At 72.9% G+C, this 56,309-nt stretch carries 51 protein-coding genes, 7 tRNA genes and 1 pseudogene (1 of these 59 running past the window's edge); 18 read left to right on the top strand and 41 right to left on the bottom strand.

Features of this window, described 5'->3' with window-relative positions; translation table 11 throughout:
* The 3 genes in view from alaS to OTB16_RS24275 are tightly spaced (at most 7 nt apart) and all read right to left on the bottom strand, a layout consistent with a single transcriptional unit that may run on beyond the window.
* A protein-coding gene (alaS, locus tag OTB16_RS24285) for an alanine--tRNA ligase (RefSeq protein ID WP_267722860.1) crosses the window boundary here: on the bottom strand, positions 1-1,773 show its 5' portion. Its footprint begins 912 nt before the window's first position; the window shows 1,773 of its 2,685 coding nt (coding positions 1-1,773); it begins with the start codon at positions 1,771-1,773; the stop codon falls past the left edge of the window.
* The gene (locus tag OTB16_RS24280) at positions 1,773-2,126 is read right to left on the bottom strand and encodes a hypothetical protein (protein WP_267722859.1); all 354 of its coding nucleotides are present in this window, start codon (positions 2,124-2,126) and stop codon (positions 1,773-1,775) included. The genes alaS and OTB16_RS24280 overlap by 1 nt, the downstream gene beginning before the upstream one ends.
* A gap of 7 nt (positions 2,127-2,133) precedes the next feature.
* Complete coding sequence (locus OTB16_RS24275; protein ID WP_267722857.1) at positions 2,134-2,574, bottom strand: DUF948 domain-containing protein; 441 nt, start codon at positions 2,572-2,574, stop codon at positions 2,134-2,136.
* Between the two features lie 160 nt (positions 2,575-2,734).
* Here OTB16_RS24275 and OTB16_RS24270 point away from each other — a divergent pair, with 160 nt between their 5' ends.
* Entirely contained in the window at positions 2,735-4,912 is a 2,178-nt protein-coding gene (locus tag OTB16_RS24270) for an ATP-binding protein (RefSeq protein ID WP_267722856.1), read from the top strand.
* Positions 4,913-5,046: 134 nt separating this feature from the next.
* Here OTB16_RS24270 and rpsD read toward each other — a convergent pair whose 3' ends face one another.
* Positions 5,047-5,658: a 30S ribosomal protein S4 gene (gene rpsD / locus OTB16_RS24265; RefSeq protein ID WP_008740451.1), complete on the bottom strand. Its 612-nt coding sequence runs from the start codon at positions 5,656-5,658 to the stop codon at positions 5,047-5,049.
* A 55-nt stretch (positions 5,659-5,713) separates the two neighbouring features.
* Between rpsD and OTB16_RS24260 the strand changes: the two genes are divergently transcribed.
* Positions 5,714-6,622: a DUF2470 domain-containing protein gene (locus OTB16_RS24260; RefSeq protein WP_420717786.1), complete on the top strand. Its 909-nt coding sequence runs from the start codon at positions 5,714-5,716 to the stop codon at positions 6,620-6,622.
* 348 nt (positions 6,623-6,970) lie between these two features.
* Here OTB16_RS24260 and OTB16_RS24255 read toward each other — a convergent pair whose 3' ends face one another.
* From OTB16_RS24255 to OTB16_RS24240, 4 genes are all read right to left on the bottom strand, one after another.
* On the bottom strand, positions 6,971-8,323 hold the full coding sequence (locus tag OTB16_RS24255) for a replication-associated recombination protein A (protein WP_267722851.1): 1,353 nt from the start codon (positions 8,321-8,323) through the stop codon (positions 6,971-6,973).
* A 39-nt stretch (positions 8,324-8,362) separates the two neighbouring features.
* Positions 8,363-8,980 carry a vitamin K epoxide reductase family protein gene (locus OTB16_RS24250; RefSeq protein ID WP_267722850.1) on the bottom strand — a complete coding sequence of 206 codons (618 nt, stop codon included), beginning with the start codon at positions 8,978-8,980 and terminating at the stop codon, positions 8,363-8,365.
* A 279-nt stretch (positions 8,981-9,259) separates the two neighbouring features.
* Positions 9,260-10,522 (bottom strand): histidine--tRNA ligase, encoded by a 1,263-nt coding sequence (hisS, locus tag OTB16_RS24245; RefSeq protein ID WP_267722849.1) that lies wholly within the window; start codon positions 10,520-10,522, stop codon positions 9,260-9,262.
* A gap of 10 nt (positions 10,523-10,532) precedes the next feature.
* Complete coding sequence (locus OTB16_RS24240) at positions 10,533-11,246, bottom strand: MBL fold metallo-hydrolase (protein WP_267722848.1); 714 nt, start codon at positions 11,244-11,246, stop codon at positions 10,533-10,535.
* Positions 11,247-11,399: 153 nt separating this feature from the next.
* Here OTB16_RS24240 and OTB16_RS24235 point away from each other — a divergent pair, with 153 nt between their 5' ends.
* Entirely contained in the window at positions 11,400-12,182 is a 783-nt protein-coding gene (locus OTB16_RS24235; RefSeq protein ID WP_267722846.1) for a peptidylprolyl isomerase, read from the top strand.
* A 190-nt stretch (positions 12,183-12,372) separates the two neighbouring features.
* Positions 12,373-13,602 carry a DUF349 domain-containing protein gene (locus OTB16_RS24230; RefSeq protein ID WP_267722845.1) on the top strand — a complete coding sequence of 410 codons (1,230 nt, stop codon included), beginning with the start codon at positions 12,373-12,375 and terminating at the stop codon, positions 13,600-13,602.
* Positions 13,603-13,681: 79 nt separating this feature from the next.
* On the opposite strand, the gene OTB16_RS24225 is transcribed toward OTB16_RS24230, so the two are convergent.
* The 15 genes from OTB16_RS24225 to pgsA all read right to left on the bottom strand — a co-directional run bounded on the left by OTB16_RS24225 (position 13,682) and on the right by pgsA (position 29,061).
* A complete protein-coding gene (locus tag OTB16_RS24225; protein WP_267722843.1) occupies positions 13,682-16,183 on the bottom strand; it encodes a RelA/SpoT family protein in 2,502 nt (833 codons plus the stop codon).
* A gap of 222 nt (positions 16,184-16,405) precedes the next feature.
* Positions 16,406-16,957 carry an adenine phosphoribosyltransferase gene (locus OTB16_RS24220; protein ID WP_267722841.1) on the bottom strand — a complete coding sequence of 184 codons (552 nt, stop codon included), beginning with the start codon at positions 16,955-16,957 and terminating at the stop codon, positions 16,406-16,408.
* Positions 16,954-18,015 (bottom strand): protein translocase subunit SecF, encoded by a 1,062-nt coding sequence (gene secF, locus OTB16_RS24215; RefSeq protein WP_267722840.1) that lies wholly within the window; start codon positions 18,013-18,015, stop codon positions 16,954-16,956. The genes OTB16_RS24220 and secF overlap by 4 nt, the downstream gene beginning before the upstream one ends.
* Before the next feature lie 3 nt (positions 18,016-18,018).
* Complete coding sequence (gene secD / locus OTB16_RS24210; protein ID WP_267722838.1) at positions 18,019-19,803, bottom strand: protein translocase subunit SecD; 1,785 nt, start codon at positions 19,801-19,803, stop codon at positions 18,019-18,021.
* A gap of 154 nt (positions 19,804-19,957) precedes the next feature.
* The gene (yajC, locus tag OTB16_RS24205; protein WP_267722835.1) at positions 19,958-20,446 is read right to left on the bottom strand and encodes a preprotein translocase subunit YajC; all 489 of its coding nucleotides are present in this window, start codon (positions 20,444-20,446) and stop codon (positions 19,958-19,960) included.
* Positions 20,447-20,611: 165 nt separating this feature from the next.
* On the bottom strand, positions 20,612-21,685 hold the full coding sequence (ruvB, locus tag OTB16_RS24200; RefSeq protein ID WP_267722834.1) for a Holliday junction branch migration DNA helicase RuvB: 1,074 nt from the start codon (positions 21,683-21,685) through the stop codon (positions 20,612-20,614).
* A 167-nt stretch (positions 21,686-21,852) separates the two neighbouring features.
* Positions 21,853-22,485, bottom strand: coding sequence for a Holliday junction branch migration protein RuvA (gene ruvA / locus OTB16_RS24195; protein WP_267722832.1), 633 nt, complete (start codon positions 22,483-22,485; stop codon positions 21,853-21,855).
* The gene (gene ruvC / locus OTB16_RS24190; protein WP_267722831.1) at positions 22,482-23,012 is read right to left on the bottom strand and encodes a crossover junction endodeoxyribonuclease RuvC; all 531 of its coding nucleotides are present in this window, start codon (positions 23,010-23,012) and stop codon (positions 22,482-22,484) included. Before ruvC ends, ruvA begins: the two co-directional genes overlap by 4 nt.
* A gap of 137 nt (positions 23,013-23,149) precedes the next feature.
* Positions 23,150-23,902 (bottom strand): YebC/PmpR family DNA-binding transcriptional regulator, encoded by a 753-nt coding sequence (locus OTB16_RS24185; protein ID WP_267722830.1) that lies wholly within the window; start codon positions 23,900-23,902, stop codon positions 23,150-23,152.
* A 57-nt stretch (positions 23,903-23,959) separates the two neighbouring features.
* Positions 23,960-24,562: a pyridoxal 5'-phosphate synthase glutaminase subunit PdxT gene (gene pdxT, locus OTB16_RS24180; protein ID WP_267722829.1), complete on the bottom strand. Its 603-nt coding sequence runs from the start codon at positions 24,560-24,562 to the stop codon at positions 23,960-23,962.
* Between the two features lie 6 nt (positions 24,563-24,568).
* A complete protein-coding gene (pdxS, locus tag OTB16_RS24175; RefSeq protein ID WP_267722827.1) occupies positions 24,569-25,486 on the bottom strand; it encodes a pyridoxal 5'-phosphate synthase lyase subunit PdxS in 918 nt (305 codons plus the stop codon).
* Between the two features lie 176 nt (positions 25,487-25,662).
* Positions 25,663-26,205, bottom strand: a complete 543-nt coding sequence (locus tag OTB16_RS24170) for a LemA family protein (RefSeq protein ID WP_267722826.1) — start codon at positions 26,203-26,205, stop codon at positions 25,663-25,665.
* 122 nt (positions 26,206-26,327) lie between these two features.
* Positions 26,328-27,491 (bottom strand): glycosyltransferase family 4 protein, encoded by a 1,164-nt coding sequence (locus tag OTB16_RS24165; protein ID WP_267722825.1) that lies wholly within the window; start codon positions 27,489-27,491, stop codon positions 26,328-26,330.
* Positions 27,491-28,393, bottom strand: a complete 903-nt coding sequence (locus OTB16_RS24160; protein ID WP_267722823.1) for a phosphatidylinositol mannoside acyltransferase — start codon at positions 28,391-28,393, stop codon at positions 27,491-27,493. Before OTB16_RS24160 ends, OTB16_RS24165 begins: the two co-directional genes overlap by 1 nt.
* Entirely contained in the window at positions 28,393-29,061 is a 669-nt protein-coding gene (pgsA, locus tag OTB16_RS24155) for a phosphatidylinositol phosphate synthase (RefSeq protein WP_267722821.1), read from the bottom strand. The genes OTB16_RS24160 and pgsA overlap by 1 nt, the downstream gene beginning before the upstream one ends.
* Positions 29,062-29,325: 264 nt before the next feature.
* Here pgsA and OTB16_RS24150 point away from each other — a divergent pair, with 264 nt between their 5' ends.
* From OTB16_RS24150 to OTB16_RS24140, 3 genes are all read left to right on the top strand, one after another.
* A complete protein-coding gene (locus OTB16_RS24150) occupies positions 29,326-31,539 on the top strand; it encodes an elongation factor G-like protein EF-G2 (protein WP_267722819.1) in 2,214 nt (737 codons plus the stop codon).
* Between the two features lie 129 nt (positions 31,540-31,668).
* Positions 31,669-33,336, top strand: a complete 1,668-nt coding sequence (locus OTB16_RS24145; protein ID WP_267722818.1) for a hypothetical protein — start codon at positions 31,669-31,671, stop codon at positions 33,334-33,336.
* A gap of 125 nt (positions 33,337-33,461) precedes the next feature.
* Complete coding sequence (locus OTB16_RS24140) at positions 33,462-33,899, top strand: DnaJ family domain-containing protein (protein ID WP_267722816.1); 438 nt, start codon at positions 33,462-33,464, stop codon at positions 33,897-33,899.
* A 21-nt stretch (positions 33,900-33,920) separates the two neighbouring features.
* Here OTB16_RS24140 and OTB16_RS24135 read toward each other — a convergent pair whose 3' ends face one another.
* The 5 genes from OTB16_RS24135 to OTB16_RS24115 all read right to left on the bottom strand — a co-directional run bounded on the left by OTB16_RS24135 (position 33,921) and on the right by OTB16_RS24115 (position 39,090).
* The gene (locus OTB16_RS24135; protein WP_267722814.1) at positions 33,921-34,481 is read right to left on the bottom strand and encodes an HIT family protein; all 561 of its coding nucleotides are present in this window, start codon (positions 34,479-34,481) and stop codon (positions 33,921-33,923) included.
* Between the two features lie 81 nt (positions 34,482-34,562).
* On the bottom strand, positions 34,563-36,539 hold the full coding sequence (thrS, locus tag OTB16_RS24130; RefSeq protein WP_267722813.1) for a threonine--tRNA ligase: 1,977 nt from the start codon (positions 36,537-36,539) through the stop codon (positions 34,563-34,565).
* A 149-nt stretch (positions 36,540-36,688) separates the two neighbouring features.
* Entirely contained in the window at positions 36,689-37,174 is a 486-nt protein-coding gene (locus OTB16_RS24125; RefSeq protein WP_267722811.1) for a GNAT family N-acetyltransferase, read from the bottom strand.
* 93 nt (positions 37,175-37,267) lie between these two features.
* Positions 37,268-38,488, bottom strand: a complete 1,221-nt coding sequence (locus OTB16_RS24120; protein ID WP_267722809.1) for a hypothetical protein — start codon at positions 38,486-38,488, stop codon at positions 37,268-37,270.
* Positions 38,488-39,090, bottom strand: a complete 603-nt coding sequence (locus OTB16_RS24115; RefSeq protein WP_267722807.1) for a DUF4365 domain-containing protein — start codon at positions 39,088-39,090, stop codon at positions 38,488-38,490. Before OTB16_RS24115 ends, OTB16_RS24120 begins: the two co-directional genes overlap by 1 nt.
* Positions 39,091-39,329: 239 nt before the next feature.
* Here OTB16_RS24115 and OTB16_RS24110 point away from each other — a divergent pair, with 239 nt between their 5' ends.
* Positions 39,330-40,055 carry a 3'-5' exonuclease gene (locus OTB16_RS24110; RefSeq protein ID WP_267722805.1) on the top strand — a complete coding sequence of 242 codons (726 nt, stop codon included), beginning with the start codon at positions 39,330-39,332 and terminating at the stop codon, positions 40,053-40,055.
* A 119-nt stretch (positions 40,056-40,174) separates the two neighbouring features.
* Here OTB16_RS24110 and OTB16_RS24105 read toward each other — a convergent pair.
* Together OTB16_RS24105 and OTB16_RS24100 are read right to left on the bottom strand one after the other, a co-directional pair.
* Positions 40,175-40,249: transfer RNA gene (locus OTB16_RS24105), tRNA-Val, on the bottom strand.
* Between the two features lie 38 nt (positions 40,250-40,287).
* Positions 40,288-40,776: an SRPBCC family protein gene (locus OTB16_RS24100; protein ID WP_267722804.1), complete on the bottom strand. Its 489-nt coding sequence runs from the start codon at positions 40,774-40,776 to the stop codon at positions 40,288-40,290.
* A 124-nt stretch (positions 40,777-40,900) separates the two neighbouring features.
* Here OTB16_RS24100 and OTB16_RS24095 point away from each other — a divergent pair, with 124 nt between their 5' ends.
* Positions 40,901-43,303 carry an SCO7613 C-terminal domain-containing membrane protein gene (locus tag OTB16_RS24095; protein WP_267722802.1) on the top strand — a complete coding sequence of 801 codons (2,403 nt, stop codon included), beginning with the start codon at positions 40,901-40,903 and terminating at the stop codon, positions 43,301-43,303.
* A gap of 92 nt (positions 43,304-43,395) precedes the next feature.
* On the opposite strand, the gene OTB16_RS24090 is transcribed toward OTB16_RS24095, so the two are convergent.
* A tRNA-Val gene (locus tag OTB16_RS24090) sits at positions 43,396-43,467 on the bottom strand.
* A gap of 46 nt (positions 43,468-43,513) precedes the next feature.
* Positions 43,514-43,999 carry a TIGR02611 family protein gene (locus tag OTB16_RS24085; protein ID WP_267722801.1) on the bottom strand — a complete coding sequence of 162 codons (486 nt, stop codon included), beginning with the start codon at positions 43,997-43,999 and terminating at the stop codon, positions 43,514-43,516.
* Between the two features lie 177 nt (positions 44,000-44,176).
* On the opposite strand from OTB16_RS24085, the gene OTB16_RS24080 reads away from it, so the two are divergent.
* A complete protein-coding gene (locus OTB16_RS24080; RefSeq protein ID WP_030011909.1) occupies positions 44,177-44,590 on the top strand; it encodes an SsgA family sporulation/cell division regulator in 414 nt (137 codons plus the stop codon).
* A 233-nt stretch (positions 44,591-44,823) separates the two neighbouring features.
* Entirely contained in the window at positions 44,824-45,444 is a 621-nt protein-coding gene (locus OTB16_RS24075; RefSeq protein ID WP_267722780.1) for a CGNR zinc finger domain-containing protein, read from the top strand.
* 202 nt (positions 45,445-45,646) lie between these two features.
* Here the strand turns inward: OTB16_RS24075 and OTB16_RS24070 are convergent, their stop codons facing one another.
* Positions 45,647-46,099, bottom strand: coding sequence for a hypothetical protein (locus tag OTB16_RS24070; RefSeq protein ID WP_267722778.1), 453 nt, complete (start codon positions 46,097-46,099; stop codon positions 45,647-45,649).
* A gap of 175 nt (positions 46,100-46,274) precedes the next feature.
* Here OTB16_RS24070 and OTB16_RS24065 point away from each other — a divergent pair, with 175 nt between their 5' ends.
* Complete coding sequence (locus tag OTB16_RS24065; RefSeq protein WP_267722776.1) at positions 46,275-46,775, top strand: DsbA family protein; 501 nt, start codon at positions 46,275-46,277, stop codon at positions 46,773-46,775.
* Positions 46,776-46,796: 21 nt separating this feature from the next.
* Here the strand turns inward: OTB16_RS24065 and OTB16_RS24060 are convergent, their stop codons facing one another.
* Genes OTB16_RS24060 through OTB16_RS24050 form a run of 3 tightly spaced genes read right to left on the bottom strand, consistent with a single transcriptional unit; the run spans position 46,797 to position 49,603 of the window.
* Positions 46,797-47,639, bottom strand: coding sequence for a GNAT family N-acetyltransferase (locus OTB16_RS24060; RefSeq protein ID WP_267722775.1), 843 nt, complete (start codon positions 47,637-47,639; stop codon positions 46,797-46,799).
* A 58-nt stretch (positions 47,640-47,697) separates the two neighbouring features.
* Positions 47,698-48,522, bottom strand: a complete 825-nt coding sequence (locus tag OTB16_RS24055) for an aminotransferase class IV (protein WP_267722774.1) — start codon at positions 48,520-48,522, stop codon at positions 47,698-47,700.
* 16 nt (positions 48,523-48,538) lie between these two features.
* Positions 48,539-49,603 (bottom strand): chorismate-binding protein, encoded by a 1,065-nt coding sequence (locus OTB16_RS24050; RefSeq protein WP_267722772.1) that lies wholly within the window; start codon positions 49,601-49,603, stop codon positions 48,539-48,541.
* A 180-nt stretch (positions 49,604-49,783) separates the two neighbouring features.
* Here OTB16_RS24050 and OTB16_RS24045 point away from each other — a divergent pair.
* From OTB16_RS24045 to OTB16_RS24025, 5 genes are all read left to right on the top strand, one after another.
* Positions 49,784-49,856: transfer RNA gene (locus tag OTB16_RS24045), tRNA-Gly, on the top strand.
* Positions 49,857-49,895: 39 nt separating this feature from the next.
* Positions 49,896-49,969 (top strand) — tRNA-Cys (locus OTB16_RS24040).
* Between the two features lies 1 nt (position 49,970).
* A tRNA-Val gene (locus OTB16_RS24035) sits at positions 49,971-50,042 on the top strand.
* 19 nt (positions 50,043-50,061) lie between these two features.
* A tRNA-Val gene (locus OTB16_RS24030) sits at positions 50,062-50,133 on the top strand.
* 62 nt (positions 50,134-50,195) lie between these two features.
* Positions 50,196-50,267 (top strand) — tRNA-Val (locus OTB16_RS24025).
* A gap of 57 nt (positions 50,268-50,324) precedes the next feature.
* On the opposite strand, the gene OTB16_RS24020 is transcribed toward OTB16_RS24025, so the two are convergent.
* From OTB16_RS24020 to OTB16_RS24010, 3 genes are all read right to left on the bottom strand, one after another.
* Positions 50,325-50,627 carry a TFIIB-type zinc ribbon-containing protein gene (locus OTB16_RS24020; RefSeq protein WP_267722771.1) on the bottom strand — a complete coding sequence of 101 codons (303 nt, stop codon included), beginning with the start codon at positions 50,625-50,627 and terminating at the stop codon, positions 50,325-50,327.
* Positions 50,628-50,694: 67 nt separating this feature from the next.
* Positions 50,695-51,642: a phosphotransferase gene (locus OTB16_RS24015; protein WP_420717785.1), complete on the bottom strand. Its 948-nt coding sequence runs from the start codon at positions 51,640-51,642 to the stop codon at positions 50,695-50,697.
* A 292-nt stretch (positions 51,643-51,934) separates the two neighbouring features.
* Complete coding sequence (locus OTB16_RS24010; protein ID WP_125597167.1) at positions 51,935-52,120, bottom strand: hypothetical protein; 186 nt, start codon at positions 52,118-52,120, stop codon at positions 51,935-51,937.
* Between the two features lie 550 nt (positions 52,121-52,670).
* Between OTB16_RS24010 and OTB16_RS24005 the strand changes: the two are divergent.
* Positions 52,671-53,901, top strand: a pseudogene (locus OTB16_RS24005) (serine/threonine-protein kinase); the annotation flags it as partial.
* 57 nt (positions 53,902-53,958) lie between these two features.
* Here OTB16_RS24005 and OTB16_RS24000 read toward each other — a convergent pair.
* Together OTB16_RS24000 and cobA are read right to left on the bottom strand one after the other, a co-directional pair.
* Complete coding sequence (locus OTB16_RS24000) at positions 53,959-54,777, bottom strand: TrmH family RNA methyltransferase (protein WP_267722769.1); 819 nt, start codon at positions 54,775-54,777, stop codon at positions 53,959-53,961.
* Positions 54,778-54,901: 124 nt separating this feature from the next.
* Positions 54,902-56,170, bottom strand: coding sequence for a uroporphyrinogen-III C-methyltransferase (gene cobA / locus OTB16_RS23995; protein ID WP_267722768.1), 1,269 nt, complete (start codon positions 56,168-56,170; stop codon positions 54,902-54,904).
* Positions 56,171-56,309: the final 139 nt, after the last annotated feature.

Here is a 56,309-nt window from a genome sequence, read left to right as displayed (position 1 = left end):
GGCCGTCGGGCCGAGCGCGTCGCGCAGCGCCTGGTGCGTCAGGTGGGTGGCCGAGTGGGCGCGGGCGATGGCCCGGCGGCGGTTGATGTCGATGGCGGCGTACGCGGAGGCGCCCACCGTCACCTCGCCGACCTGGACGGAGCCCTTGTGGACGGAGACGCCCGGGACCGGCTGCTGGACGTCGCGGACGACGATGACGGCGCCGGAGTCGAGCTTGATGCGGCCCTGGTCGGCGAGCTGGCCGCCGCCCTCGGCGTAGAAGGGGGTGCGGTCGAGGACGACCTCGACGTCGTCGCCCTCGGAGGCGGCGGGCGAGGAGACGCCGTTGACCAGGAGGCCGACGATGGTGGACTCGCCCTGGGTGGTGGCGTAGCCGGTGAACTCGGTGGCGCCGGAGCCGTCGGCGATCTGCCGGTAGGCGGACATGTCCGCGTGCCCGGTCTTCTTGGCCTTGGCATCGGCCTTGGCCCGGTCGCGCTGCTCCTGCATGAGGCGGCGGAAGCCGGGCTCGTCCACGGAGAGGCCCTGCTCGGCGGCCATCTCCAGGGTCAGGTCGATCGGGAAGCCCCAGGTGTCGTGGAGCAGGAACGCCTTGTCGCCCGAGAGGACCGAGCCGCCGGCGGCCTTGGTCTCGCTCACGGCCGTGTCGAGGATGTTCGTGCCGCCCTTGACGGCCTTGAGGAAGGCGGCCTCCTCGGCGAGCGCGACGGTCTCGATGCGCTTGCGGTCGGTGACGAGCTCCGGGTACTGCAGGCCCATCGTGTCGACGACGACGCCGATGAGGTCCTGGACGACCGGGCCGGTGGCACCCATGAGGCGCATGTTGCGGATGGCGCGGCGCATGATGCGGCGCAGCACGTAGCCGCGGCCCTCGTTGCCGGGGGTGACCCCGTCCCCGATGAGCATGGCGGAGGTGCGGATGTGGTCGGCGACCACGCGCAGCGAGACGTCCGTGCCCTGCGCGGCGCCGTACCGCACGCCGGTCAGCTCGGTGGCCTTGTCCATGACCACGCGCAGGGTGTCGGTCTCGTACATGTTCTGTACGCCCTGCAGGATCATCGCGAGGCGCTCGAGGCCGAGGCCGGTGTCGATGTTCTGCGACGGCAGGTCGCCGAGGATCGGGAAGTCGTCCTTCCCGTCGCCGGCGCCGCGCTCGTACTGCATGAAGACCAGGTTCCAGATCTCCACGTAGCGCTCGTCGTTGACGGCCGGGCCGCCCTCGACGCCGAACTCGGGGCCGCGGTCGTAGTTGATCTCCGAGCACGGGCCGCAGGGGCCGGGGACGCCCATGGACCAGAAGTTGTCCTTCTTGCCCAGGCGCTGGATGCGCTCGGCGGGGACGCCGATCTTCTCGCGCCAGATCTGCTCGGCCTCGTCGTCGTCGAGGTAGACGGTGATCCAGAGCTTCTCGGGCTCCAGGCCGTAGCCTCCGTCCGCCACGGAGCTGGTGAGCAGCTCCCAGGCGTACTGGATGGCGCCTTCCTTGAAGTAGTCCCCGAAGGAGAAGTTGCCGCACATCTGGAAGAACGTGCCGTGGCGGGTGGTCTTGCCGACCTCTTCGATGTCCGGCGTGCGCACGCACTTCTGCACGCTGGTGAGCCGGGGCGCGGGCGGCTTGACCTCACCCAGGAAGTACGGCTTGAAGGGGACCATGCCCGCGGGCACCAGCAGCAGAGTCGGGTCGTCCGCGATGAGCGACGCCGAAGGGACAACGGCGTGACCGCGCTCCTCGAAGAAGCTCAGCCAGCGGCGGCGGATTTCAGCCGACTCCATCAGTGGTCCTCATTCCGGTTGTACGAAAACTTCGGTCGTTCGGTGGTCTTGTCGTGCTGGTCGGGCTGGATGGCCCGCAGCCGCCGCGGCCCGGGGAGGGCGGTGACGTTGTCGGGCCGGTCCGGGTCCTGGTGAAGCCCCAGTGCGTCGTTCAGCTCGTCCTCGCGCTGCGTCATGCCCGCCTTGACGTCGAGGGCGAAGTCCTTGAGGCGGTGTCCCGCCTCCACGGCCTTGTCGGCGGCCTGGACGGCGAGGCTCTCCGGCGTCAGCTTCTTGAGCCGGCGGTTGACCTTGGTGGTGGCCCACACGCCGGCGGCTGCGCCGGTGGTGAACCAGAAGGCTCGGCGGAACATCGGAGTCTCAGCCCTTCTGCTTCCGGCGCCGGGCCGACGGCACCGTACGGCCGACGATCACGGTACGCCGGGATGTCTTCGGCGGCGCTCCGGCCGGTGCCGGGTCCGTCTTGCCCAGGGCCTTGCGCACTCCGTAGCCGAAGGCCGCGACCTTGACCAGCGGCCCGCCGAAGGCGGAGGCCACGGTGGAGGACAGGGCGGAGGCGTTGGAGGTGACCTCCTGGACGTCGCTCGCGATCGCGTCGACCCGGTCGAGCTGGGTGCGCGCGGAGCGGACCGTCGTGGAGGCGTCGGCCAGGAGCGGCACCGCCTGCTCGGTCACCTCGGCCACGAGCTTGCCGGTCGCCTTGAGCACCTGGGCCAGCCTCACCAGTACCACGGCGAGGAAGGAGACCAGGATGGCCCAGAAGACGGCCACGAGGATCCCGGCCACCTCTCCACCGGACACGTCACACCGCTCTCTGTCTGTACTCGGACTGCTGGCTGTACTGCTTCTGTCAATGGCCCTACGACCCTATCGCGCCGGAGATCCCCGCCCCTACCGGAATACCGGCACCGGCGCGAGCGCCTTGTACGCAGAGCTGCGGGAGCAGTACCCTCCGTGTCCCATGCGACACAGACCCCTCCGCAACACCGCCCGGGGCAATCTTCCCTCGGAGCTGGGCCGGTTCGTCGGGCGGGGGGCCGAACTCGCCGGGCTGGGGCGGCTCCTGGAGTCCTCCCGGCTCGTCACCGTGACCGGCGTCGGCGGGGTGGGCAAGTCCCGGCTGGTGCTCGCGGCGGCCCGGGCGGCCGCGAGCGGGGGGCGGGAGGCCCACCGCGACGGCGTGTGGCTGGCCGAGCTGGCCTCCGTACGCGACCCGGCGCTGCTGGAGCTCACCGTGGCCGGGGCCCTCGGGCTGACCGACCACACCACCCGCTTGCCGCGGGAGGTGCTGACCGGGCATCTGGCCGGGCGCCGGCTGCTGCTGGTCCTGGACGGCTTCGAGCAGCTGGTGGAGGAGACCGCCGACCTCGTACGGGAGCTGCTGCGGGCCTGTCCCGGCCTGCGGGTGCTCGCGGCGGGCCGGCGCCCGCTGGACCTGGACGGGGAGCGGGCCTTCCCGCTGGCCCCGCCGGCGCCGGAGGAGGCCCTCGCGCTGCTGGCCGAGCGGCTCCGCGCGGCCGATCCGGCGTTCGCGGTGACCGGGTCGAACCGGCCGGCCCTGGTCGAGCTGTGCGCGCGGCTCGACGGGATCCCGCTGGCCCTGGAGCTGGCGGCGGGCCGGCTGCGGACGCTGTCCCCGGAGCAGGTGCTGGCCCGGCTGGAGGACCGCTTCGCGCTGCTGACGGGCGGGGCCCGCGGGGGACTCCCCCGCCACCGGGCGCTGCGCACGGCCATCGGCTGGAGCCACGAGCTGTGCACGGCCGCGGAGCGGCTGATGTGGGCGCGGCTCTCGGTGTTCGCCGGGCGGTTCGACCTCGACGCCGCCGAGTACGTGTGCGCGGGGCCGGACCTGCACGCGGACGAGGTGCTGGACCTGGTCGGGGAGCTGCTGGCCCAGTCCCTGCTGGTGCGGGAGGAGACCCCGGCCGGGGTGCGCTACCGGATGCTGGAGACCGTACGGGCGTACGGCGCGGGCTGGCTGGAGTCGCTCGGCGACGCCGGGCGGCTGCGGCGGCGGCACCGGGACTGGTACATGGGACTGGCCACCTGGTGTGAGCTGGACTGGTTCAGCCCCCGCCAGGAGGCGGTGGCCGCGCTGGTGGAGGCGGAGCTGGCGAACCTGCGGCTCGCACTGGAGTGCTGCCTGGACGAGCCGGACGAGGCGCACCTGGGCCAGTACCTGGCCGGCACGCTGTGGTTCTTCTGGGCGGGCTGCGGCCGGCTCACCGAGGGCCGGCACTGGCTGGACCGGTCCCTGGAGGCGGCCGAGCAGCCGGTGGAGTACGAGGCCTCGCGGCTGAAGGCGCTGTGGGTGCTCGGCTACGTGGCGGCCCTGCAGGGGGACGCGGTGGCCTCGATGAGCGCCCTGTACGAGTGCCGGGACGCGGCGGCGCGGACGGGCAACGCGGTGGCGGCCGCGTACGCGGTGCACCGGCTGGGCTGCCTGGCGCTGGTCTCGGACGACATGGCGCGGGCCGGGGAGCTGCTGGGCGCGGCGCTGGAGCGGTACCGGGCGGCCGGGGAGCTGAACAGCAGCGTACTGATGTGCCAGGTGGAGCTGGCGATGGCGCTGGCCTTCCAGGGGGACCTGGCGGGCGCGGCGACGCTGTGCGGCGAGGTGCGGGAGATCTGCGAGGAGCGCGGCGAGCGCTGGACGAAGGCGTACGCCCTGTACGTCCTCGCGTACGCGGCCCTGGACGCGGGGGGCACGGCCGAGGCGCGGCGGCTGCTGAGGGAGTGCGTGGCGATCAACCACGCGTTCCACGATCTGGTGGGGCTGGTGCTCGCGCTGGAGCTGCTGGCCCTGGTGACGGCCGCGGAGGGCGATGCGGCGGAGGCGGCCGTGCTCCAGGGCGCGGCGGAGCCGATGTGGGGCGGGGTGGGGCTCCAGCTGTTCGGCTCGGGGTACTTCAACGCGCCGCGGCTGATGTGCCGGGAGCGGGCCGGGGAGCTGCTGGGCACCGAGCGCTACGCGGCGTGCGCGGCCGAGGGGCGGGTGCTGGGCCGGGAGGCGCTGGTGGTGCGGGCGCTGCGCGGCCCCGGGGAGCGGGGCGGGACGGTCCCCGCGCCGCGGCCGGCCTGGCGGGGCGGGCCGCGGGGCTCCCGGGTGTCGCGCCGGGCGGCGGCCGACCAGCCGTAGCGGTCCACGGCTGGGAGGGGCGGGCCCGGGTACGGGTACGGAAAGAGGGGAGGAGCGGGCCCGGGTACGGGAAAACCCGCCGCCCCCCGGAGGGGACGACGGGCTTCGACCAGCCTGTGAGGGCTACGCCTGCGTCAGCGGGCGTAGTACTCGACGACCAGCTGCTCGTCGCAGATGACCGGGATTTCCTTGCGGTTCGGGTCGCGGTCCAGGCGGAAGGCCAGGGCCTTCAGGTTGACCTGCAGGTAGCGCGGGGTCTCGCCCTCGCCTGCGTAGCCACCCTCACGGGCAACCTGGAACGGAACCTTCTCGCGGCTGCGCTCGCGCACCGTGATGACGTCGTCCGGACGGACGCGGAACGACGGCTTGTCGACCTTGTCGCCGTTGACCTCGATGTGGCCGTGAACGACCATCTGGCGGGCCTGGTAGATGGTGCGGGCGATGCCCGAACGCAGGACCAGGGCGTCGAGGCGACGCTCGAGCTCGACGACCAGCGCCTCGCCCGTCTTGCCTTCGGCCTTCTTGGCGCGGTCGTACGCGCGGGCCATCTGACGCTCAGAGATGTCGTACTGAGCGCGCAGACGCTGCTTCTCCAGCAGACGAACCTTGTAGTCCGAGTTCTGCTTGCGGCCACGGCCGTGCTCGCCCGGCGGGTAGGGGCGGGCCTCGAAGTACTTGACGGCCTTCGGGGTCAGCGCAATGCCGAGGGCACGCGACTTCTTGACCTTGGGTCGCTTCTGGTTCACGTGGAACCTACCTCCATGTAAGTTAGGTGAGGCTTACCTTAGCGAGGAGGACGTAATGTCTCGACCACATGGGATCCCCCTGCCCAGTGCGCGTCGAAGTTCAGATTCCAACGAAACGGAATCTGCTTTCGACGACGATAAGCAAGGTCAGCCGCGTCCCAGGGAAGGCGTTCGGCAGCTCACCGGAGCCGAACGCGTACGAACCCTCGTAGAGTCCAACGCCTCAGTATCCCTCACTCTGCCGGGTGCTCACGACACTCATGAGCTGGCGGAGTTCGGGACGGGGATGCCGGCCGCACGGACCGTCACCCCGGACGGGGACGTGATTCTCCTTGTTTCCGGGGAATCCGCGGCTGCCAGGGCAGCCGCTCACGCCCAGGACGACGACCTCACCGCCGTGATCGAGATCACGGACGTGGCGCCGGTGTCCGTGCCCCATCGTATCCGAGGCCGTGCGTGGCTGGCCGGGTGGCTGACGGCGGTCCGCGGGGACGAGCGCGCGGCCTGCGCGGCGCTGCTCGCCGAGCGCCACCCGGTGGGCGAGCTGCTGGGGATGTCGGAGTCCCTGGACGCCCCGTACACCGGGCGCCCGGCGTGGATGCTGCTGCGCCTGGAGGTCGGGGAGATCTCGGTGGACGACCTGTGGGGCGCCGAGCACGTGGAGCCGGAGGACCTGGGCGAGGCCGAGCCCGACCCGATGGTGGCGCACGAGAGCGAGCTGCTCCAGCATCTGCACTCGGCCCACGGCGACCGGCTCGGCGAGCTGTGCGGACTGCTGGGCGCGCGCGGGGCGGACGGCACGACCGCCGTACCGCTGGCCCTGGACCGCCTCGGCCTGCGCGTGCGCTTCACGGGCGGCGCGGGCGGCTCGTTCGACGCCCGCTTCGACTTCCCGGAGCCGGTGGCGGACATCTGCGGCCTGCGCCGGGCCATGCACACCCTCTTCTCGGCGGCCTCGCACTAGGGGCAGGTGGTCGGCATCTGCTGGAGCGCGAGCTTCTCGGGGGCGGTGACGGACGGCCGGTACTTGGCCTTGATGCCGGTGTAGCGGCGCGCGTACGCGCACCAGTACGTCGTGAGCGGCGGCTTCCACTTGTCTGCGGTCCTGCTGCCCTGTCGTAGTTGGTCTGCTTGTCCACGGCGAGCAGGACGTCGAGGTCGTTGGCGTACTCCAGCTGGCGCTGCGGGGTCCAGGCGTACGCGCCGCCCCGCCAGGCGGCGCCGAGCGCGGTCTCGTCGGACCAGTACCGGCGGAGCCTAGGCGGGACCGGCCCCGGCCGCCCGCCGGGGCGCGCGGCCGGGGCCGTCTGCGTCAGGAGCCGCCGCCAAGTCGCTCGCGGACCTTCTCCACCACGTCGGCGTAGCGCGCCTCGGCCCCGTACCGGGTCGGTTCGTAGTACCGCTTGCCGTGGATCTCGTCCGGCGCGTACTGCTGGGCGGCGATGGCGCCGGGTACGTCGTGCGGGTAGACGTACCCCTGCGCGTGCCCCAGCTTGGCCGCGCCCTTGTAGTGCCCGTCCCGCAGGTGCGTCGGGACGGAGCCCGCGAGGCCCGCCCGTACGTCGGCCAGGGCCGCGCCGATCGCGGTGGTGGCGGTGTTCGACTTGGGGGCGAGCGCCAGTGCGATGGTCGCGTGGGAGAGGGTCAGCGCGGCCTCCGGGAAGCCGATCATCGCCACCGCCTGGGCCGCGGCCACCGCGATCGGCAGGGCCGTCGGGTCCGCCAGACCGATGTCCTCGCTCGCGGAGATCATCAGGCGCCGGGCGATGAACCGTGGGTCCTCCCCCGCGTCGATCATGCGCGCCAGGTAGTGCAGCGCCGCGTCCACGTCGGAGCCGCGGATCGACTTGATCAGGGCGCTCGCCACGTCGTAGTGCTGGTCGCCGTCGCGGTCGTAGCGCACGGCCGCCCGGTCGACGGCCTCCTCGACGGTTTCGAGGGTGATCTCCTCCTCGCCCTTGGCGATGGCCGACCCGGCCCCCGCCTCCAGCGCCGTCAGCGCCCGCCGGGCGTCGCCGCCGGCGATCCGCAGCAGGTGGGCCTCGGCGTCGGCGGGCAGGGTCACCGCTCCCCCGAGGCCGCGCTCCTCGGTCAGTGCCCGCCGCATCAGGGCGGTCAGGTCCTCGTCCGTCAGCGGTTCCAGCGTCAGCAGGAGCGAGCGCGACAGCAGCGGGGAGATGATCGAGAAGTACGGGTTCTCCGTGGTGGCCGCGACCAGCGTCACCCAGCGGTTCTCCACGGCGGGGAGCAGCGAGTCCTGCTGGGCCTTGCTGAAGCGGTGGATCTCGTCGAGGAAGAGGACGGTCTCCTTGCCGTAGCCCCCGGCCGCGCGCCGGGCGCCCTCGATGACCGCGCGGACCTCCTTGACGCCGGCGGTGATGGCCGACAGCTCGACGAACCGCTTCTGCGTCGCCTGGCTCACCACGTACGCCAGGGTGGTCTTTCCGATGCCGGGCGGGCCCCAGAGGATCACCGACGAGGCGCCGGCCGGGCCGCCCGCGCCGTCGCCGACCAGGCGCCGCAGCGGGGAGCCGGGCTTGAGCAGGTGCTGCTGGCCGACGACCTCGTCCAGGGTGCGCGGGCGCATCCGTACGGCGAGCGGAGAGCTGGACGGGTCCTTCTCCTGGCGTTCCTCGGCTGCGGCGGTGAAGAGATCTGGTTCCACACCGGAAGCCTATGCGAGCCCGCTGACAGGTCGCCCGGCTCAGGAGGTCCAGAACTCCCACCAGCGCGTCAGGATCAGCATGCCGATGATCCCGATGTGCAGGACGGGAAGCACCCAGGTGAACTCGGTGAAGAAGCCCCGCAGCCAGCCCGGCGCGGGCAGCAGCCCCTCGCGGACGTTGTGCGAGGTGACGTACCAGAACATGACGATCGTGGCGACCCAGGCCAGGGAGCACCACAGGCAGAGCGAGTTGATGTTGTACAGGGACTGGTAGGTCAGCCAGGCGCAGAAGACGACGCCGAAGAGGGTGCCCGCGTTGAGCGTGAGCCAGTACCAGCGGCTGAACCGGGCTCCGGCCAGCAGGCTCATGCCGACGCAGACCACGATCCCGTAGGCGACCAGTCCGAGCATGGGGTTCGGGAAGCCGAAGACGGCCGCCTGGTCGCTCTTCATGATGTTGCCGCAGGAGACGACCGGGTTCAGGCTGCAGCCCGGGGTGAAGTTCGGGTCCTCCAGCAGCTTGAACTTGTCCATCGTGATCACCCAGGCGGCCAGCAGCCCCGCGGCCCCGGTGATCACCAGCAGCAGGGCCAGGGCCCGGCTGCCCCCGACCGTCGTCCTCGGGGCGGTGTCCGCGTCCGTACCTCGTGTCGTCATACCGCCCGCTCCACATCTGCAAGGTCACCAAGCACCGGCCATTGTGCCGTACGGGGCTGTGTGTCCACCGTTCGACGGACATAAGGAGACGCACCCGCTGCGGGTGTTCGGCGAGCTGGAGGTCACGGACCGCGCGGCGGCGGTGACGACGGCGGGGCGCCGCGGGCTGCGCTGAGCGCGTCCCTCTCGGATCGTCCCGGGCCCGGAGACGACGAGGGCGGGGCGGGGAGCACGCCGCGGCGGCTCCCCGTCCCCGCCCGTCGGCGGCAGCGGCGGTCGTCAGGCCAGGCGGGCCCGGACGGTGTCGACCAGGTCGGCGAGCGGCACGGTGCCCTGCTCGCCGGACTCCATGTCCTTGAGCTGGACGAGGCCCTCGGCCAGGTCCCGCTCGCCGGCGACGACGGCGAACCGCGCACCCGACCGGTTCGCGTCCTTCATCGCACCCTTGAGGCCCTTGCCCCCGAAGGAGAAGTCCGCGGCGATGCCCGCCCGGCGCAGCTCGGTGACCTTCCCGAACAGGACCCGGCGGGCCTCCTCGCCCAGGGCCACCGCGAAGACCGAGGTCGCCGCGGGGATGTCCAGCGACACGCCCTCCGCCTCCAGCGCCAGGACCGTGCGGTCCACGCCCAGCGCCCAGCCCACGGACGGCAGGGCCGGTCCGCCGATCATCTCGGACAGCCCGTCGTAGCGGCCGCCGCCGCCCACCGCGGACTGGGAGCCCAGGCCGTCGTGGACGAACTCGAAGGTGGTGCGGGTGTAGTAGTCCAGCCCGCGCACCAGCTTCTCGTCGTCCTCGAAGACGACGCCGGCCGCCGTCACGAGCGCCCGCACCTCCTCGTGGTACGCCTTGCAGGCGTCGCACAGGTAGTCGCGCAGCATGGGCGCGCCGACCAGCTGCGCCTGTACGGACTCCCGCTTGTCGTCGAGGACGCGCAGCGGGTTGATCTCGGCCCGGCGGACGGTGTCCTCGTCCAGGTCCAGCCCGCCGAGGAACGCCTGGAGGGCCTCCCGGTAGACGGGACGGCACTCCTTGTCGCCCAGCGAGTTGAGCAGGATCCGGAAGTCGCGCAGGCCCAGCGTGCGGTAGGCCTGGTCGGCCAGGATGATCAGCTCGGCGTCGAGCGCCGGGTCCTCGGCGCCGATCGCCTCGGCGCCGACCTGCGAGAAGTGGCGGTAGCGGCCCTTCTGGGCCCGCTCGTAGCGGTAGTACGAGCCGGAGTACCAGAGCTTGACGGGCAGCAGGCCGGCCTTGTGCAGGTTGCCCTGGAGCGCGGCGCGCAGTACGGAGGCGGTGCCCTCGGGGCGCAGGGCGAGCTCGTCGCCGCCCTTCGTGGTGAGGGTGTACATCTCCTTGCTCACGATGTCGGTGGACTCGCCGACGCCGCGGGAGAACAGCTCGACGTTCTCGAAGCCGGGGGTCTCGACGTACCCGTAGCCCGAGTTCCTCAGCGGCGCGGCGATCGCCTCGCGGACCGCGAGGAAGGTCGCGGACCGGGGCGGCAGCAGGTCGTACGTGCCCTTGGGGGCCTGAAAAGTGCTCACGGAACTCTCGTCACATTCCTCGTCGTGGAGCGGCCTTCGGGTCCGCTGCCAGGCCGGCGGCGACTTCCCGCAGGTACGGGTTGGTCGCTCGCTCGCGGCCGATGGTGGTCTGGGGGCCGTGGCCGGACAGCACCACGGTCGAGTCCTCGAGCGGCAGGCACACGCGGCCCAGCGATTCGAGTATCTCGGCGTGGGAGCCGCCGGGCAGGTCGGTGCGGCCGATGGAGCCGGCGAAGAGCAGGTCGCCCGAGAAGAAGACCGGCGGGACGGCGGCCAGCTCGGGCATCCGGAACGTCACCGACCCCTTGGTATGGCCCGGCGCGTGGGCGACCGAGAAGTCCATTCCGGCCAGTTTCAGGCCGGCGCCGTCGGTCAGCTCACGGACGTCGTCCGGCTCGCCGACGGTCAGCTCGCCCATGAGCGGCATGCCGATCGAGCGGCCGAGGGCCTTCTCCGGGTCGCTCATCATGTAGCGGTCCTCGGGGTGGATCCAGGCCGGTACGTCGTGTGCTCCGCACACCGGGACGACCGAGGCCACATGATCGATGTGGCCGTGGGTCAGTACGACCGCCACGGGCTTGAGCCGGTGCTTCCTCAGCATCTCCTCGACGCCCTGGGTGGCCTGGTGGCCCGGGTCGATGATGACGCACTCCTCCCCGGCGGCGGGGGCGACCACGTAACAGTTGGTCCCCCAGGCCCCGGCCGGGAACCCGGCAATCAGCACGTTCGTCCTCAATCGTCGTCCGGCGGGAGGCTGCAGATCGGATTGCTGCTGCTCAGAGCCTACCGGCGCCGCTCATTACACAGCGAACCCATATACGGTACGGCCTATCCCAGCCCGGACAGCGGTACCAGAGACGCACAAGGAGACGACCCGGTGGTCACGAGCGATCAGCGGCGGCGACAGCTCGCCAAGGAGAAGTACGAGCGCCAGCAGCAGCGCAGGGCGGAGGCCCGGCAGAAGTCCCGCCGACGCGCGGCCGTGATCGGCGCGGCGGTGGCCGTGGTGGTCGCCACGCTCGTCGGCCTCGTCGTGGGCGGGGTCTTCGACTCGGACAAGAAGGACGAGGCGGCCGACCCGGCCGCGACCCCGTCCGCCTCGCCGACGCCCCAGCAGTCCCCGTCGCCGGCGATGGCGATCGACCCCAAGGCGAAGTACACCTTCGCCCTGAAGACGAGCGCGGGCGACGTCACGTTCGCGATGGACGCCGCGAAGACCCCGCAGACGGTGAACTCGTTCAAGTCGCTCGCCGACGCCGGGTACTTCGACAACACGAAGTGCCACCGGCTGACGACGGGCGGGATCTTCGTGCTCCAGTGCGGCGACCCGCAGGGCACCGGCACGGGCGGCCCCGGCTACACCATCCCGGACGAGAACCTGGACTCCCTCGGCAAGGCGAACGAGCAGGGGCAGGTCGTCTACCCGGCGGGCACGGTGGCGATGGCCAACACCGGCCAGCCCGGCTCGGGCGGCAGCCAGTTCTTCCTCGTCTACAAGGACAGCCCGCTGGCTCCGTCGTACACGCCCTTCGGCAAGATCGACGCGGCCGGCCTGAAGGTACTGGAGGAGGTCGCCAAGGCCGGTACGGCCGACGGCGGCCAGGACGGGGCGCCGAAGACCGAGGTGAAGATCGAGAAGGGCACCGTCACCCAGAGCTGACGGGGCCCGGCGACCCCCGGACCGGCCGTTCCCTCCCCCGCACGCCGAGATTCCGTCGTGCGGGATGCGGACAGCCGGCCCGGCGGTCGCCTATGTTGGCGTTGTGCAGGGCGGGCGCTGCCCGCCCCAGGAAACTGTGGACGATGCCCAGGGGGCGAACCCCCCGCAGGCATCAGGTGGAGGAGGCGCTGTGAGCAGCGACCCGTGGGGCCGAGTCGACGAGACGGGCACCGTGTACGTGCGTACTGCCGATGGCGAGAAGGTCGTCGGCTCGTGGCAGGCGGGCACCCCTGAGGAGGCCCTGGCCTATTTCGAGCGCAAGTACGAGGGCCTGGTGGTCGAGATCGGCCTCCTCGAAAAGCGGGTGCGGACCACTGATCTGTCCGCCAAGGACGCGCAGACGGCCATCGACCACCTGCGCACGCAGGTGGACGAGCACCACGCCGTGGGCGACCTCGACGCCCTGCGCGTCCGGCTGGACAAGCTGGTCGCGACCGTGGAGTCGCGGCGCGAGGAGCGCAAGGTCCAGAAGGCCAAGCAGACGGACGAGGCCCGCTCGGCCAAGGACGCGCTGGTCGTCGAGGCGGAGGAGCTGGCGCAGAGCGACCAGTGGCGCAGCGCCGGCGAGCGGCTGCGCGCCCTGGTGGACATCTGGAAGGCGCTGCCCCGCCTGGACCGCAAGTCCGACGACGAGCTGTGGCACCGCTTCTCGCACGCCCGCTCCGCCTTCTCCAAGCGCCGTAAGGCGCACTTCGCCTCGCTCGACGCGCAGCGCGAGGACGCCCGCAAGGTGAAGGAGAAGCTGGTCGCGGAGGCCGAGTCGCTGTCGAAGTCGGCCGACTGGGGTCCGACGGCGGCCCGTTACCGCGAGCTGATGGCGGACTGGAAGGCCGCGGGCCGGGCGCAGCGGGAGTCCGAGGACGACCTGTGGAACCGTTTCCGCGGTGCGCAGGACGTCTTCTTCGCGGCGCGCAGCGAGGTCTTCGCCGAGCGCGACGCGGAGCAGGTCGAGAACCTGAAGGTGAAGGAGGAGCTGGCCGACGAGGCCGAGAAGCTCCTCCCGGTCACCGACCTGAAGGCGGCCCGTGCCGCGTTCCGCTCGCTGAACGAGCGGTGGGAGGCCATCGGCCACGTGCCGCGCGACGCCCGGCCGAAGGTCGAGGGCCGGATGCACACGGTCGAGCGGGCGATCCAGGAGGCCGAGGAGGGCGAGTGGCGCCGTACGAACCCGGAGGCGCGGGCGCGTGCGGCCGGGCTGACGGGGCAGCTCCAGGGGGCCGTCGACAAGCTGCGCGGCCAGGTCGACGCGGCGCGCGCCGCGGGCAACAACGCGAAGGCCGACAAGCTGGGCCGTGAGCTGGAGGGCCGTCAGGCCCTGCTGGACCAGGCGCTGAAGGGCCTGGAGGAGTTCGGCGGCTGACGGGCCCCGGACACCGCGTACATGACGGTGGGCGCCACCCCCTCGGGGTGGCGCCCACTGCCGTGTCGCGGCCCGGCCGCTACGGCCTGCGGGCCGAGGTCACGCGGTAGACGTCGTAGACGCCCTCCACGCCCCGGACGGCCTTCAGGACGTGTCCCAGGTGCTTTGGGTCGCCCATCTCGAAGGTGAACCGCGAGGTGGCCACCCGGTCGCGGGAGGTCTGGACGGCCGCCGAGAGGATGTTGACGTGCTGGTCGGACAGGACCCGGGTGACGTCCGACAGCAGGCGGGACCGGTCCAGCGCCTCGACCTGGATGGCGACCAGGAAGACCGAGGACTGGGTGGGCGCCCACTCGACCTCGAGCATCCGCTCGGGCTCCTGGGAGAGGGAGTCCACGTTGACGCAGTCCGCGCGGTGGACCGATACGCCGCTGCCGCGCGTGACGAAGCCGACGATCGGGTCTCCCGGCACCGGGGTGCAGCAGCGGGCCAGCTTGACCCACACGTCGTCGACGCCCTTGACGACGACGCCCGGGTCGGCGTTCTTGCGCCGGTTGCTGCGGCCGCGGGCGGGCGGGATGCTCTCCTCGATGTCCTCGTTGGCCGCCTCCTCGCCGCCGAGGGCCTGTACGAGCTTCTGTACGACGCCCTGCGCGGCCACGTGGCCCTCGCCGATCGCCGCGTACAGGGAGGAGATGTCGGGGTAGCGCATCTCGTGCGCGAGGGTGACCAGCGAGTCGCCCGTCAGGATCCGCTGGATCGGCAGGTTCTGCTTGCGCATGGCCCGCGCGATGGCGTCCTTGCCCTGCTCGATGGCCTCGTCGCGGCGCTCCTTGGAGAACCAGCCGCGGATCTTGTTGCGGGCCCGCGGGGACTTGACGAAGCCCAGCCAGTCCCTTGACGGTCCGGCCCCCTCGGCCTTGGAGGTGAAGACCTCCACCAGGTCGCCGTTGTCGAGCGTGGACTCCAGCGGGACCAGGCGGCCGTTGACCCTGGCCCCTATGGTCCGGTGGCCGACCTCGGTGTGGACGGCGTACGCGAAGTCCACGGGGGTGGCGCCGGCCGGGAGCGCTATGACGTCGCCCTTGGGCGTGAAGACGAAGACCTCGTTGCGGGAGAGGTCGAAGCGCAGCGAGTCGAGGAACTCGCCGGGGTCCTCCGTCTCCTTCTGCCAGTCCAGCAGCTGGCGCAGCCAGGCCATGTCGTTGACGGTGTCCTGGCCGGCGCTGCCCTTGGCGGCCTGGGGGACGTCGGTGCGCACCTTGGAGGTGCCGGCGACGGTCTGCTGCTTGTACTTCCAGTGCGCGGCGATGCCGTACTCGGCCCGGCGGTGCATGTCGAAGGTGCGGATCTGGAGCTCGACCGGCTTGCCGCTGGGCCCGATGACCGTCGTGTGCAGCGACTGGTACATGTTGAACTTGGGCATCGCGATGTAGTCCTTGAACCGGCCGGGGACCGGGTTCCATCGCGCGTGCACGGTGCCGAGGGCGGCGTAGCAGTCCCGGACGGTGTCCACGAGGACGCGGATGCCGACCAGGTCGTAGATCTCCGCGAAGTCGCGGCCTCGGACGATCATCTTCTGGTAGACGCTGTAGTAGTGCTTGGGTCTGCCGGTGACGGTGGCCTTGATCCGGGCCGCCCGCAGGTCCGTCTGCACCTCGTCCGTGACGACGGCGAGGTACTCGTCCCGCTTGGGCGCGCGCTCGGCGACCAGCCGGACGATCTCGTCGTACATCTTGGGGTAGAGGATCGCGAAGGCGAGGTCCTCCAGCTCCCACTTGATGGTGTTCATGCCCAGCCGGTGCGCCAGCGGGGCGTAGATCTCGAGGGTCTCGCGGGCCTTCTTCTCCTGCTTCTCCCGCTTGAGGTAGCGCATGGTGCGCATGTTGTGCAGGCGGTCGGCGAGCTTGATGACCAGGACGCGCGGGTCCTTGGCCATCGCGACGACCATCTTGCGGACGGTCTCGGCCTGCGCGGCCTCGCCGAACTTGACCCGGTCCAGCTTGGTGACGCCGTCGACGAGCAGGGCCACGGCGTCGCCGAAGTCGCGGCGCAGGTCCTCCAGGCCGTACTCGGTGTCCTCGACGGTGTCGTGGAGCAGTCCGGCCATCAGGGTGGCGGGGTCCATGCCGAGCTCGGCGAGGATGGTGGTCACCGCGAGGGGATGGGTGATGTACGGGTCGCCGCTCTTGCGCTTCTGGCCGCGGTGCCAGCGCTCGGCGACCTGGTAGGCCTGCTCGAGCTGGCGCAGCGTCGACGTCTCGATCTTCGGGTCGTTGCTGCGGACGATGCGCAGGAGGGGTTCCAGTACCGGGTTGTACGGGTTGGAGCGCTGCACGCCGAGGCGGGCGAGCCGGGCCCGCACCCGGTTGGAGGACCCGGCCGACTTGCCCGGCGCGGGCTTGGCCGCCGCGGCCGGAGCGGGCTTCACGGCCGGAGCGGGCTTGACCGCCGGGGCCGCCGGGGCCACCGGGGCCGCGGTGGCCGGGGGGGCCGGCGGGGGCGTGGCGGCGGGCGCCGCGGCCGGCTCGGCCTGCGGGTCGGGCTGCGCGGCGGAGATTGGCTGGACCTCGTCTGGCAAGAGCGCTCCTCACGGGGGTCCCCCCGGACGGAGTCTGGGGGAGGATCCGGTGCCCCGGTCAGGTCCGGACATCCCATGGTAGCGAGGGTTCCCGTACCCCGTTCGCCGAGGCCGCGCCCCGGGCCGCCGGGGCCGGATCCGCCCATCCGGGCACCGGTGGTGTACGCGAAAGCGGCGGGCGCCCGGGGTGAACCGGGTGCCCGCCGCTCGTGAGCCGGGTGCTCAGACCACGATCAGGGCGTCCAGCGGGGCCCCGTCCAGGGCGCCGGCCAGTCTGGCCCGCCCCGGCAGGAACGACAGCTCCATCAGGACCGCCACCCCCGCGACGTCCGCCCCGGCCCGCCGGATGAGCTCCAGCGAGGCCCCGGCGGTGCCGCCGGTGGCCAGGACGTCGTCGATGACCATGACCCGGTCACCGGCCGACAGGTCCTCCGCGTGGATCTCGATCTCGGCGGTCCCGTACTCCAGCTCGTACGACTGCGCGAGCGTCGCGCCCGGCAGCTTTCCGGCCTTGCGCACCGGTACGAAGCCGATCCCGGCCTGCACGGCGACCGGGGCCGCCAGGATGAACCCGCGCGCCTCCAGCCCGACGATCTTCGTCGCGCCGTACCGCCCGGCCAGCTCCACGAGCGCGTCCGTCAGCGCGGCGAACGCCTTCGGGTCCGCCAGCAGCGGGGTGATGTCCTTGAACATCACGCCGGGCTTCGGGTAGTCCGGTACGTCCTTGATCCGGCTGAGCAGCAGCCCCCGCGTGTCCTCGGTCAGCGCGGTCACCGGCGACGCCCCGGCCGGCCCGGTGCCACGGCCTCGGGTGCGTCACCGGCGCCGGCGTCGTAGCCGTCGTCCGTGGACTCGCCCTTGGCCGCCGCGCCCGCCCGCTTCGCGAGCACGCGCTTCTTCAGCGCCTTCATGGCCGGCTCGCGCTCCTTCAGGTCGACGACCAGCGGGGTCGCGATGAAGATCGAGGAGTACGCGCCGGCGGCGAGGCCGACGAACAGCGACAGCGAGATGTCGTTCAGCATGCCGGCGCCCAGGAAGCCGCCGCCGATGAACAGCAGGGCCCCGACCGGGAGCAGCGCCACGACCGTGGTGTTGATCGAGCGGACCAGGGTGCCGTTGATGCTTCGGTTGGCGATCTCGCTGTACGTGAAGCGGGTCTGCTTGGTGATGTCCTTCGACCCCTCCTTGAGACCGTCGAAGACGACGACGGTGTCGTAGAGGGAGTAACCGAGGATCGTCAGCAGGCCGATGACCGTGCCCGGGGTGACCTCGAAGCCGACCAGCGCGTAGACGCCGACCGTGATCGTGAGGTCGTGGATCAGGGCGATCAGTGCCGCGACCGCCATGCGCCACTCGAAGGCGATGGCGAGGTAGATCACCACGAGGACCATGAAGATGCCGAGGCCGGTCCACGCCTTGTTCGCGATCTGGGAGCCCCAGCTGGGGCCGACCAGGTCGGCGTTGATGTCGGCCTCGTTGACCTTGAGGTCGGAGGCCAGCTGCTTCTTCACGTCGCTCGCGGCGGCGGTGTCCACACCCGAGATCTGGATCCGCAGGCCGCCGGTGCCGAGCTCCTGGACGATCGCGTCGTGCCCGGAGGCCGCTTCCGAGTCCTCCGTGGCCTTCGCGACCGAGACGGAGGTCTTCGGGGTGGTGAAGACGGCACCGCCCTTGAACTCGATCCCCATGTTGAGGCCCTGAACGGCCACGGCCACGATGGCCGTGATGGTGATCAGGATGGAAACGCCGTACCAGAGAAAGCGCTTGCCGACGAAGTCGTAGCCGACCTCACCGCGGTACAGCCTGGCGCCGAGATCTCCCAGCTTCGACATCTCTCACGCCTCCTTTGCGTCGACGGGGGCGGGGGCGGGACCGGTGCGGCGGGACCGGCGCAGCGGGGGCTTGGCGCCGAGCCGCTTCGGGTCCAGCCCGGACCACGGGTGGCCGCTGGAGAAGAACTTCGTCCGCGCCAGCAGCGTCATGACGGGCTTGGTGAAGAGGAACACCACGACGACGTCGAGCAGGGTCGTCAGACCCAGTGTGAAGGCGAAGCCCTGGACCTTGCCCACGGTGACGATGAAGAGCACCGCGGCGGCGAGGAACGACACGAAGTCGGAGACCAGGATCGTGCGCCGGGCGCGCGGCCAGGCGCGCTCGACGGCCGGACGCAGGGTGCGGCCCTCGCGGATCTCGTCGCGGATTCGTTCGAAGTACACGATGAACGAGTCCGCTGTGATGCCGATGGCCACGATCGCCCCGCAGACGGCGGGCAGGTTCAGCGCGAAGCCGATGCCCTTCCCGAGGAGCGACATGATCGTGTAGGTGAGGACCGCGGACACCAGGAGGCTGATGATCGCGATGAACGCCAGGCCGCGGTAGTACACCAGCAGGTAGATCACGACGAGGAGCATGCCGATCGCACCGGCGATGAGGCCGGCGCGCAGCTGCTCGCCGCCGAGGGCGGCGGTGACGGTGGTGACGCTGTCCTCGCTGAAGGAGAGCGGCAGGGCGCCGTACGAGAGCATGTTGCCCAGGTCCTGCGCGGACTGCTGGGTGAAGCCGCCGGAGATCTGCGCGTTGCCGCCCATGATCGCGGAGGAGACGGACGGGTCGGAGACGACGTCCCCGTCGAGGACGATCGCGAACTGGTTCTGCGGCGGCTGCTTGGCGGAGAGCTCGCCGGTGACCTTCGCGAAGGCGTCGCTGCCCTTGTCGTTGAAGTCCATCGTGACGATCCACTGACCCGACTGCGGATCGATGACGCCCTTGGCGCTCTTGATGTCCTTGCCCTCTACGGCGGCCGGACCGAGCACCCACTTGCCCCAGGCCTCGCCGCGCTGGCCGCAGGCGAGCGCCGGCTCGGTGGGCTTGACGCCCTGGCCGACGGCGGCGCGCTGCGCCTCGTCGGTGCAGTCGAGGGTGGCGAACCGGGCCTGGAGGTCGGCCGCGGCCGCCTCGTCACCGGTCGGCGGGGCCGACGCGGAGGGGGACGGGGCCTTGGTGTCGTCTGCCTTCTTCGACTCGCTCGCCGAGGGCGAGGGAGTGGGGGCGTTCGGGGCCTTGAGGGCCTCACTGAGCGCGCGGCCCTGGGAAGTGGCGCTGGACGACGGGGTGGCCGACGGAGAGGACTTGTTGCCGTCGGCCTTGGGAGCGCCGGAGCCGCTGGCGGAGGGACTCGGGCTCGGGCTGCCCTCGGGAGCGGCGGGGGCGCCGTCCGCGAAGGCGATCACCGGGCGGAAGTAGAGCTGGGCGGTGGTACCGACCTGCTCGCGCGCCTGCTTCTCGTTCATCCCCTTGGGGATGTTGACGATGATGTGGTCGCGGCCCTGGGTCTGGACCTCGGCCTCGGAGACGCCGAGACCGTTGACGCGGCGCTCGATGATGCCGACCGCCGTGTTCATGTTGGTCTCGTTGATCGCGTCCGGCTTGCCGGGCTCGCTCTTGGCCTTGAGCGTGATGCTCGTGCCGCCGGCGAGGTCGATGCCGAGCCGGGGAGTCGTCTGGTCCGAGACGAACATCCCCGCGGTGAGCGCCACCATCGCGATCAGGATGATCGCCAGGGCACGCCCCGGCCTCCCCTGAGCCCCCGTGGGCCGCCGGCCCTTCTTCGGTGCTGCCACCTTGTCGTTTCTCCCTGTCCAACCGCCCCGCGCCGGGTCAGCGCGCGGACGGCCACGAAATGTGTGGTGGGGACCCCTGCCCCCCGCAGAAGTGGGTCACTGACCGGGACCGCGACGGCCGCCGGTCAGGCGCCCCGCGGTCCCGGACCGCGCGCTACTTCGCGCCGGCCTCGCCGTCGGTCTTGCCGTCGGTCTTGCCGTCCTTGGGCTCGTCGCCGGGCTCGTCGGCCGAGCCCTCCTTCTTGCCGAGGTCGGGCTTGGGAGCCTCGTCCTCGTGCTTCGTGAGGTCCGCCTTCGGCGTCCCGGTGAGTGAGGACGCGTCGTCGGGGACGACCGGCGTGTCGTTCTCGGCGTCGGCGACGACGCCGTGGACGATGCGGTTGTACTCCTCGTCCTCCAGTACGGCGCCGATGGAGTTCTTCGCGTAGATGGCGTGGACGCCGGGGGCCACCTCGAGGGTGACGGTGTCGTCGCCGATCTCCTTCACCGTGGCGTACATTCCGCCGATGGTGCGGACACCGGTGCCGGGCGTCATTTCGTTGCGCATCTGCGCGGCCGCCTGCTGCTTCTTCTTGGCGGAGCGGGTCATCAGGAACATCGCCCCGATGAGCACGATGAACGGGAGGAGTGTCACGAGATTCACGGGACGGAGATCCTTCGCACGACCGCACGCGGACGGCGGCCTTTTTACGGGGGGTGGGCATGCCGACCCGAAGGGTCGGCATCGGCGGAGTCTAGGCGAGTCCGCACCGATGGAACAACGCCCAGCATGGCATCGCAGTTCCTGAGGGGGCGAACGTCCGCGCCGTCAGGCCCCGAACAAGCCCTGTTGTCCGCTTGATCCGCTCCCGCCGTGCTGCGGCGGTACGAGTCCCAGGTGGGCCCATGCGGCGGGCGTCGCCACCCGTCCCCTGGGCGTGCGCGCCAGCAGGCCCTCGCGGACCAGGAACGGCTCCGCGACCTCCTCGACGGTCTCCCGCTCCTCGCCCACGGCCACGGCCAGGGTCGACAGGCCGACGGGACCGCCGCCGAAGAGCTTGAGCAGGGCCTCCAGCACGCCACGGTCGAGCCGGTCCAGCCCGCGCTCGTCCACCTCGTAGACCTTGAGGGCGGTGCCGGCGACCTCGCGGTTGATCACGCCGTCCGCGCGGACCTGGGCGTAGTCGCGCACCCGGCGCAGCAGGCGGTTGGCGATGCGCGGGGTGCCGCGGGAACGCCCGGCGATCTCCGCTGCGCCCGCGGTGTCGATCTCCACGTCGAGGAGGCCGGCGGAGCGGTGGATGACGCGCTCCAGTTCCTCGGGGGCGTAGAACTCCATGTGCCCCGTGAAGCCGAAGCGGTCGCGCAGCGGCGGGGGCAGCAGGCCGGCCCGGGTGGTGGCCCCGACGAGGGTGAAGGGCGGCAGTTCCAGGGGGATGGCGGTGGCCCCGGGGCCCTTGCCGACGATCACGTCGACGCGGAAGTCCTCCATGGCCATGTAGAGCATCTCCTCGGCGGGCCGCGACATGCGGTGGATCTCGTCGAGGAAGAGCACCTCGCCCTCCTGGAGGGAGGAGAGGATCGCGGCGAGGTCGCCGGCGTGCTGGATCGCGGGGCCCGAGGTGATGCGGATGGGGGCGCCCATCTCGGCGGCGATGATCATCGACAGGGTCGTCTTGCCGAGGCCGGGCGCGCCGGACAGCAGGACGTGGTCGGCGGTGGCCCCGCGCTGCCGGGCTGCCTTGAGGACCAGGTCCAGCTGCTGGCGGACCTTCTCCTGGCCGACGAACTCACCGAGGTCCTTGGGCCGCAGGGCCGCCTCCACGGCGGTGTCCTCGCCGTCCGCGGCGGCCTCGACGATCCGTGCCTCGTCCTCGGCGGTGGTGTCGTCGTCCCAGTTCACGGTGTCAGTCTGCCTTCTCGGTTGCTGCGGTTGCTGCGATGGCCGCGGGTACGGCCGGTCGGGCGGCCCGCGGGCCGCCCGTCGGGGCCCGCGGCGTTCTCACGCCGCCCGCGGGACCGGTACGTGGCCTGACGCGGGGCTTGCGGCGGGCGGGCGGCGGGGCCCCCCTAGCGGGCCCGGTTCAGGGACTGCAGGGCCGCCCGCAGGAGCTGCGGTACGGGGGCCACTCCGCCGGCCGCGATGGCCTCCTCGGCCTGCGGGGTCACCGCGGAGACGGCTTCCTCCGCGTCGCGCGCGGCGTAGCCCAGCCCGATCAGGGCCGCGGCGAGCTGCTCGGTCCAGGGCGCGGGACCGGCCGTCACCCCCCGCTGGGCCCCGACGAGGCCGCTGGCCCCCAGTGGGGCCCCCAGCTTGTCCTTCAGGTCCAGCAGCAGCTTCTGGGCGCCCTTCTTGCCGATGCCCGGCACCGCCGTCAGCGCCTTCTCGTCTCCCGTCGAGACGGCGGTCCGCAGCGCGTCGGGGCGGTGCACCCCGAGCATCGCCTGCGCCAGCCTCGGCCCGACCCCGCTCGCGGTCTGCAGCACCTCGAAGACCTGCCGCTCGTCGTCGTCGGCGAATCCGTACAGGGTGAGCGAGTCCTCCCGTACGACCAGGGAGGTGGCCAGCCGGGCCGGCTCGCCCGTGCGCAGGCCGGCGATCGTGTGCGGCGTGCAGTGCACGGCCATGCCCACTCCCCCGACCTCGATCACGGCAAGGGTGGGGGCGAGCGCGGCGACCGGGCCGCTGACGAAGGCGATCATCGGGTACGGCCTTTCGAGGCGTGCAGGGCGACCGCCCGCTGGAGGCGGTTCTGGGCGGGGGCCCGCCAGATGTGACAGATGGCGAGGGCGAGGGCGTCGGCGGCGTCGGCGGGCTTCGGCGGCTCGGCGAGCCGCAGCAGCCGGGTGACCATGGCGCCGACCTGGGCCTTGTCGGCGCGGCCGCTGCCGGTGACGGCGGCCTTGACCTCGCTCGGGGTGTGCAGGGCGACCGGGATGCCGCGGCGGGCCGCGCACAGCATGGCGACGGCGCTCGCCTGGGCGGTGCCCATCACGGTGCTCACGTTGTGCTGGCTGAACACCCGCTCCACGGCGACGACTTCGGGGCGGTGCGCGTCGAGCCACTCCTCGATGCCCCGCTCGATGGCGACGAGCCTCAGGCCGAGCTCGGCGTCGGCGGGCGTTCGTACGACCCCCACCGCGAGCATGGTCAGGGGACGGCCGGCGACACCCTCGACGACGCCGACGCCGCAGCGCGTCAGCCCCGGGTCCACACCGAGTACCCGCACCCTGCCCCCTGTCCGTTCGATCGCCCGTCCGTGTGCGTGCAGGCTATCCGGCGCCACTGACATCGCGCACAACGCGACGGCGGGCCGCCGGGGTGTGTCCCCGTCGGCCCGCCGTTCGAAAGGTTCCGGTGGACGCGTTACGCGTCGACCTTCTCCATGACCTCGTCCGAGACGTCGAAGTTGGCGAAGACGTTCTGCACGTCGTCGCTGTCCTCCAGCGCGTCGATGAGCTTGAAGATCTTGCGCGCTCCCTCTTCGTCCAGCTCGACCTGCATGGTCGGCAGGAAGTTGGAGTCGGCGGAGTCGTAGTCGATGCCCGCCTGCTGGAGCGCGGTGCGGACCGCGACCATGTCGGTGGCCTCGCTGATGACCTCGAAGCTCTCGCCGAGGTCGTTGACCTCTTCGGCGCCCGCCTCCAGTACCGTCTCCAGGACGTCGTCCTCGGACAGCTCGCCCTTGGGCAGCAGGACGACACCCTTGCGGTTGAACAGGTACGAGACCGAACCCGGGTCGGCCATCGAGCCGCCGTTGCGGGTCATGGCGACCCGTACGTCGGACGCGGCTCGGTTGCGGTTGTCGGTGAGGCATTCGATGAGCACCGCGACGCCGTTCGGGCCGTATCCCTCGTACATGATCGTCTCGTAGTCGGCGCCGCCGGCCTCGAGGCCGCCGCCGCGCTTGACCGCGGAGTCGATGTTCTTGTTCGGGACCGAGCTCTTCTTGGCCTTCTGGATGGCGTCGAAGAGCGTCGGGTTGCCGTCGATGTCGGCGCCGCCCATACGGGCCGCGACCTCGATGTTCTTGATCAGCTTCGCGAAGAGCTTGCCGCGCTTGGCGTCGACCACGGCCTTCTTGTGCTTCGTCGTAGCCCATTTAGAGTGGCCGGACATCTGCCTGTCTCCTTCGCGTCACCAACAGTGTTCGCCACAGATCCTACCGGGACGCCGTTACAGCCCCGCGCGCACCATGTCGACGAAGTACGCGTGAACACGGTCGTCGCCGGTCAGCTCGGGGTGGAACGAGGTCGCCAGGACGTTTCCCTGCCGCACGGCGACGGTGTGGCCGTCGTACGTGGCGAGGACCTCGGCCGCCGCGCCGACGGACTCGACCCACGGGGCGCGGATGAAGACGCCCTCGACGGGGCCGCCCTCGATGCCCGCGAAGTCGACCTTCGCCTCGAAGGACTCGTTCTGCCGGCCGAAGGCGTTGCGGCGGACGATCATGTCGATCCCGCCGAGCGTCTCCTGGTCCTCGCGGCCGTCCAGGAGCTTGTCCGCCAGCATGATCATGCCGGCGCAGGTGCCGTAGACGGGCAGGCCGGCGCGCACGCGCTCGCGCAGCGGCTCCAGCATGCCGAACAGCACAGCGAGCTTCGACATGGTCGTGGACTCGCCGCCGGGGATCACCAGGGCGTCGACCTCGGCGAGCTCCTCGGGACGCCGGACCGGCCTGGCCACGGCGTCCGCCGCGGCCAGGGCGATCAGGTGCTCCCGTACGTCGCCCTGGAGGGCGAGCACCCCGATCACGGGGTTGCCGGGGGTGTGGGTCATCTCCGGTTACCAGCCGCGGTTGGCGTAGCGCTCGGACTCGGGGAGGGTGTCGCAGTTGATGCCGACCATGGCCTCGCCCAGGTTGCGGGAGGCGTCCGCGATGATCTTCGGGTCGTCGAAGAAGGTGGTGGCCTTCACGATGGCGGCGGCGCGCTTGGCCGGGTCGCCCGACTTGAAGATGCCGGAGCCGACGAAGACGCCCTCGGCGCCGAGCTGGCGCATCAGGGCGGCGTCGGCCGGGGTGGCGACGCCACCGGCGGAGAACAGCACGACCGGGAGCTTGCCGAGCTCGGCGACCTCCTTGACGAGCTCGTACGGGGCGCGCAGCTCCTTGGCCGCGGCGAAGAGCTCGTTGTTGTCGTAGCCGCGCAGGCGGGCGATCTCGTTCTTGATCTGGCGCAGGTGGCGGACGGCCTCGACCACGTTGCCGGTGCCGGCCTCGCCCTTGGAGCGGATCATGGCCGCGCCCTCGGCGATGCGGCGCAGGGCCTCGCCCAGGTTGGTGGCGCCACAGACGAAGGGGGTGGTGTACGCCCACTTGTCGGAGTGGTTGACCTCGTCGGCCGGGGTCAGGACCTCGGACTCGTCGATGTAGTCGACGCCGAGGGACTGGAGCACCTGGGCCTCGACGAAGTGGCCGATGCGGGACTTGGCCATGACCGGGATCGAGACAGCCTCGATGATCTCTTCGATCATGTTGGGGTCGGACATGCGGGCGACTCCGCCGTCCTTGCGGATGTCGGCCGGGACCCGCTCGAGGGCCATGACGGCCACGGCGCCGGCGTCCTCGGCGATCTTCGCCTGCTCGGCGTTGACCACGTCCATGATCACGCCGCCCTTGAGCTGCTCGGCCATGCCGCGCTTCACGCGGGAGGTGCCGATCGCCGACTCGGCGGACTGGGGGGAGGTGGGAAGCGTGCTCACGGGTTGACCTCACTCGAAAGGGAAGACTCGACTACTACTGTGCCGAGAAAACCCCACTGACCAGTCCACAACAAGGGCCAATGTGTAGCCGGTGGCTCCCCGACTTGTCCGCAGCGGCCCTGGACCGCTCCCCCGGCGGCCGGATCCGGCCGCGCGCGACACCCCCTGGGCGTCTCTCAGACGGGCCGCTCCGCGAGGTACGCCGGGGGCTCGTCGTCCATCTCGAAGGCGAGCGGGAAGGGGGCGTGCCCGGCCAGCCGGAACCAGCGGACCTTGCGGTGCCTGCGCAGGGCGCGGGCGGCCCGTACGGCGTCGTTGTGGAACCGCCGGGCCATCGGCACCCGGCGCACGGCCGCCGCCAGGTCCTCGGTGGCCTCGGCCCCGCCCGGAGCCGCCTTGAGCACGTCCACCTGGTCGGCGTCGGCGAAGACGGCCCGCAGCGCCTGGCTGAGCTCGCTCTCGGCGACCTCCCGGTGGTCCTCCTCGGCCTGCCGGGCGGCGTGCGCGGACTCGTACAGCACGAGGGAGGAGGCGGGGTCGAGGACGCCGGAGGTGGCCACCTCCAGCACCACGGAGGCGCGCCGTACGAGCTGGGCGTCGAGGGCGGCCCGCGCGGCATCCATGCGCGAGTGCAGCCGGTCCAGCCGGCCGGCGGTCCAGCTGAGGTAGACCCCGATGACACCGAGCGCCAGGGCAATCCAGACAAGGGTTTCGATCACGGGCGGCGACTCTACCGGCCCCCGCCCCGGCCCCGGTCAGCGCCGGTGGGCCGGGCGGCGCTCAGGCGGGCCCGGCCGCTCCGGCGGGCCCGGTGTCGCCGCCGGGCCCGCCGGCGCCGCCGTCAGGCGTCCCGGGAGAGGCCGAGCCGGGTGCGGAGGGGGACGCGTTCGTCCTCGGCCACCGCCGCCGCGCCGTCCGTCACCGTCTCGTACACGGCCAGGATGTCCGCGGCGACCGTCGACCAGTCGAAGCGGCGCACGTGCGCCGAGCCGCGGGCGCTCAGCTCGGCGCGCCGGGCCGGGTCCCGCAGGAGGGTGATCGCGCCGGCCGCGAGCGCGTCGGCGTTCTCGTTGGCGAAGAGGTCGCCCGCCCCGCCCTGGTCCAGGACCTGCGCGAAGGCGTCGAGGTCCGAGGCCAGTACCGCCGCGCCCGCCGACAGGGCCTCGACGAGGATGATGCCGAAGCTCTCGCCGCCGGTGTTGGGGGCGACGTACACGTCCACGCTGCGCAGCAGCCGTGCCTTGTCCTCGTCCGAGACCATGCCGAGGAACTCCACCCGCGCCCGGAGTTCCGCGGGCAGGGAGGCGACGGCATCCTCCTCGTCGCCGCGGCCGGCGACCAGCAGGCGTACGTCCGGGCAGGCCTCCGCGATCTTCGGGAAGGCCGCCATCAGCACCGGCAGGCCCTTGCGGGGTTCGTCGATGCGGCCGATGAAGCCGAGCGTCTGCCCGCCCCACTCGGCCTTGGGCTCGGCCTTGGCGAAGAAGTCCACGTCGACCCCGTTCGGGATCACCACCGCGTCCCCGCCCAGGTGCTCCACGAGCGTGCGCCGCGCGTACTCGCTCACCGCGATCCGGGCGCTGATCTTCTCCAGCGCCGGCTGCAGGATCGGGTACGCGGCGATCATCGCCCGCGAGCGGGGGTTGGAGGTGTGGAAGGTGGCCACGATGGGGCCCTGCGCCGCCCAGCAGGCCAGCAGCCCCAGGGAGGGCGAGGCGGGCTCGTGGATGTGGAGGACGTCGAAGACGCCGTCGTGCAGCCAGCGGCGCACCCGGGCCGCCGAGAGGAAGCCGAAGTTCAGCCGGGCCACCGACCCGTTGTACGGCACCGGCACCGCCCGTCCCGCCGGGACCACGTACGGCGGCAGCGGGGTCTCGTCGTCGGCCGGGGCCAGCACCGACACCTCGTGGCCGAGGCGGATCAGGTGCTCCGCCAGGTCGCGGATGTGGAACTGGACGCCGCCCGGCACGTCCCACGAGTACGGACACACGATGCCGATCTTCACTACGGGCGCTCCTCCAGGTCGTCGAGCCACAGGCGCTGGAGCATGTGCCAGTCCTGCGGGTGTTCCGCGATGCCCTGCGCGAAGACGTCCGCGAGCGCCTGCGTCATGACGGCGGTCTTCTCGGTCCGGGTACCCGCCTTCGGCACCTCCACCTCGGGGTGGATGCGGCCGTACAGCTGTGGCGCGTCCCCGTAGTACAGGGTGGCGGGGAGCAGCGCCGCGCCCGTGTGCTGGGCGAGCAGCGCCGGGCCGGCCGGCATGCGCGCCGTGGCGCCGAAGAAGTCCACCTCGATCCCGGACGCGGACAGGTCCCGGTCGGCGACGAGGCAGACCAGGCCGCCGGAGCGGAGGCGGCGGGCGAGGGTGCCGAAGGCGGCGCCGCCGCTGTGGGGCAGGACCTCCATGCCCAGGCTCTCCCGGTAGGCCACGAAGCGGTCGTAGAGGGTCTCGGGCTTGAGCCGCTCGGCGACCGTGGTGAGCGGCACGCCGATGTGGCCTGTGGCCCAGGCCCCGGCGAGATCCCAGTTGGCCAGGTGCGGCAGGGCGACGACGACCCCGCGGCCGGAGGCGAGGGCCTCGCGCAGGATGTGGTCGTCCTTCATCTGCACATCGGTGCCGAACCGCTTCGGATCCATGGTGGGCAGCCGGAACGATTCCATCCAGTACCGCATGTAGGAGCGCATGCCGGCCTTGGACAGCTCGCGCAGCCGCTCCGGACCGGCGTCCGGCACCACCCGGGCCAGGTTGGACTCCAGCCGCAGCACGCTCTTGCCGCGGCGCTTCCACGCGAAGTCCGCGATCCGGCGGCCGAGGGCGACCGCGGCCGGCTCGGGCAGCTTCTTGACTCCGGCCCAGCCGAGCCCGTACAGCCCGTCGACCAGCTTGTCCTGTGCGGTGCCCATCAGGCGGTGCCCCCTTCGGCGGCCGCGGCCGCGGCGGCGTCGGCCTCGGCGGCCTCGCGGCGTACGGTGACCACCCGCTGGATCAGCGTGACGAGGGAGCCCGCGGCGACGATCCACAGCGCGATCGGCAGCAGGACGCCGATCCACGACGGCACCCCGAAGGTCGTCAGGCCGGAGAGCCCGGCCGCGACCAGCGAGATGACCAGCCGCTCGGCCCGCTCGATGAGGCCGTTGACGGCGACCGGAAGCCCGATCGACTCGCCCCGGGCCTTGGTGTACGAGACCACCTGGCCGCTGGCCAGGCAGAAGATCGCGACGGCGCAGAGCGCGTTGTCGTTCCCGGAGCCCGCGTACCAGAGCGCGAGCCCGCCGAAGATCGCCGCGTCCGCGACCCGGTCGAGGGTGGAGTCGAGGAAGGCCCCCCACCGGCTGGAGACACCGGCCTGGCGGGCCATGTTCCCGTCCACCAGGTCGGAGAAGACGAAGAGGGTGATCGTGATCGTGCCCCAGAAGAACTCGCCCCGGGGGAAGAAGACCAGCGCTCCCGCCGCCACTCCGGCCGTGCCGATCAGGGTGACCGCGTCCGGACTCACCCCCCGCCGGAGCAGAAATGCGGCGAATGGCGTGAGAACACGCGTGAAGAATGCACGCGCGTACTTGTTCAGCATGGCCTTCCCGGAGGGTCGCTGGGCCGCACGGCCACCACGGCCACCGGCTGGCCCATCGTAGCCAGCACGCCGCCTCCCGGGCGCCGCGCACCCACCGGTTCGGGCCGCGGGGGCCGTACTTCATCCCTCCGACGCCTCCCGGCACGCCTCCGGTGCGCCACGGGTACGCCCCCGGTACGACGTATGGACGCGGTGTGACACCGGTGCAAAGCTCGAAGGACCCCGTTTCCCTCCTCACCGTCACCATCGGGAGGCACGAGCACCATGGGAGCCACATCACACCCATCCGGAGCCGCCGGCAGGGCACTGACGGCCGACCGCCCCTCCTGCGTACGGAACGTCGTGCTGGTCGGCCACAGCGGTTCGGGCAAAACCACCCTCGTCGAGGCCCTGGCCCTGACCGCCGGAGCCGTGAACCGGGCCGGCCGGGTCGAGGACGGCGCCACGGTCTCCGACTACGACGAGATCGAGCACCGGCGCCGGCGCTCGGTCCAGCTGTCGCTCGTCCCGGTCGCCTGGGACGGAATCAAAATCAACATCCTGGACACTCCGGGATACGCCGACTTCGTCGGAGAGCTCAGGGCCGGTCTGCGCGCCGCGGACGCGGCCCTCTTCGTCGTCTCGGCCGCGGACGGCGCCGAGGGCCTGTCCGGGGCCACCCGCGCGGTCTGGGACGAGTGCGCGGCCGTGGGGATGCCCCGCGCGATCGTCGTCACCCACCTGGAGGCCGCCCGCGCCGACTACGACCGGATGGCATCCGTCTGCGGTGACGCCTTCGGCGCCGACGACCCCGACGCCGTCATCCCGCTCTACCTGCCCCTGTACGGCCCCGCGGGCCCCGACGGGCACGCCCCCGTCACCGGGCTCCTCGGCCTGCTCTCGCGGCGCGCGTACGACTACTCCTCCGGCGAGCGCGCCGAGCGCGACCCGGACCCGGCCGAACGGGCCCTCATCGACGCGGCCCGCTCCCGCCTGATCGAGGGGATCATCGCCGAGAGCGAGGACGAGGGCCTCATGGACCGCTACCTCGGCGGCGAGGACATCGACCTCGCGACCCTCGTCGACGACCTGGAGCGCGCCGTCGCCCGCGGCACCTTCCACCCCGTCCTGATGGCCGCCCCCGCCGCCGACGGCGCCCGCCAGGGCCTGGGCACCGTGGAACTCCTCGAACTCGTGACCGGCGGCTTCCCCACGCCGCTGGAGCGCGCCGCCCTGACCGTGACCGCGCCCGACGGCGCCGCCCGCCCGGACGTCACCTGCGATCCCGACGGGCCGCTCGTCGCCGAGGTCGTCAAGACCTCCTCCGACCCGTACGTCGGCCGGGTCTCCCTCGTCCGCGTCTTCTCCGGCACCCTGCGCCCCGAGGCGACCGTCCACGTCTCCGGCCACGGCCTCGCCGACCGCGGCCACGAGGACCACGACCTCCAGGAGCGCATCGGCACCCTCACCTCCCCCTTCGGCAAGCAGCAGCGGAGCCTGGACCGGTGCATCGCCGGCGACCTCGCCTGCGTGGCCAAGCTGACCCGCGCCGAGACAGGCGACACCCTCTCCGCCAAGGAGCGCCCGCTCCTCATGGAGCCCTGGCCCATGCCGGACCCGCTGCTCCCCCTGGCCGTCGAGGCCCACAGCAAGGCCGACGAGGACAAGCTCTCCCAGGGCCTGGCGCGCCTGGTCGCCGAGGACCCGACCCTGCGGCTGGAACAGAACCCGCACACCCGCCAGCTCGTCCTGTGGTGCCTCGGCGAGGCCCACCAGGAGGTCACCCTGGAGCGGCTGCGCACCCGGTACGGCGTCCAGGTCGACCCGGTCCCGTACAAGGTCAGCCTGCGCGAGACCTTCGGCGCCAAGGCCGCCGGGCGCGGCCGCCACGTGAAGCAGTCCGGCGGCCACGGCCAGTTCGCGATCTGCGAGATCGAGGTGGAGCCGCTCCCGCCCGGCAGCGGCGTCGAGTTCGTCGACCGGGTCGTCGGCGGCTCCGTGCCCCGGCAGTTCATCCCGTCCGTGGAGAAGGGCGTACGCGCGCAGGCCGCCCGCGGGGTGGCGGCCGGCCATCCGCTGGTCGACGTGCGCGTCACCCTCCTCGACGGCAAGGCACACTCGGTGGACTCCTCCGACGCCGCCTTCCAGACCGCCGGCGCGCTCGCCCTGCGCGAGGCGGCCGCCGGGGCCCGCATCGACCTCCTCGAACCGGTCGCGGAGCTCTCCGTCGTCGTCCCCGACGAGTACGTCGGCCCGGTGATGAGCGACCTCGCGGGCCGCCGCGGCCGCGTCGTCGGCACCGAGCAGGCCGGCCCGGGGCGCACCCGCGTACGCGCCGAGGTCCCCGAGATCGAGATCGGCCGCTACGCCGTCGAGCTGCGCTCCGTCTCCCACGGCACCGGCGGCTTCGCCCGGTCCTACGTACGCCACGAACCCGTGCCGTCCCACATCGCGGACAAGGTGCGCGAACACGCCGGGAAGGGAAGTCAGTTGGTGTAGCACCGGATCGGTCGCCCATCCAACCCGCTTGCGGTGGGCGGCATTTCCCTGTCCCATGACCATGGGGCGGGATCCGCCGATAAGCTCGTCGGCGCACCAGGGGCACGACGCACAGCGATGGGGGCAGCGGTGGCGGACGACGGATTCGACTTCAGGCCCGGAGCGCAGATCCCCCTCCAGGGGGGCGGCGGGCAGACCGCGGCGACCAACGCGCTGGCCTCCGCGGCGTACCGGGACGGCGCGAAGGACACCAGACTCGACCTCATACTCGGCGCCAACAGCGAGCACCACGCGTCCACGGTCAAGCCCCCGAAGATCTCCCTCTTCGAGCCCAGCCTCGGCGAGGCCTTCTGCCGCGCCGTCGAGGCGCGCACCCTCAGCCCCGGCCGCAAGCCGCTGATCCAGTCCTTCGGCGCCGATCCGCAGACCGTCGTGGAGCACTGCCTGGCCGCGTCCCGGATCCGCAAGGAGCGTGACCGCAAGCTCCGCCTGATCATGCTCGTCTGCGGCGTGCTGTTCCTGCCCGGTCTGCTGCTGTGGCTGGGGCTCTTCCAGCTCCGCAAGTCGCTGACCTCCGGCGACAACAAGCGCGGCTCCTGGATCGGCACCGCCCTCCTGATCGGTGTCGCCATCCTGGTGGCGATACTGATGTTCAGGCTGCCGTTCACCGGTTTCCTCGGCCTCTACCTGCGCGGCATGATCATCGCCCCGGCCCTGGGCTGGTTCCTCGCCCGCCGGATCTGCGAGGCGACCGCCACCGACCTGCGCGCGCGCTGGGACGGACTGCTGGGCGGCGGCGGGGTCGCCGCGAAGATCCCCGAGGCGGTGCCCGGCAACCCGGACGAGAAGGCGCGCGAGGACCTGCGCCACCAGCTGGCGAAACTGACCGCCGAGGACCGCAGCAACTCGGTCTTCTACGCGGGCGCCAAGGGCATCCTGGGCATGGGCACCCGCTGGGGCAACTGGCAGATGGCCGAAGAGCTCGCCCCCAAGGAGGACGTCGCCGAGATCCACCCCTTCCGCAGCTGGGACGTCATACGCTCGATCGACGCCCAGCTCCGCAAGCTGGAGCGCGGCCCCCTGCACACCGGCGGGTTCCCGCCCGCCGCCATCCAGCACTGGATCGTGACCCCGGTCGGCGAGGGCGCCGCCGAGGTGGCCCGCCCCAGCGGCGAGAACGTCGACACCTTCCTGATCAAGCCGCACGAGATCACCCGGATCTGCAACGAGCAGCAGTTCAGCGCCGGCAACCGGCACTACCTCGGCATCCAGTACCCGCTCTGGGACGGCCAGCTCGTCATCACCATGCTGGTGACCGTCACCGTGCTCTACAAGACCCTGCGCGTGGACGTGACGGCGCACGCCCTGGGCCCCGTGAACGGCCTGTTCACCACGAAGGCCAAGGCCCCGACGGTGGAGGTGCCCAAGAGCATCCGCTTCTGGGAGACCGCGGAGCGCTCGCTCCCGCTGGTCGACGCCACCGAGGTGGTGCGGCTCGCGGTACGCGCCCCGCTCACGTGGTACCCGCCGGTCCTGGACTACCTCGGCGGCAAGCTGGTCCTGCCGGAACCCTTCGGCGTCCGCCACGTCTGGGCCGGCTCGATGTGGCGCCACCGGTTCATGGCCGACGACGCCCTGCGCACCGTGGCCCCGGTCCTGCGGTCCGTGCACGCGGCGACCTTCAAGGTCCTGGAGGAGAACGGCGTCGACACCGAGCGCTTCACCACCCGCTCCTCGATCATGAGCGGCATGGTCCAGGAACCGTCGCCGCGCAAGGCGGACGCGTACGACGGCTAGGGCGCCTCTTTCGGATCGTGCCGCCCCTCCCCCGGCCGCGGCCGACCCGCCCGGCCGGGGCGACGGGCTCCCGGTTACGCTGAAGGCGCAGCCCAGGGCATCCGTACGCACCGGAGGAGCGACCCGTGACCGAGCGCAAACCGCCTGGCGTCGACTTCGAGACATTCGTGGACCGGCAGATCCGGGAGGCCGCCGCCCGCGGGGACTTCGAGGACCTTCCCGGGTACGGGAAGCCGCTCGCCTCGCTCGACGCCCCGTACGACGAGCTGTGGTGGGTCAAGGGGAAGCTGCACCGCGAGGGGTTCGCCGTCCTGCCGCCGGCCCTCGCGCTCCGCAAGGAGGCCGAGGACGCGCTGGTGAAGGCCCTGGCGGCCCGCTCCGAGCGCCAGGTGCGGGCCATCCTCACCGAGGTCAACGAGAAGATCCGCGCGGCCCTGCGCAGGCCGCCGCCGGGACCTCCGCTGAACCTGACGGAGTTCGACGTGGAGGCCGTGCTGCGCACCTGGCGCGAGCGCGGGGACCGGGCCCCCGGCCGAGCCGGGACCGGCGCCGGACCGGCCTAGCCGGCGGCCTGGCCCGCGGGCCTAGTCGACGGGCCAGGCGTCGGCGAGCATCCGGCGGGTGTCCGCGAGGAGTTGGGGCAGCACCTTGGTGTGTCCGACCACCGGCATGAAGTTCGTGTCGCCGCCCCAGCGGGGGACGATGTGCTGGTGCAGGTGCGCGGCGATGCCCGCCCCCGCGGCCGCGCCCTGGTTCATGCCGATGTTGAAGCCGTGCGCCCCGGACGCCTTGCGCAGCGCGACCATCGCCCGCTTGGTGAGGTCGGCCAGCTCCGCCGTCTCCGGCCCGTCGAGCTCGGTGTAGTCGGCGACGTGCCGGTAGGGGACCACCATCAGGTGGCCGCCGTTGTACGGGTAGAGGTTCAGCACCGCGTACACGTGCCGGCCGCGCGCCACGACCAGCCCGTCCTGGTCCGACATCTCCGGAATCCCGCAGAAGGGGCAGCCGTCCCCGGCCTCCGGGCCGGTCGGCTTGTTCTCCCCCTGGATGTAGGCCATCCGGTGGGGCGTCCACAGACGCTGGAACGCGTCCTGCGTGCCCACCCCGATCTGCTGCTCCGGCTCAATCGTCATGGGATGCAGCATATGACCTTGCCCGAGCGGACGAGGAAGGCCCCCGGGAAAGTGATCGCCTCCCGGGGGCCCGCCGTGCGCGCTCTGCTCGGATCAGACCTGGACGCGGTCCGCGACTGCCTTCGCCAGCTTGGCCAGGGCCTCGTCCTTCGCGATGCCGTTCTCCTGCGAACCGTCGCGGTAGCGGAAGGAGACGGTGCCCGCGGCCATGTCCTCGTCACCGACGATGACCATGAACGGCACCTTGAGCTTCTGATGGTTCCTGATCTTCTTCTGCATCCGGTCGGAGGAGGCGTCCACCTCGACCCGCAGGCCCTGCTTCTTCGCCTCGGCGGCGAACTCCTGCAGGTACTCCACGTGCCCGTCGCCGATCGGGATGCCGACCGCCTGGACCGGGGCCAGCCACGGCGGCATGGCGCCCGCGTAGTGCTCCAGCAGCACGGCGAAGAACCGCTCGATCGAGCCGAACAGCGCACGGTGGATCATGACCGGCCGCTGGCGCGAGCCGTCCGGCGCGGTGTACTCCAGGTTGAAGCGTTCCGGCAGGTTGAAGTCGAGCTGGACGGTCGACATCTGCCAGGTGCGGCCGATGGCATCACGGCACTGGACGGAGATCTTCGGGCCGTAGAACGCGGCGCCGCCCGGGTCCGGGACCAGGGGCAGGCCCTGCTTCTCGGCGACCGACTGAAGGACCGCGGTGGCCTCCTCCCAGGCCTCGTCCGAGCCGACGAACTTCTCCGGGTCCTTGGTGGAGAGCTCCAGGTAGAAGTCGGTCAGGCCGTAGTCGCGGAGCAGGTTCAGCACGAAGGTGAGCGTGCGGTCGAGCTCCTCCGCCATCTGCTCGCGGGTGCAGTAGATGTGCGCGTCGTCCTGGGTGAAGCCCCGGGCGCGGGTCAGGCCGTGCACGACGCCCGACTTCTCGTACCGGTACACGGTGCCGAACTCGAAGAGGCGCAGCGGCAGTTCGCGGTAGGAGCGGCCGCGCGCGTCGAAGATCAGGTTGTGCATCGGGCAGTTCATGGGCTTGAGGTAGTAGTCGGTACCACCGTCGAGCTGCATGGGGGGGTACATGCCCTCCGCGTACCAGTCCAGGTGGCCGCTCTTCTCGAAGAGGGCGCCCTTGGTGGCGTGCGGGGTGTAGACGAACTCGTAGCCCTCCTCCTCGTGCCGGCGGCGCGAGTAGTCCTCCATGGTCCGGCGGATGATCCCGCCGCGCGGGTGGAAGACGGCCAGGCCGGAGCCGATCTCGTCCGGGACGGAGAAGAGGTCGAGCTCGCTGCCGAGCTTGCGGTGGTCGCGCTTCTCGGCCTCGGCGAGGAAGTCGAGGTGGGCCTTCAGCTCCTCCTTCGACGGCCACGCGGTGCCGTAGATGCGCTGGAGCATCGGGTTCTTCTCGCTGCCGCGCCAGTAGGCGGCGGCGTTGCGCATGAGCTTGAAGGCCGGGATGTTGCGGGTGGTGGGCAGGTGGGGACCCCGGCAGAGGTCCTTCCAGCACAGGTCGCCGGTCTTCGGGTCGAGGTTGTCGTAGATGGTCAGCTCGCCGGCGCCCACCTCGACGTTCGCGCCGTCGTCGGTCGACGCGGAGCCCTTGATGCCGATGAGCTCCAGCTTGTACGGCTCGTCCGCGAGCTCCTCGCGGGCCGCCTCGTCGGTGACCACGCGGCGGGAGAAGCGCTGCCCGCGCTTCTGGATCTCCTGCATCTTCTTCTCGATGACCTTGAGGTCCTCGGGGGTGAAGGGCTTCGCGACGTCGAAGTCGTAGTAGAAGCCGTCCCGGACCGGCGGGCCGATGCCCAGCTTGGCCTCGGGGAACAGCTCCTGCACGGCCTGCGCCATGACGTGGGCGGCCGAGTGGCGCAGGATGTTCAGGCCGTCCTCGGAGGAGATCTCCACCGGCTCGACGGTCTCGCCGTCCTTCACCTCGTACGCGAGGTCCTTCAGCTCACCGGCGATGCGGGCGGCGACGATGGTGCGCTCGCCGGCGAAGAGCTCCGCCGCCGTAGTGCCCGTGGCCACCACGCGCTCGTCCCGCTCGGAATCGCGTTGGATGAACACACGGACGTCTGACACCGGTCTCTCCTGACTCAGGGGGCGCGCGAGCGAACACTGCGCACCTGAATCGTACCGAGCGGAGGGGCGGCGCCCCTAAACGGTTATCGGCGGGGTCCGCCCCGGGGTCCCCGGGCGGCCCGGTCCGGACCGGCGCCCGATCGGGCGGCTCAGCCGCGGGCCGGCGCCGGCGGCCGGCCGAACGACGCCATGCGCAGCCCCGGGGCCGGTGAGAAGTCCGGGCCGCGGAGGAAGCCGAGGCGCTCGTACAGGGTCACCGCGGGGGCGTTCTCGGCGCCCGTGGTGACTTCGACGCGGCGGTCCGGGAAGAGCTCCGCCAGTACGTGGCGCAGCAGCAGGGAGGCGACGCCCCGGCGGAACCAGGCCGGGTCCACGCAGAGCCGGTCGACGCCGACGGCGCCGTCCGGTTCCTCCTCCCAGGCGAGGAAGCCGGCGAGCACGCCCTCGCCGGACACCGCGCCGAGCCACCGCAGCGGCCGCGCCCGCATCTCGTCGAGGCTCTCGTGCAGGGCGGGGATGCCCTCGAATCCGATCAGCCCGGCCTCCACCGCGTACGCCGCCCGGCCGATCCGGTGCACGGTCCCCGCGGTGGCCTCGTCGGCCAGGTCCAGCGGGCGGATGAGCAGGCTCGGCATGCGGGTTCCTCGGGGTCGCGGGCGGGGGTGCCCAGGCTACGCGCGGCCGCGGCCGCGGCCGCTCCCGCCCGGGTCGGCGCCCCGGCCGGACGCCTACGCGTCCCCCGGCAGCGCGTCCGGCTCGTCGAACGCCCCGTCCAGCGACTTCAGCAGCCGGTCCCGCTCGACCTCGTCCAGCGGCACCGGCACGACCTCCGCCGCGTCCGTCAGCCGCCGGAAGCCGCCCCGCCGCTGGAGCCGCCCGCCGACCCTGACGGGCAGCCCCGCCAGGTGGGCGTGGACCGCCACCCCGTACGCCTCCTCCTCCAGCGCCACCCGTACGTACGGGACGTCCGCCCCGGCGAGGATCCGCAGCCGTACGGTCCCCCCGCCCCCGGGGGCCGAGCGCCGCATCCGCACCACCGCGCCGGTGACGCTGACCTGGACGGCCGGTTCGTCCCGGGTGTAGCGGGCGGCGGCCTCGCGCAGCACCGGGAGGTCGCCGGGCGAGAACTCCACCGGTTCCGGCCGCGCCGCGCACCCGGCCGGAACCCCGGCCGCCGGCGCCCAGGCCAGCGCGATCCGGGCCCCCTCGGTGCCCCGGACCAGCGCGATCAGCGCGTCGGCGAGCTCCCGGCTGGCCCCGGCCGCCACGGCCGCGTCGAAGGCCTCCATGCCGCCGGCGGCCCGCCGGTAGTCCACGGCCTCGCGGGTCGCGTGCAGGGCGTGGTGGAGCCGGGTCACCAGGCCCCGCCCGCCGTCCACGGGGACGTACGCGGTGAGCCGCCGGGCCCCGGGAGCCGGGCCCACCAGGACGCCGTCCAGGGCCCGTTCGGCCTTCGCGCGGTGCCGGGCGCCGTAGTAGCCGGCCCGCGCCCGGTCCGCCAAGGCCCCGGCCAGCAGGAGCCGGCGGGCGGCCGAGCGGAGCTGTTCCTGCGCCGTCCACGCCGCCTCGGACCGCAGCCCGTACGGGCCGGGCGGGCTCTCCCGGTCCCAGCGGACCTCGTCGCTCGGCACGCTCAGCCCGTAGAGCACCTCCCGCGCGGAGGGCGCCGCGCTGCGCGAGAGCGCGGTGAGCGCCTCCTCCAGCAGGTCGCCGCAGTCGGGGAAGGCCCGGCTCTCCGGGACGAGGAGGCTGGCGCCGGACCCGCCCGCGGGCGGGGTCCAGCGCCCGTAGCGGCCGGCGGCCCCGCCCCGGCGCAGCCAGCCGTGCCGGCGCAGCAGGGCGCCGAGCACCACCGGGTCGACCTGCGCGGGATCGGGTGCGGCGGGGTGCGCGAGGTCCGCGTAGCGCGTGGACGGCAGCGGTTCGAGGTTCGGCGAGTGCCGGTGCATCAAGGTGTCCCTCCCGACCCGACCCGGGTCATGATCTCGCACAGCGCCCGGTCGTCGAAGATCCGCGTGGTCGGGATCCGGACGGTGGTCCGGCGCCGGCCGGTCACGGGGTGCCCGGCGAGATTGGTCCAGTAGCAGCAGTGCCTCAGGTCGAGCCGGTCGTGCCCGGCGGCGAGCCACTGGTCGCGCTCCCGCGGGACGAGCATCACGACGAGGATCTTGTGGACGGCGACCGGGGTGCGGGCCAGCTTCACCAGGTGCTCGTTGTCGAGGGTGAAGGAGAAGGTGGGCCCGGCCGGTCTGGGCGGTATCTGGTACGTCGCCTTGAGCTGCACCTTGACGGTGACCTCGTCGTCGACGACGTGCTCGGGGGCGCCGTGGCTGACGTGCCAGTCGATGCCGTTGTCCGGGAAGGGCTGGGACAGCGAGCATCCGGCCGCCGCGGCGACGGCGTGCAGGTAGCCCACCTGGAGGGTCTCCATGCAGGCGGTGGTGGCGAGTGTGCCGCGCAGCGGTCCGGTCCGCGGCTCGCCCGGCGTACCGGTCCGCGCATCGATCTGCCCCGCCAGCACCCCGCCCTGGTCGGGCTGTGCGAGCGCCATGGCCGGCTCCCCGTGCCTTCCGGCTCCGCGGTGGGTGGTGGGTGGTGGGTGGTGGGTGAGGTGACGGCCGGTCATGTGCACGGCCCCCCAGGGTTGTTGTCTCCGCAGTCGGGTCCCCGCAAACGGCGTACGGGGCAAACAGCCCGGGTATCACCGAAGCGGGCAAGGGTGGCACGTCCGGAGGCGGAGGCGCCCGGGTGCGTGCGCCCCATCTGCCGACCGGGGACGAGGAGTTCGCCATGACACGCTGGTACGAGGGCCCGCTGGCCTCATTCGACACCGAGACGACCGGGGTGGACGTCGAGCAGGACCGGATCGTGTCCGCCGCGCTCGTCGTGCAGGAGTGCGCGGGCGGCCGGGTACGCTCCACCCGGTGGCTCGTCAATCCCGGCATCCCGGTGCCCGCGGGCGCCACGGAGGTGCACGGGCTCACCGACGAGCACCTCCAGCGGCACGGACGCTGGCCCGCGCCGGTGGTGGAGGAGATAGCCCGCGCGCTCGGGGAGCAGCAGGTGGCGGGCCGGCCGGTGGTGGTGATGAACGCGCCGTTCGATCTGACGCTGCTGGACCGGGAGTTGCGCCGACACCGGGCGTCCTCGCTGTCGCGGTACCTGGACAACCGGCCGCTGACGGTGCTGGATCCGCGGGTGCTGGACAAGCACCTGGACCGGTACCGCAAGGGCCGCCGGACGCTGACCGACCTGTGCGCGCACTACGGGATAGAGCTGGAGGCCGCGCACGACGCGGCCGCGGACGCGATGGCCTCGCTGGAGCTCGTACGGGCGGTGGGCCGCCGGTTCGCGGGGCGGCTGGAGCGGCTGAGCCCGGCTGAGCTGCACACGCTCCAGCAGGTGTGGCACGCGGCGCAGGCGCGCGGCCTCCAGGCGTGGTTCGCGCGGCAGGGCACGCCGGAGTCGGTCGATCCGCACTGGCCGCTGCGGCCGGACCTGTCGACGGCGGCGTAGGAGGCGGCCCGGAACGCCGAAAGGTCCCTCCCCCGATGGGGAAGGGACCTGCGACGTACTCCGTCAAGATCCTGCTCGGGGGCCTGTGTTCGGCCCCGCTGTTCGAGCCGGGTCATGCGTGGTGGGCGATACTGGGATCGAACCAGTGACCCCTTCGGTGTGAACGAAGTGCTCTCCCGCTGAGCTAATCGCCCGGGAACGGACTGAACAATACAGAAGGCCCGGGGCTGGTTCAAACCGCTTCGGGGAGCGCCGCCAGCCGGGCCGCCAGACCGCGCTGTCCCGCCCGCATCATCAGCGCGTGGTTCAGCTGGAACACGGGCCGCCCGGGGAGCGCGAGCCGCCGCATCAGCGGCCGCCGCACCTCGACCTCCTGCTCGTACAGCGCGCGGCTGCGTCCGCCGCCCGCCGCGCCCCGCGCCCGTACGGTCCAGCGCGCCCAGCCCTCGATGTCGCCGCGCAGCGCCACCTCCAGGACGCCCCGGCCGGGATCGCGCAACAGCTCGGTGGCCGTGACGTGCAGGGCGTACGGGAGGACCGAGCGGACCAGCGCGGTGCCGGTGCGGTCGTCGACGGGCCGGACCCGGCGTATCTGCGGCCACCACGCCGGGTACTCGCCGGGCTGCTCCAGCACGGCGTAGACGCGGGCGGGCGGCGCGTCGAGGTCCCACACGCTGCGGAAGCGGTAGCGGCTCCAACGGTCCCAGCTGTTCAGGTCCATGGAGGCAGTCTGGCCCGCGCGGCGCCCCCTCATCCCCGTTTCGCCGGTATCGGGGCGGTACTCAGACGCGTCTGAGTACGCACGCCCATGTGCCGGCGGCGTGACCGGCACCACACTGCGAACCATGAACACGTCTCCGCCGCCGGCCGAAGAGCTGGCGCTCATCGACCACGAGCTGGTCCGACTCGACGCCCGGCGCCTCTACTTGCTGGGCCGCCGGGACTGGCTGCTTCGGCTGCTGTACTCCCCCGCTCCGGCCGGCGCGCCCGGCTGGGGCCCGGCTCCCGGCCGCGCTCCGGCGGCGGGCACGCCGGGTATCGCGGGCACCTCGTCCACGAAGGACGCGTCGGCGCCGAGCGCGCAGAACGTGCTGCTGACCCTGGGCGCGGTCCTGCTGGCGGTGGCCGCGCTGGCCTTCACGCTGGTCAGCTGGGGGTCCCTGGGGATCGCCGGGCGTTCGGCGGTGCTGGCCGTGGTGACGGCGGCGGCGCTGGCCGCGCCGGTCATCCTGCTGCGCCGGGGGCTGCGCTCGACGGCCGAGTCGGTGGCCGCGCTGGGGCTGCTGCTGACGGTGCTGGACGCGTACGCCCTGTCCGCGGTGGCCGCGGCGGGCCTCGACGGCACCGCGTACGCGGCGGGGGCCGCCGCCTCGCTGGCGGCGCTCTGGGCCGGGTACGGCTCCGCCCTGGCGCGCCGGGGGCTGCCGGGGCTGCGCCTGCCGCTGCCGGCGGCGGTCCTGGCGGCGCAACTGCCGCTCCCGCTGGCCGTGCTGGCCGCGGACGGCGGCCCGGTCGCGGTCGGCTGGGCGCTGCTGGCGACGGCGGCGCTGGACGCGGCCCTGACCCTGCGCGCCCGGTCGGCCGCGGTGGGGACGCGGGTTCTGCCGGCGGTGCTGGCCGCGCTCCTGGGTTCGGGGGCGCTGCTGCTCGGTACGGCCGCCTCCTGGTCGGCGGCCTCGCCCGGCGGCGCGGTGGCTCCGGCGGCGCTGCTGCTGGCGGGTGCGGCCCTCGGGGTGGCGGCGGCCTGGCGGGAGCCGCGGGCCGCGGCGGCCGCGGCGGCGGGCGGTGTCGCCTGGACGGTGGCGGTCGGCGGGCCGGCGCTTGCGGCCCTGGACACGGGCTGGGCGGTGGCGGCGCACCTGCTGGTGGCGCTGCCGCTGGTGGCATCCGTACGCGTCCGCGCGCTGCCGGCGGCGGTCCGGCGCGGGTCGGCCTGGGCCGGGGCCGGGGTGGCCGCCCTGGGGGCGTTGTGGGCCTGGGGGGCGGTGGCTTCGGCGCTGGCGGCGCCGGTCGCGGTGCTGGACGAGGTGTGGTCGGGGACGACGCCCGGCTGGAGCCCGTACGCCCCGGGGGCGTCGGCCCCGGTGGTCCTGCTGCTGGCGGCGGGGGCGGCCTGGTGGCTGTCCCGGACGCTCTCGCGGCCGGAACCTGCGGTGGCGGCGGTGGTCGCGGCCTGGTCGGGGCTGTTCGCGGCGCCGGTACTGCTCGGCTTCGCGCCGGCGGCGGTGTTCGCGGCGCAGCTGGCGGTGACGGGGGCGGCCGGGTTCCTGGCGCTGCGCTCCCCGGGGCGGTCCGTCCCGATCGCGGCGGGCGTGTGCGCGCTGGGCGGCGCCGTGAACGTGTCCCTGGGCGCGCTGGACGGCCGCGCGGCCACCTTCGCGGTCTGGGGCCTGCTGGGCGCGGGCTGCGCCGCGGGAGCGGCGTACGGGCGCGCTCCGCGGTGGGCCCGGTCGACGGCGGCCGGGTGCGCGGTCGGGTACGCCGCGGGGCTGGTGGTGGCGGCGGCCGCGGCCTCCGGCCTGGCGGTGGCCTGGTGGGGTCTGCCGGTGCTCGCGGTCCCGGCGGCGGTGGCCGCGCTCGGACCGCGCCTGGGACCCGTACGGGTGCCCGCGGAGGCCGCGGCGGGGGCGGCCGGGGTCCTGGCGGTGGCCCTGGCGGCCCCGCGGCCCGGGACGCTGGCGCTGGTCCTGGCGCTGGCCGGGGTGGTCTGCGCGGGCGCGGCGGTGCGCCCGGAGCGGCGCGCCCTGGGCTGGGCGGCGGGCGCGCTGTTCGCGGCGGCGACCTGGGTGCGGCTGGCCTCGGACGGGGTCACCGCGCCGGAGGCGTACACGCTGCCGGTGACGCTGCCCGCGCTCGCGGTGGGGTTCCTGCGGCGCCGCAAGGACCCGGAGGCCTCGTCCTGGACGGCGTACGGCCCGGGGCTGGCGGCGACGCTGCTGCCGAGCTTGCTGGCGGCCTGGGCGGACACGGGCTGGCAGCGCCCCCTGCTGCTGGGCCTGGCTTCCCTGGCCCTGACCCTGGCGGGCGCCCGCCGCGGCCTGCAGGCCCCGCTGCTCCTGGGCGGCGCCGTACTGGCGGCGGTGGCGCTGCACGAGCTGGCCCCGTACGTGGCGCAGGTCGCGGGGGCCCTGCCCCGCTGGCTCCCGCCGGCACTGGCGGGCCTGCTGCTGCTGGTGGTGGGGGCCACGTACGAGAGGCGGCTGGCGGACGCCCGGCGCCTGCGCGAGACGATCGGGCGCCTGCGCTGACAGCGGGCGGGCGCCGGGGGCCGCAGGCGCGGAGAACCGGGGGAACGCCAGAGGCCCGGAGACTGTGAAAGTCTCCGGGCCTCTGGTCCGGGTGGGCGATACTGGGTTCGAACCAGTGACCCCTTCGGTGTGAACGAAGTGCTCTCCCACTGAGCTAATCGCCCGGACGCACCGCAAACATTACCGCATGTCAGCGGTGCTCCCCGACCATCACTGGTCCTTGATGTCCCAGGGCAGGACGAGCCCGTACTTCCACAGGTAGAAGCCGATGAGCGCGCCGGCGATGACGAGGCCCGCGCTGGTCAGGATGATGTTGCGGCGGCGCACCTTGGGGTCGAGCGCCTTCTGGGCCGCCTCGGTGACCTTGCGCTTGGTCCAGCGCAGGACGAGGTGGGCCCAGGCGAACTCGGTGGCCCAGATCGCCAGCCCCGCGAAGATCGCCACCCAGCCCGGGCCGGGCAGGACGAGCATGGCGACGCCCGCGCCGATGACGGCGAGGCCGACGACGAAGACGCCGACCTGCCAGCTCAGGTGCAGGCTCCGCCGGGCCTTGATGAAGGCGGGCGCCTTGGAGACGTGCGGCGCCTTTTCTGCGGCGGCGGCCTCCGCCGCTCCGGCGGTCGGCGCGTCCGGTGCGGATCCTGCTGCGGCCCCTGCTGCGGACTCGTTGGTCTCGCGGTCACTCCCCGTATTCATGGCATCGAATCTACCCGAGCCGGATGCACACGTGAATGCGGGTTTGGATCCGCCGTACGAGGGACCCAGAGGTCCGCAAAACGGTCAGAGGGGTTTACAACGGCACCGTAGGTGGCATGTCGATTTCGCCGACGTGCGAATCCCCGAGCGCACACTGAGCGAAAGGCCCTGGCGCTTATGAACACCACGGTCAGCTGCGAGCTGCACCTGCGCCTCGTTGTGTCGAGCGAGTCCTCACTGCCTGTTCCCGCGGGCCTGCGGTATGACACGGCCGACCCCTACGCCGTGCACGCCACCTTCCACACCGGCGCCGAGGAGACGGTCGAATGGGTATTCGCCCGCGACCTCCTCGCGGAGGGCCTCCACCGGCCCACCGGTACCGGCGACGTCCGCGTCTGGCCGTCCCGCAGCCACGGTCAGGGCGTCGTCTGCATCGCCCTGAGCTCACCGGAGGGAGAAGCACTGCTCGAAGCACCCGCCCGAGCACTCGAGTCGTTCCTCAAGCGGACGGACGCCGCGGTTCCGCCAGGAACCGAACACCGGCACTTCGACCTCGACAAGGAGCTCTCCCACATCCTGGCCGAAAGCTGAGCCAGGCCTACGACCGCCCGGCACCGTCCGACTCGGGGCGACGGTGTGGGCCGGACAACCACATACGCGAGTGCCGGCGCTGTTCCCGCGGAAGCCAACCACGGGGACGGCGCCGGTGCGCGTGGGGACGGCCGCGCCGGTGCGCTTGGGGACGGTCCCGGGAGGGGACCCGCTAGAGTCGGCCACCAGCGGCGGCGGCCCGTCGTCGCAGGCTCCGTCCCCAAGGGAGACCCGTGCAGATCCCCCACGACACCCGTCGCGCGCTCGATGTCGTCGTCGCCCTGGTGAACACCACGGCCGAGGCCGACCAGCCCGACGGGCTCGCGGAGATCGGCGCGCTGCGCGGTTTCGTCCGGGACTACTCGATCAGCGACGTGGGCGAGCTGAGCGCCCGCGACCTGGCGGGCGTCCGGGCCGTGCGCGGCAAGTTCGCCCAGGTCTTCGCGGCACCGACCTCCCGCGCGGCCTCCGTGCTGATCAACGAGCTCGTGGCGACCGCCGGCACCACGCCGCAGCTGACCGACCACGACGGCTACGACTGGCACGTCCACTACTTCGCGCCGGGCGCGTCGCTGGGCGACCACCTCGCGGCCGACGGCGGGATGGCCCTGGCCTTCATCGTGGTCTCGGGCGAGCAGGAACGGCTGCGCCGCTGCGAGGCACCCGACTGCCGGCGCGCCTTCGTGGATCTCTCCAGGAACCGCTCGCGGCGCTACTGCGACAGCCGCACCTGCGGGAACCGGCTGCACGTGGCGGCGTACCGGGCCCGGCGCAAGGAAGCGGACGCCGAGGTCTCAGAGCACGAACAGGTCGTGCACGGCGGCAAGCAGCAGCAGGGTTCCGATCACCCCTAGGAAGATCATCAGGGGTGGCTGGGAGAGCGCGAAGAGGCAGCCCCGCGGCTCCTCCGCGACGGGGGCGGGGACCGGTGCGGGAACCGACGGCTCACTGTGCGGTGTATCGAGCATGTCGGGGCGATGATGGCGCAGCCGACGGCCGCCCACCCCTCAACACGCCAACATCCGCTCGGTAGTTCGCCCGATCTCGTGGAACCGTTCAGATGCCGTGCTTCTTCAGGATGGCCTCGATGTCGGAGAAGTCGTCCCCCGCGGCGGCCTGCGGACGCTGCCGCCCGGCGGACTGGGGGCGGGCCGCGGTCCCGGCGCCGAGCGACGGTTCGGAGGCGGCGGGTGCGACCGCTTCCCGGGTCGGGGCGCCCTTGACCGGCTTGGCCGGCTTGGCGGCCTTCCCGAGGCCCCGGCGCTCCACCACGCGGGTGGTGGCAAAAAGCAGCCAGGCGAGCCCGAGCACCCCGAAACCGGCCCACACGGCCGGCTTGAACACCACCTCGGTCGCCCACTGCACGACGCCCGTCATCACCAGCCCGACCGGGACCAGCGCGTACGCGGCGATCCGGGTGGCCGTAAGGAAGCGCCGGCGGTAGGCCGTAAGCGCGGCAATGCCCAGTCCCGCCACCGACGCCGCGGAACAGATGGTCTCGGCAAGCATGCGGCCCTCCGGCTCTCGGTGACGGGCGATCCGTACCCGTCCATCGTGCACCGGCCGGCCCCGTACGGGCCAGGTCGGCGGCTGCGCACGGCGCGATCTCCGGGACATCTCCGGGTCGGGCCTCCTCCCCAGGTGCCGGTCGGAGGGGGTCCGCGGGGGCTGGGAGACTGTCCCCATGACCGATTCCGTGATCCTCGACGTCTGGTGCGAACTGCAGTGCCCGGACTGCCACGCCGCCCTGGACGACGTACGCGCCCTGCGGGCCCGCTACGGCGACCGGCTGGACATCCGGCTGCGCCACTTCCCCCTGGAGAAGCACAAGCACTCCTTCGCCGCGGCCCAGGCCGCCGAGGAGGCCGTGGAGCAGGGGCAGGGCTGGCCGTACGCCGAGGCGGTCCTGGCGCGGACCGCCGAGCTGGCCCGGGACGGCGAGTCGGTGCTGCTGGACGTGGCGCGTGAACTCGGCCTCGACGTCGAGGAGTTCGACACCGCGCTGATCGACGGGCGGCACATCCTGATCGTCGACGCCGACCAGGCCGAGGGCAAGGCGATCGGCGTGAGTGGCACACCGACGTACGAGATCGGCGGCGAGCGCCTCGACGGCGGCAAGAGCCAGGACGGACTGCGGGCCCGCATCGAGGAGATCGCCGACCGCCTTCTGGCCGCGACGGCCTGAGCCGTCACGGCCGCGGCGGCTCTACACCAGCGCCTTGATGGCGTTCACGGCCGTGTCCCGGTAGCCGAGCGACTCGTAGAGGCGGCGGGCAGGGATGTTGCCCTCGACGACGTGCAGGCCCAGGTTCCGGGCGCCCGCCGCGAGGGCGGTGCGCTCGGCCAGCAGCATCAGGGCCCGCCCGTGGCCCTTGCGCCGGTGCTCGGCCGCGACGTCCACGTCCCACACGTACGGGATCGCGCCGAACCCGGCGACCTCCAGGTCCCCGAGCCACAGGGTGCCCAGGACGCCGCCCTCCGGCGCCTCCAGCAGGAGGAAGTCCGCACCGGGCGTCTCCCGGCCGGCCGGCAGCATCCGGGCGTGCTCCGCGCGGGACGCGGCCAGGCCCTGCTCGGGGGTCGTGCCCGGGGTCGTGAGGTGGTGGGCGTACTCCCCGACGGCCCGTTCCAGCCAGTCGTCGAACTCGGCACCGTCCATCGGGCGCCCCCGGCCCCCCGCCGGCAGCTCGGGCGGCTCGGCCGGCAGGTCCTTGACCATGACCCGGCCGGTCACCTGGTAGCCGAGCGCGTCCGCCAGCCGCCGCGCGCGCTCCGCGCCGACCGGGACCGACACGGCGATGCTGTCGCAAGCCCAGGCGCGCAGCACCTCCTCGGCGGCGAGCGCGGCGACGGTGCCGCGCCCGCGCCGCCGGTCCGGTTCCTCGATCCACAGGTTCCGGATCACCCCGACCCCGGGCTGCGCGGCGGACCGGGTGGCCAGTTCGAGGCTGCCGACGCGGCGGCTGTTCACCCGGACCTCGTAGGTCCGCGAGCGGGTGCCGTCGCTGTTCTGCTGGAGCGGCGCGGTCGGCCGCAGGGTGGTGGTCATCCCCCGAGTTCTACCCGCCCGGCGGCCGCGAAGACAGGGCCGGGTCCCCGCGCTCCGGTCAGACCGGGTCGGGGTCGGCGGCGGCGCGGGCCGCGAAGGTCCGCATGGCCTCGGCGGTGACCGGGCCCGGAGCGGCGGCGGTCTCCCGGCCGTCGACGCGCACCACGCCCTGGACGTCGCGCAGCGAGGAGGTCAGGAAGACCTCCTCGGCCCGTTCCAGCACGTCGAACGGCAGGTCGGTCTCCTTGGCCCCGGCCCACTCGACGACGAGCGCGCGGGTGATGCCGGCCAGGCAGCCGGAGGCCACGGGCGGGGTGTGCAGCTCCCCGTCGAGCACGACGAACACGTTGGAGCCGGTGCCCTCGCAGAGCCGGCCGACGGTGTTGGCGAGGAGGGCCTCGGAGGCGCCGGCCCGGTGGGCGGCGGCGAGGGCGACGACGTTCTCCGCGTAGGAGGTGGTCTTCAGGCCGGTGACGCCGGAGCGTTCGTTGCGGACCCAGGGCACGGTGACGACGGCGGTGGTGGCCGCGTGCGGGTCGCTGGCGGCGACGGCCGCGATCAGGGTGGGCGCGGCGTCGCCGCGGTCGGAGCCGAGCGGGGAGACGCCGCCGGTGTAGGTGACGCGCAGCCGGCCGAGGGGCATCGGGTTGGCCTCGACGACGGCGGCGCAGGCCCGGCGCACCTCGTCGAGGTCGGGGTCGGGCAGGCCGAGACCGCGGGCCGAGCGGGTCAGCCGCTCCAGGTGGCGGGTGAGCGCGAAGGGCTCGCCGCGGCGCACCTTGAGCGTCTCGAAGACGCCGTCCCCCACCGTCAGCCCGTGGTCGAACACGGACACCCGCGCGCCGTCCGCGTCCCGCAGCGCTCCGTCGAGCCAGATCTTCACCGTACGGTTCCTCCGCTCATGCCTTCGTCCCATGGGTACCGGTCGCCTCATGGGTACCCGACGCTACCCGCAGCAGCCGGGCGGCCTTCAGCTCGGTCTCGGCCCACTCCCGGTCCGGGTCGGAGCCCCAGGTGATGCCGGCGCCGGTACCGAAGCGCAGGCGGGGGCCGCCGGGCACCTCGCGGTCGATCCAGAAGGTGCGAATGCCTACGGCGAGCTCGGCGGTGCCCTGGTCGGCGTCTACCCAGCCGATGCCGCCGCAGTACGGGCCGCGCGGGGCGGTCTCCAGGGCCTCGATGATCCGCAGGGCGGAGGATTTGGGGGCGCCGGTGACGGAGCCGGGCGGGAAGGTGGCCGCGAGCAGCTCCGGCCAGCCGGCGCCGTCCGCGAGCTCTCCGCTGACGGTGGAGACGAGGTGCACCAGGCCCGGGTGCTCCTCGACGGCGCACAGCTCAGGAACGGTGACCGACCCCGTGGCGCAGACGCGGCCGAGGTCGTTGCGGACGAGGTCCACGATCATCACGTTCTCGGCGTGGTCCTTGGGAAGCAGGTCGGCGGCGGTGCGGCCGGTCCCCTTGATGGGGCCGGAGTCGACGCGGCGGCCGGTGCGGCGCAGGTAGAGCTCCGGGGAGGCGGTGGCGATCTCGACGCCGTGCGCGCGGAGGCGAATCGTTCCTGCAAAGGGCGCGGGGTTCCCGCGGGCGAGCAGTGCGGTGAGGGCGTCGACATCGGCCCCGGCCGGGTCGGGCAGCGGCGCGGACATCACCCGGCACAGGTTGGCCTGGTAGACCTCTCCGGCGGCGATGTGCTCCCGGATGCGGCGCACCCCGGAGACGTACGCGGCCCGGTCGAGCGAGGAGGACCACGCGTCGGCGTCGGGGCCGCGCCATGCGCCGGGGACGGGCGCGGGCACCGGATCGGGACGCACGTCACCGAAGCGCGCGCAGACGAGCCGCCCTTCGAAATCGGCCGCGACCGCCCAGAACCCGGTCGAGTCCAGGGCCGCGGGATCACTGGTGACGTCGCGGAGGTCGGTCGCGAGGAGGCCGCCGAAGCGGGCGAGGGGAGGCAGGTCGTGCACGGCTGCGAGTCTATGACCGGTTACGCGGCGGCGCCGGTGAGGTGAGCGCGAGGTGACCGGTGGTGACCGAGCGGCAGCACGCTGCGGAAACGCGTTTTTGAGCTGGCCCGGGAATCCGCTAGAGTTCAACTCGTCGCCAGGGAGCGAAGGGGTAACACCCCGGAGCGAACACGGTGACCTGCGGACGTAGCTCAGTTGGTAGAGCACCACCTTGCCAAGGTGGATGTCGCGAGTTCGAGTCTCGTCGTCCGCTCGAAGTGGGGGATCTTCCCGAGAACCCCTGCGGCTCCATGGTGGAGTGGCCGAGAGGCGAGGCAACGGCCTGCAAAGCCGTCTACACGGGTTCAAATCCCGTCTCCACCTCCAAGGACGATTAGCTCAGCGGGAGAGCGCTTCCCTGACACGGAAGAGGTCACTGGTTCAATCCCAGTATCGTCCACTGGTCCGTGAGGACCCCCGCGCGATTAGCTCAGCGGGAGAGCGCTTCCCTGACACGGAAGAGGTCACTGGTTCAATCCCAGTATCGCGCACGCAGTACCACGCATCATCTGCACGACCTGTCTGACCTGCGGCTTTCAAGCCGTGGACCCCCGCGCGATTAGCTCAGCGGGAGAGCGCTTCCCTGACACGGAAGAGGTCACTGGTTCAATCCCAGTATCGCGCACCGCCCGGAAGCCCCGGCCGTTTCGACGGCCGGGGCTTTCGCGTGCTCGGCCCTCGATCAGGAGGAGAAGAGCATCCGGCCGAAGCCGCCCTTGTGGTGGCCGTGGCGGCCGTGGCCTCCGTGCTGCGGGGCGCCCCAGGCGGGCGCCGGGGCCGCGTGCTGACCCGGGTAGGGGGCGGGCGGCGGGGGCGGCGGGGCCTGGCCGTACGGGGCCTGGGCCGTGTACTGGGACTCCAGCCGGGTCAGCGCCTCCAGCTCGCCGTAGTCGAGGAAGATGCCGCGGCAGCCACTGCACTGCTCTATCTGGAGACCGTTGCGGTTGTAGGTGTGCATCAACGCGTGACACTTCGGACACTGCATGACCGGATCAGCTCCTCGTCGTCGGACGGCCGCCACCGTACGCATGCCCGGTGCCGGGAGGCTCACCCTACGACGGGGCCGCGGACTCCAAGTCGGCCGGGAGGGAAGCCATTCGGTCGCAGGCGTCCACCATCAGCCGCTCGACCTCGTCGAGTCCGCGGCGGCCCTCGGCCGCCTTGACCAGGGCGCGGGCCGCCGTCTGTACGGTCAGCGCGCGGGCGGCGGCGTCGAGTTGTGGCCACGGGTCGGAGCCGGGCGGGCCGGCGGCCGGGCCTCCCGCGCCCCGGTACGCGTCGAGGAAGCGCGGCCAGGCCTCGGCGTCGAGGATGCCTGCGGCGTACCAGGCCGCCGGGCGGGCGAGGTCCCAGGCCGGGGCGCCGAGGCCCAGGTCGTCCACGTCGATCAGCAGCCAGGGGCCCTCCGGGGCCGGGTACCGGACGAGTTGGCCGAGGTGCAGGTCCCCGTGGCACAGCACCCCGCCGGGCGGGGGCGCGGCCTCGACCCGGGTCCAGGCGGGCAGGGTGCGGGCTGCGGCCCGTACGGCGGCGGCCTCCGGCGCGGACCCGGCCGGCGTGTGCGCGGGGTGCGTCCGGGACAGGCCGCGCAGCGCGCGGGCGAGTTTGGCCGGGCCGCGCATCGGGGGGACCGGGCCGGGAAGGGCGCCGAGGGGGGTCGAGTGCAGGGCGGCCAGGAGCCGGCCGGCCGCCTCCCAGGGGGCGTCCTCGGGCCGCCGCGGGTCCACGGGGAGGCCGTACGGCCACAGGGAGGCGGGCCGCCCGTTCACGGAGCCGGTGCGCAGCGGGGGCAGCAGCACTCCGGCCAGCGCCCCGGCTCCGGCGATCCGTACGCGGTGCGCCAGGGCGTCCCGGTCGCTGTCTCCGGCGTGCGCCTTGGCCACGGTGTCCCCGCAGCGCACGACGGTCCCGTCGGGCCGGTCGGCGAGGAGGGCGTACGGCAGCGGGTGGCCGTCGCGGGCCCAGGCCGCGAGGTCGGCGGGCAGCGTCGCGGCGCTCACGCCCCGAACCGCCCGTCGCGGGTGACCGTGCCCGCCGGGACGTCCCGGCGGGCGGGCGGCCGGGGGCCGTCGTCGCGGAGCATCCGGGTCCCCCTTCTTCCGACTGGAGGACGAGGATACGGCCGCTTCCGCGGGGGATGAGCCGGGGGATGAGAAAGGGTGCTGCCCGTCCGGCTCCCCAGCCGTACGGGCAGCACCCTTCACCTGCCGTCCGTCGTCGCGCCCCCGTCCCCACGGGGTTCGACCGGATGATGTCCCGGTCCGGGCCGCTCTCCCGGACCCGGGGCGCCGCTCAGCGCCCCAGCATCACACCCACGGACGACGCCTGTGCCGCCACCTGCTCGAAGCCTCCGAAGAGGAACAGCAGGAGGGCGGCCAGGGGAAGGACCATGGCCGCGGCCACCAGCGGGTGGCGCGTACCGGACTCATGGCCGTTGAACGCGAAAGCCTTGCGTCCCTGCCGTGCGATGTCCGCCATGGTCCTCTCCCTGTCGTTTGGCAGCGGCGGGCTCGTGACCTCGTGGGACGAGTTCTCCGCCGGCCGCTTGTCTCAACACTAGGCGGGCGGAAGGGTCCTGACCTCATGCCCTCGTACCCATTGGCGGGCCTCCAGGAGGATGACGGGGACTACCCCGTGTACTCCTCTGGGTGGAGACGCGTCACCCCGAGTCGGGGTCTTCCCGGAGGGGATGACCGGAGGGTAGTGACTTCTCTCACTTCCGTCACTCCCTGTTCACGCGTGTCCGTCCACCGGCTCCCGGGAAGATCCACTCGGGTGCGGGCGGCCCGCAGCCTCACCGAACCGGGTCGAACCACCCGCCGGAACCCCAATCCCCTTGATCCAAGGGCGGTTTGGAACCGCGGCGCAGTCGGCCTCCGCGGTTCCGCGCCGGCACTGAAAGACCCTCAAGTGTGCTGTGGCGCACTGACGATCGAATCCCGCGGCGAGGGCGCGGCCTCTGAGCGCGCATGCCGGATGGTCCGTAAGCTGTGCCACGTCAACAGGACGACCGGTCAGCGGGGTGGACATGGCGATGATGCGGCTCCGGCGCGAGGACCCGCGTGTCGTCGGCTCGTTCAGACTGCACCGGCGGCTCGGTGCCGGCGGCATGGGCGTGGTCTACCTGGGATCGGACCGGCGCGGTCAGCGCGTCGCCCTCAAGGTCATCCGGCCGGACCTGGCCGAGGACCAGGAGTTCCGCTCGCGGTTCGCCCGCGAGGTGTCCGCGGCCCGGCGCATCCGGGGCGGCTGTACCGCGCGCCTGGTCGCCGCGGACCTGGAGGCCGAGCGGCCCTGGTTCGCCACGCAGTACGTCCCCGGTCCCTCCCTCCACGACAAGGTCGCCGAGGAGGGCCCGCTCACGGCCGTGCAGATCGCCGCCATCGGCGCCGCGCTCTCCGAGGGGCTGGTCGCCGTGCACGAGGCCGGGGTCGTCCACCGGGACCTCAAGCCCTCGAACATCCTCCTCTCCCCCAAGGGCCCGCGGATCATCGACTTCGGGATCGCCTGGGCCACCGGGGCCAGCACCCTCACCCATGTGGGTACGGCTGTCGGCTCCCCCGGGTTCCTCGCGCCGGAGCAGGTGCGGGGCGCCGCCGTCACCCCCGCGACGGACGTGTTCGCGCTCGGCGCCACCCTCGCCTACGCCGCGACCGCCGACTCGCCCTTCGGGCACGGCAGTTCCGAGGTCATGCTGTACCGCGTGGTGCACGAGGAGCCGCACCTGGTGGGAGTCCCGGACGCGCTCGCACCTCTCGTACAGGCCTGCCTCGCCAAGGACCCCGAGGAACGGCCGAGCACGCTGCAGCTGTCGATGCGGCTCAAGGAGATCGCCGCCCGCGAGGCGCAGGGGCTGCCCGACGGCCGGCCCCCGGCGCAGCGCGGCCGCGCGGAGCGGCCGACCGGCCGGCTCGCCGAGACCCCGTACGCGGAACAGCGCACGGAGCGCCGTACCGGCGGTTCCACCGCGCCCCGGGCCCAGGGCGGGCCGCAGAGCGGTCCGCAGTCGCGGCCCTCGTCCTCCCGCAACCCGGGCGGCCCGTCCTCCCGGCCCACCGCGGGGCGCACGGGCGGCCGTCCGGCCCCGCGGACGACCGGGGCGGGACGGCGGCCGTCGCGGCCGGACCCGAAGCTGATGCGGCAGCGGCTGATCGTCTTCGTCGTGGTGACGCTGATCGTGGCGCTGGGCATCGCGCTGGCGCAGAAGCTGTAGGACCGGCGCGGGCCGCGGCCTTCGGGGAGTGCCGCCGGGCGCCCGAAGGCCGCGGGGCGCGACGCCGGGTGCCCCGGGCCGGGCGGGACTCCCGGAACAGGTGCTACGCGTCCTTGCGGCCCTGGGCCACCGCGTAGAAGGCGACGGCGGCGGCCGCGCCGACGTTCAGCGAGTCCACGCCGTGCGCCATCGGGATGCGTACCCATTCGTCGGCCGCGACGAGGGCCTGCGTGGACAGGCCGTCGCCCTCGGCGCCCAGCATCAGCGCGACCCGGTCCAGGGACTGCGGGGCGGCCACGTCGATGGGCGAGGCCTTCTGGTGCGGGGTGAGCGCGAGGAGCTTGAAGCCCGCCTCGCGGACGGAGTCCAGGCTCTTGGGCCAGGCCTCCAGGCGGGCGTACGGGACGGAGAACACCGCGCCCATGGAGACCTTCACCGAGCGCCGGTACAGCGGGTCGGCGCAGTCGGGCGACAGCAGGACCGCGTCCATGCCGAGGGCGGCGGCGCTGCGGAAGATGGCCCCGATGTTGGTGTGGTCGTTGACCGCTTCCATGACGACCACGCGGCGGGCGGTGGTGAGCAGTTCCGCGGCCGTGGGCAGCGGCTTGCGCTGCATGGAGGCGAGGGCACCGCGGTGCACGTGGTAGCCGGTGACGCGTTCGGCGAGCTCGGGGCTGACGGCGTAGACCGGCGCCGGGAGCTCGTCGATGACGTCGCGCATGACGTCGACCCACTTGGCGGAGAGGAGCATGGAGCGCATCTCGTAGCCGGCGTCCTTGGCGCGTCTGATGACCTTCTCGCCCTCGGCGATGAACAGCCCTTCGGCGGGCTCGCGCCTGCGCCGGAGTTCGACGTCGGTCAGGCCCGTGTAGTCGCGCAGGCGCGGGTCGTCGGGGTCCTCGACGGTGATGAGATCAGCCACAGGGTGATACTGCCTTGTCCTGGGTGCGGTGCCAACGGCCTGTCAGGGGCCGGTGGTGGAGCCGGTGGTGGGAGGCGTTGGCGCCGGGTGTGGGGGCGGGCGTGGTTCCGGCCGTTCCGGTGGCTCAGGCGGTTCCGGCGGGTCCGGTGGCTCCGGTGGCTCCGGTGGCTCCGGTGGCTCCGGTGGCTCCGACGCGGACCACCTCGCCGATGACGATGACCGCGGGCGGGCGGATCCCCTCGGCGCGTACGGTCTCGCCGACGGTGCGCAGGGTGGCGTCGACGCGGCGCTGGGTGGCGGTCGTGCCCTCCTGGACGACAGCGACCGGCGTCTCGGCGGAGCGGCCGTGCCGGACGAGGGCCTCGGCGATCAGGCCGATCTTGTCGACCCCCATGAGGATCACCAGGGTGCCGGTGAGCTTGGCGAGGGAGGCCCAGTCCACCAGCGAGCGCGGGTCGTCGGGTCCGACGTGACCGCTCACCACGGTGAACTCGTGGGCGACGCCCCGGTGGGTGACCGGGATGCCGGCGGCGCCGGGCACCGAGATGGAGCTGGAGATGCCGGGGACGACGGTGCAGGCGATGCCGGCCTCGGCGAGGGCCTGCAGCTCCTCCATGCCGCGTCCGAAGACGTACGGGTCCCCGCCCTTGAGCCGGACCACGGCCTTGCCGGCCCTGGCGTGCTCGATCAGGGCGTTGTTGATGGCCTCCTGGGCCATGAACCGGCCGTACGGGATCTTCGCGGCGTCGATGACCTCGACGTGCGGGGCGAGCTCGTCGAGCAGGTCGCGGGGGCCCAGCCGGTCGGCGATGACGACGTCGGCCTCGGCGAGGAGGCGGCGGCCGCGCACGGTGATCAGGTCGGGGTCGCCGGGGCCGCCGCCGACGAGGGAGACGCCGGGGGCCGACTTGTGCCGGTGCCCGCGGGCGGCGAGCGTTCCCTCGCGCAGGCCCTCGACGATCGCGTCGCGGACGGCGGCGGAGCGGCGGGGGTCGTTGCCGGTCAGCACGGCGACGGTGACGCCGTCGGTGCGGCCGGTGGCGGGGGTCCAGGCGGTGGCGGCGGAGGCGTCGTCGGCGCGCACGCACCAGACCCGCTCGCGCTCGGCCTCGGCGGAGGCGCGCTCGTTGTCCTCGCGGTTCTGCGTCGCGATCAGGGCGTACCAGGCTCCGGCGAGGTCACCGTCCTGGTAGCGGCGGCGCTCCCAGCGGATCTCGCCGGTCCCGGCCATGGCGTCCACGGAGGGGGTCGCGGACGGGGAGATCAGCAGGACGTCCGCGCCCGCCGCGATGAGCGCGGGGAGGCGGCGCTGGGCGACCTGGCCGCCGCCGATGACGACGACACGGCGGCCGGCCAGGCGGAGACCTACGGGGTAGGCGGGGGTGTCGGCCATGGCGGTTGCGGCTCCTGGTGCGGCGGTGGATCGACTGGGCCGCTGCTGCGCTGGAGCGGCTGGGTTGACGTGCGGTTTCGGGTGTCCGGGTCCACGATACGACCCGCCGGGCCGGGGGGGCGGGCGGGTCGTATCGTGG

The organism is Streptomyces antarcticus (genome assembly GCF_026627255.1).
GTDB lineage: Bacteria > Actinomycetota > Actinomycetes > Streptomycetales > Streptomycetaceae > Streptomyces > Streptomyces antarcticus.
This window is presented reverse-complemented; position numbering and strand designations above follow the sequence as displayed.

What these genes read in the sequence shown, in the direction of transcription:
- OTB16_RS24095 (WP_267722802.1), top strand. Translation starts at nt 40,901, where the DNA reads ATGAACACGTCTCCGCCGCCGGCCGAAGAGCTGGCGCTCATCGACCAC.
- OTB16_RS24100 (WP_267722804.1), bottom strand. Translation starts at nt 40,776, where the DNA reads ATGGACCTGAACAGCTGGGACCGTTGGAGCCGCTACCGCTTCCGCAGC.
- secF (WP_267722840.1), bottom strand. Translation starts at nt 18,015, where the DNA reads ATGTCGAAGCTGGGAGATCTCGGCGCCAGGCTGTACCGCGGTGAGGTC.
- OTB16_RS24280 (WP_267722859.1), bottom strand. Translation starts at nt 2,126, where the DNA reads ATGTTCCGCCGAGCCTTCTGGTTCACCACCGGCGCAGCCGCCGGCGTG.
- OTB16_RS24270 (WP_267722856.1), top strand. Translation starts at nt 2,735, where the DNA reads ATGCGACACAGACCCCTCCGCAACACCGCCCGGGGCAATCTTCCCTCG.
- OTB16_RS24250 (WP_267722850.1), bottom strand. Translation starts at nt 8,980, where the DNA reads ATGACGACACGAGGTACGGACGCGGACACCGCCCCGAGGACGACGGTC.
- OTB16_RS24080 (WP_030011909.1), top strand. Translation starts at nt 44,177, where the DNA reads ATGAACACCACGGTCAGCTGCGAGCTGCACCTGCGCCTCGTTGTGTCG.
- OTB16_RS24120 (WP_267722809.1), bottom strand. Translation starts at nt 38,488, where the DNA reads ATGCACCGGCACTCGCCGAACCTCGAACCGCTGCCGTCCACGCGCTAC.
- cobA (WP_267722768.1), bottom strand. Translation starts at nt 56,170, where the DNA reads ATGGCCGACACCCCCGCCTACCCCGTAGGTCTCCGCCTGGCCGGCCGC.
- OTB16_RS24135 (WP_267722814.1), bottom strand. Translation starts at nt 34,481, where the DNA reads ATGCTGCATCCCATGACGATTGAGCCGGAGCAGCAGATCGGGGTGGGC.
- OTB16_RS24125 (WP_267722811.1), bottom strand. Translation starts at nt 37,174, where the DNA reads ATGCCGAGCCTGCTCATCCGCCCGCTGGACCTGGCCGACGAGGCCACC.
- OTB16_RS24065 (WP_267722776.1), top strand. Translation starts at nt 46,275, where the DNA reads ATGACCGATTCCGTGATCCTCGACGTCTGGTGCGAACTGCAGTGCCCG.
- OTB16_RS24085 (WP_267722801.1), bottom strand. Translation starts at nt 43,999, where the DNA reads ATGAATACGGGGAGTGACCGCGAGACCAACGAGTCCGCAGCAGGGGCC.
- OTB16_RS24060 (WP_267722775.1), bottom strand. Translation starts at nt 47,639, where the DNA reads ATGACCACCACCCTGCGGCCGACCGCGCCGCTCCAGCAGAACAGCGAC.
- OTB16_RS24160 (WP_267722823.1), bottom strand. Translation starts at nt 28,393, where the DNA reads ATGGGCACCGCACAGGACAAGCTGGTCGACGGGCTGTACGGGCTCGGC.
- pgsA (WP_267722821.1), bottom strand. Translation starts at nt 29,061, where the DNA reads ATGCTGAACAAGTACGCGCGTGCATTCTTCACGCGTGTTCTCACGCCA.
- OTB16_RS24150 (WP_267722819.1), top strand. Translation starts at nt 29,326, where the DNA reads ATGGGAGCCACATCACACCCATCCGGAGCCGCCGGCAGGGCACTGACG.
- OTB16_RS24115 (WP_267722807.1), bottom strand. Translation starts at nt 39,090, where the DNA reads ATGGCGCTCGCACAGCCCGACCAGGGCGGGGTGCTGGCGGGGCAGATC.
- pdxT (WP_267722829.1), bottom strand. Translation starts at nt 24,562, where the DNA reads ATGACCCACACCCCCGGCAACCCCGTGATCGGGGTGCTCGCCCTCCAG.
- OTB16_RS24185 (WP_267722830.1), bottom strand. Translation starts at nt 23,902, where the DNA reads ATGTCCGGCCACTCTAAATGGGCTACGACGAAGCACAAGAAGGCCGTG.
- OTB16_RS24110 (WP_267722805.1), top strand. Translation starts at nt 39,330, where the DNA reads ATGACACGCTGGTACGAGGGCCCGCTGGCCTCATTCGACACCGAGACG.
- OTB16_RS24020 (WP_267722771.1), bottom strand. Translation starts at nt 50,627, where the DNA reads ATGCAGTGTCCGAAGTGTCACGCGTTGATGCACACCTACAACCGCAAC.
- OTB16_RS24010 (WP_125597167.1), bottom strand. Translation starts at nt 52,120, where the DNA reads ATGGCGGACATCGCACGGCAGGGACGCAAGGCTTTCGCGTTCAACGGC.
- OTB16_RS24260 (WP_420717786.1), top strand. Translation starts at nt 5,714, where the DNA reads ATGTCTCGACCACATGGGATCCCCCTGCCCAGTGCGCGTCGAAGTTCA.
- ruvA (WP_267722832.1), bottom strand. Translation starts at nt 22,485, where the DNA reads ATGATCGCCTTCGTCAGCGGCCCGGTCGCCGCGCTCGCCCCCACCCTT.
- OTB16_RS24070 (WP_267722778.1), bottom strand. Translation starts at nt 46,099, where the DNA reads ATGCTTGCCGAGACCATCTGTTCCGCGGCGTCGGTGGCGGGACTGGGC.